The 54,921-nt window shown below is 60.1% G+C and carries 56 protein-coding genes, 6 pseudogenes and 1 other annotated feature (1 of these 63 only partly in view); of the genes and pseudogenes, 20 read left to right on the top strand and 42 right to left on the bottom strand.

The genetic code is table 11. The features are described 5' to 3' along the window. Window positions 1-916 (top strand): annotated as a pseudogene (gene traG, locus AC1Q6Z_RS32170) (Ti-type conjugative transfer system protein TraG) (it extends 1,007 nt beyond the left edge of the window). 15 nt (window positions 917-931) lie between these two features. Here traG and AC1Q6Z_RS32165 read toward each other — a convergent pair. Beyond that, a complete protein-coding gene (locus AC1Q6Z_RS32165) occupies window positions 932-1,330 on the bottom strand; it encodes a hypothetical protein (protein ID WP_492650340.1) in 399 nt (132 codons plus the stop codon). A gap of 824 nt (window positions 1,331-2,154) precedes the next feature. Here AC1Q6Z_RS32165 and AC1Q6Z_RS32160 point away from each other — a divergent pair. Then, window positions 2,155-2,421, top strand: coding sequence for a WGR domain-containing protein (locus AC1Q6Z_RS32160; RefSeq protein WP_439631816.1), 267 nt, complete (start codon window positions 2,155-2,157; stop codon window positions 2,419-2,421). 100 nt (window positions 2,422-2,521) lie between these two features. Here AC1Q6Z_RS32160 and AC1Q6Z_RS32155 read toward each other — a convergent pair whose 3' ends face one another. Continuing rightward, entirely contained in the window at window positions 2,522-2,677 is a 156-nt protein-coding gene (locus tag AC1Q6Z_RS32155; RefSeq protein ID WP_492650360.1) for a hypothetical protein, read from the bottom strand. 313 nt (window positions 2,678-2,990) lie between these two features. Further along, window positions 2,991-3,314: a DUF736 domain-containing protein gene (locus AC1Q6Z_RS32150; RefSeq protein ID WP_439631814.1), complete on the bottom strand. Its 324-nt coding sequence runs from the start codon at window positions 3,312-3,314 to the stop codon at window positions 2,991-2,993. 725 nt (window positions 3,315-4,039) lie between these two features. Between AC1Q6Z_RS32150 and AC1Q6Z_RS32145 the strand changes: the two genes are divergently transcribed. Both AC1Q6Z_RS32145 and AC1Q6Z_RS32140 read left to right on the top strand, forming a co-directional pair. After that, the gene (locus AC1Q6Z_RS32145; protein ID WP_492650339.1) at window positions 4,040-4,183 is read left to right on the top strand and encodes a hypothetical protein; all 144 of its coding nucleotides are present in this window, start codon (window positions 4,040-4,042) and stop codon (window positions 4,181-4,183) included. A 138-nt stretch (window positions 4,184-4,321) separates the two neighbouring features. After that, a complete protein-coding gene (locus AC1Q6Z_RS32140) occupies window positions 4,322-4,774 on the top strand; it encodes a hypothetical protein (protein ID WP_492650338.1) in 453 nt (150 codons plus the stop codon). A 51-nt stretch (window positions 4,775-4,825) separates the two neighbouring features. Here the strand turns inward: AC1Q6Z_RS32140 and AC1Q6Z_RS32135 are convergent, their stop codons facing one another. The 9 genes from AC1Q6Z_RS32135 to AC1Q6Z_RS32095 form a co-directional block, all read right to left on the bottom strand. Beyond that, entirely contained in the window at window positions 4,826-5,221 is a 396-nt protein-coding gene (locus tag AC1Q6Z_RS32135) for an HD domain-containing protein (RefSeq protein WP_439631806.1), read from the bottom strand. 82 nt (window positions 5,222-5,303) lie between these two features. Next, window positions 5,304-5,723, bottom strand: a complete 420-nt coding sequence (locus AC1Q6Z_RS32130; RefSeq protein WP_492650337.1) for a hypothetical protein — start codon at window positions 5,721-5,723, stop codon at window positions 5,304-5,306. Further along, entirely contained in the window at window positions 5,713-5,973 is a 261-nt protein-coding gene (locus AC1Q6Z_RS32125; RefSeq protein WP_439631802.1) for a type II toxin-antitoxin system prevent-host-death family antitoxin, read from the bottom strand. Before AC1Q6Z_RS32125 ends, AC1Q6Z_RS32130 begins: the two co-directional genes overlap by 11 nt. A gap of 63 nt (window positions 5,974-6,036) precedes the next feature. Next, window positions 6,037-6,978, bottom strand: coding sequence for a DUF2493 domain-containing protein (locus tag AC1Q6Z_RS32120; RefSeq protein ID WP_492650336.1), 942 nt, complete (start codon window positions 6,976-6,978; stop codon window positions 6,037-6,039). A 325-nt stretch (window positions 6,979-7,303) separates the two neighbouring features. After that, on the bottom strand, window positions 7,304-8,338 hold the full coding sequence (locus AC1Q6Z_RS32115) for a DUF7146 domain-containing protein (protein WP_492650335.1): 1,035 nt from the start codon (window positions 8,336-8,338) through the stop codon (window positions 7,304-7,306). Window positions 8,339-8,350: 12 nt separating this feature from the next. Beyond that, window positions 8,351-12,823: a strawberry notch-like NTP hydrolase domain-containing protein gene (locus tag AC1Q6Z_RS32110; RefSeq protein WP_492650334.1), complete on the bottom strand. Its 4,473-nt coding sequence runs from the start codon at window positions 12,821-12,823 to the stop codon at window positions 8,351-8,353. Between the two features lie 117 nt (window positions 12,824-12,940). Continuing rightward, a complete protein-coding gene (locus tag AC1Q6Z_RS32105) occupies window positions 12,941-13,252 on the bottom strand; it encodes a hypothetical protein (protein ID WP_492650333.1) in 312 nt (103 codons plus the stop codon). Between the two features lie 118 nt (window positions 13,253-13,370). Beyond that, a complete protein-coding gene (locus tag AC1Q6Z_RS32100; RefSeq protein ID WP_439631792.1) occupies window positions 13,371-13,556 on the bottom strand; it encodes a hypothetical protein in 186 nt (61 codons plus the stop codon). Window positions 13,557-13,872: 316 nt separating this feature from the next. Beyond that, the gene (locus AC1Q6Z_RS32095) at window positions 13,873-14,517 is read right to left on the bottom strand and encodes a DUF8835 domain-containing pootine (RefSeq protein WP_492650332.1); all 645 of its coding nucleotides are present in this window, start codon (window positions 14,515-14,517) and stop codon (window positions 13,873-13,875) included. A gap of 309 nt (window positions 14,518-14,826) precedes the next feature. Between AC1Q6Z_RS32095 and AC1Q6Z_RS32090 the strand changes: the two genes are divergently transcribed. Both AC1Q6Z_RS32090 and AC1Q6Z_RS32085 read left to right on the top strand, forming a co-directional pair. Further along, the gene (locus AC1Q6Z_RS32090) at window positions 14,827-16,017 is read left to right on the top strand and encodes a DUF1173 domain-containing protein (protein ID WP_492650331.1); all 1,191 of its coding nucleotides are present in this window, start codon (window positions 14,827-14,829) and stop codon (window positions 16,015-16,017) included. 92 nt (window positions 16,018-16,109) lie between these two features. After that, window positions 16,110-16,319, top strand: a complete 210-nt coding sequence (locus AC1Q6Z_RS32085; protein ID WP_492650330.1) for a hypothetical protein — start codon at window positions 16,110-16,112, stop codon at window positions 16,317-16,319. Between the two features lie 30 nt (window positions 16,320-16,349). Here the strand turns inward: AC1Q6Z_RS32085 and AC1Q6Z_RS32080 are convergent, their stop codons facing one another. The 10 genes from AC1Q6Z_RS32080 to AC1Q6Z_RS32035 form a co-directional block, all read right to left on the bottom strand. Next, the gene (locus AC1Q6Z_RS32080; protein WP_492650329.1) at window positions 16,350-16,742 is read right to left on the bottom strand and encodes a hypothetical protein; all 393 of its coding nucleotides are present in this window, start codon (window positions 16,740-16,742) and stop codon (window positions 16,350-16,352) included. A gap of 676 nt (window positions 16,743-17,418) precedes the next feature. Beyond that, window positions 17,419-18,609 carry a DUF932 domain-containing protein gene (locus AC1Q6Z_RS32075; protein WP_492650328.1) on the bottom strand — a complete coding sequence of 397 codons (1,191 nt, stop codon included), beginning with the start codon at window positions 18,607-18,609 and terminating at the stop codon, window positions 17,419-17,421. A 208-nt stretch (window positions 18,610-18,817) separates the two neighbouring features. After that, entirely contained in the window at window positions 18,818-18,949 is a 132-nt protein-coding gene (locus AC1Q6Z_RS32070) for a hypothetical protein (RefSeq protein ID WP_492650327.1), read from the bottom strand. Further along, a complete protein-coding gene (locus AC1Q6Z_RS32065) occupies window positions 18,946-19,368 on the bottom strand; it encodes a hypothetical protein (protein ID WP_492650326.1) in 423 nt (140 codons plus the stop codon). Before AC1Q6Z_RS32065 ends, AC1Q6Z_RS32070 begins: the two co-directional genes overlap by 4 nt. A 167-nt stretch (window positions 19,369-19,535) precedes the next feature. Next, window positions 19,536-19,949 (bottom strand): antirestriction protein, encoded by a 414-nt coding sequence (locus AC1Q6Z_RS32060; protein WP_492650359.1) that lies wholly within the window; start codon window positions 19,947-19,949, stop codon window positions 19,536-19,538. After that, the gene (locus tag AC1Q6Z_RS32055; protein WP_492650325.1) at window positions 19,949-20,428 is read right to left on the bottom strand and encodes a UCP036055 family protein; all 480 of its coding nucleotides are present in this window, start codon (window positions 20,426-20,428) and stop codon (window positions 19,949-19,951) included. Before AC1Q6Z_RS32055 ends, AC1Q6Z_RS32060 begins: the two co-directional genes overlap by 1 nt. Before the next feature lie 77 nt (window positions 20,429-20,505). Further along, window positions 20,506-22,650, bottom strand: a complete 2,145-nt coding sequence (locus tag AC1Q6Z_RS32050; RefSeq protein ID WP_492650324.1) for a ParB/RepB/Spo0J family partition protein — start codon at window positions 22,648-22,650, stop codon at window positions 20,506-20,508. Window positions 22,651-23,105: 455 nt separating this feature from the next. After that, a complete protein-coding gene (locus AC1Q6Z_RS32045) occupies window positions 23,106-26,366 on the bottom strand; it encodes an error-prone DNA polymerase (protein ID WP_492650358.1) in 3,261 nt (1,086 codons plus the stop codon). Further along, complete coding sequence (locus tag AC1Q6Z_RS32040) at window positions 26,363-27,877, bottom strand: Y-family DNA polymerase (RefSeq protein WP_492650323.1); 1,515 nt, start codon at window positions 27,875-27,877, stop codon at window positions 26,363-26,365. The genes AC1Q6Z_RS32045 and AC1Q6Z_RS32040 overlap by 4 nt, the downstream gene beginning before the upstream one ends. After that, window positions 27,795-28,553 (bottom strand): ImuA family protein, encoded by a 759-nt coding sequence (locus AC1Q6Z_RS32035; protein ID WP_256119103.1) that lies wholly within the window; start codon window positions 28,551-28,553, stop codon window positions 27,795-27,797. Before AC1Q6Z_RS32035 ends, AC1Q6Z_RS32040 begins: the two co-directional genes overlap by 83 nt. A 217-nt stretch (window positions 28,554-28,770) precedes the next feature. Here AC1Q6Z_RS32035 and AC1Q6Z_RS32030 point away from each other — a divergent pair, with 217 nt between their 5' ends. The 3 genes from AC1Q6Z_RS32030 (at window position 28,771) to AC1Q6Z_RS32020 (ending at window position 32,807) form a co-directional block, all read left to right on the top strand. Continuing rightward, window positions 28,771-30,840, top strand: a complete 2,070-nt coding sequence (locus AC1Q6Z_RS32030; RefSeq protein ID WP_492650322.1) for an ATP-dependent helicase — start codon at window positions 28,771-28,773, stop codon at window positions 30,838-30,840. Window positions 30,841-30,874: 34 nt separating this feature from the next. Continuing rightward, on the top strand, window positions 30,875-31,963 hold the full coding sequence (dinB, locus tag AC1Q6Z_RS32025; protein WP_492650321.1) for a DNA polymerase IV: 1,089 nt from the start codon (window positions 30,875-30,877) through the stop codon (window positions 31,961-31,963). A 76-nt stretch (window positions 31,964-32,039) separates the two neighbouring features. Continuing rightward, complete coding sequence (locus AC1Q6Z_RS32020) at window positions 32,040-32,807, top strand: SOS response-associated peptidase family protein (protein ID WP_492650320.1); 768 nt, start codon at window positions 32,040-32,042, stop codon at window positions 32,805-32,807. Between the two features lie 5 nt (window positions 32,808-32,812). On the opposite strand, the gene AC1Q6Z_RS32015 is transcribed toward AC1Q6Z_RS32020, so the two are convergent. Continuing rightward, window positions 32,813-33,076 carry a hypothetical protein gene (locus AC1Q6Z_RS32015; RefSeq protein WP_492650319.1) on the bottom strand — a complete coding sequence of 88 codons (264 nt, stop codon included), beginning with the start codon at window positions 33,074-33,076 and terminating at the stop codon, window positions 32,813-32,815. A 165-nt stretch (window positions 33,077-33,241) separates the two neighbouring features. Here AC1Q6Z_RS32015 and xth point away from each other — a divergent pair, with 165 nt between their 5' ends. Next, entirely contained in the window at window positions 33,242-34,030 is a 789-nt protein-coding gene (xth, locus tag AC1Q6Z_RS32010; protein WP_492650318.1) for an exodeoxyribonuclease III, read from the top strand. Between the two features lie 82 nt (window positions 34,031-34,112). Here the strand turns inward: xth and AC1Q6Z_RS32005 are convergent, their stop codons facing one another. Together AC1Q6Z_RS32005 and AC1Q6Z_RS32000 are read right to left on the bottom strand one after the other, a co-directional pair. Continuing rightward, a complete protein-coding gene (locus tag AC1Q6Z_RS32005) occupies window positions 34,113-34,676 on the bottom strand; it encodes a hypothetical protein (RefSeq protein WP_492650317.1) in 564 nt (187 codons plus the stop codon). A gap of 140 nt (window positions 34,677-34,816) precedes the next feature. Further along, complete coding sequence (locus AC1Q6Z_RS32000) at window positions 34,817-35,476, bottom strand: transcriptional regulator (protein ID WP_492650316.1); 660 nt, start codon at window positions 35,474-35,476, stop codon at window positions 34,817-34,819. A 239-nt stretch (window positions 35,477-35,715) separates the two neighbouring features. On the opposite strand from AC1Q6Z_RS32000, the gene AC1Q6Z_RS31995 reads away from it, so the two are divergent. Further along, entirely contained in the window at window positions 35,716-35,841 is a 126-nt protein-coding gene (locus AC1Q6Z_RS31995; protein ID WP_492650315.1) for a hypothetical protein, read from the top strand. Window positions 35,842-35,941: 100 nt separating this feature from the next. Then, window positions 35,942-36,436 (top strand): LysE family translocator, encoded by a 495-nt coding sequence (locus tag AC1Q6Z_RS31990; RefSeq protein WP_492650357.1) that lies wholly within the window; start codon window positions 35,942-35,944, stop codon window positions 36,434-36,436. On the opposite strand, the gene AC1Q6Z_RS31985 is transcribed toward AC1Q6Z_RS31990, so the two are convergent. Further along, complete coding sequence (locus tag AC1Q6Z_RS31985; protein ID WP_492650314.1) at window positions 36,386-36,772, bottom strand: DUF4112 domain-containing protein; 387 nt, start codon at window positions 36,770-36,772, stop codon at window positions 36,386-36,388. The genes AC1Q6Z_RS31990 and AC1Q6Z_RS31985 overlap by 51 nt on opposite strands. A 507-nt stretch (window positions 36,773-37,279) precedes the next feature. On the opposite strand from AC1Q6Z_RS31985, the gene AC1Q6Z_RS31980 reads away from it, so the two are divergent. Continuing rightward, entirely contained in the window at window positions 37,280-37,786 is a 507-nt protein-coding gene (locus tag AC1Q6Z_RS31980; protein ID WP_492650313.1) for a PAS domain-containing protein, read from the top strand. A 381-nt stretch (window positions 37,787-38,167) separates the two neighbouring features. Here the strand turns inward: AC1Q6Z_RS31980 and AC1Q6Z_RS31975 are convergent, their stop codons facing one another. From AC1Q6Z_RS31975 to AC1Q6Z_RS31960, 4 genes and pseudogenes are all read right to left on the bottom strand, one after another. Further along, entirely contained in the window at window positions 38,168-38,764 is a 597-nt protein-coding gene (locus AC1Q6Z_RS31975) for a transposase (protein WP_492650312.1), read from the bottom strand. Between the two features lie 44 nt (window positions 38,765-38,808). Then, a pseudogene (locus AC1Q6Z_RS31970) lies at window positions 38,809-39,111 on the bottom strand (integrase core domain-containing protein); the annotation flags it as partial. Between the two features lie 4 nt (window positions 39,112-39,115). Further along, window positions 39,116-40,534 (bottom strand): IS30 family transposase, encoded by a 1,419-nt coding sequence (locus AC1Q6Z_RS31965; protein ID WP_492650311.1) that lies wholly within the window; start codon window positions 40,532-40,534, stop codon window positions 39,116-39,118. Between the two features lie 34 nt (window positions 40,535-40,568). After that, window positions 40,569-41,500 (bottom strand): annotated as a pseudogene (locus AC1Q6Z_RS31960) (IS3 family transposase); the annotation flags it as partial. Continuing rightward, window positions 41,103-41,219: a sequence feature (AL1L pseudoknot), on the bottom strand. Its footprint overlaps the pseudogene before it by 117 nt. Window positions 41,501-42,296: 796 nt before the next feature. Between AC1Q6Z_RS31960 and AC1Q6Z_RS31955 the strand changes: the two are divergent. Continuing rightward, window positions 42,297-42,617 carry a winged helix-turn-helix domain-containing protein gene (locus AC1Q6Z_RS31955; RefSeq protein ID WP_492650310.1) on the top strand — a complete coding sequence of 107 codons (321 nt, stop codon included), beginning with the start codon at window positions 42,297-42,299 and terminating at the stop codon, window positions 42,615-42,617. A gap of 388 nt (window positions 42,618-43,005) precedes the next feature. Here AC1Q6Z_RS31955 and AC1Q6Z_RS31950 read toward each other — a convergent pair whose 3' ends face one another. From AC1Q6Z_RS31950 to AC1Q6Z_RS31925, 6 genes are all read right to left on the bottom strand, one after another. Further along, window positions 43,006-43,161 (bottom strand): hypothetical protein, encoded by a 156-nt coding sequence (locus AC1Q6Z_RS31950; RefSeq protein ID WP_492650309.1) that lies wholly within the window; start codon window positions 43,159-43,161, stop codon window positions 43,006-43,008. 192 nt (window positions 43,162-43,353) lie between these two features. Then, window positions 43,354-43,557, bottom strand: coding sequence for a hypothetical protein (locus AC1Q6Z_RS31945; protein WP_492650308.1), 204 nt, complete (start codon window positions 43,555-43,557; stop codon window positions 43,354-43,356). Between the two features lie 475 nt (window positions 43,558-44,032). After that, the gene (rpsU, locus tag AC1Q6Z_RS31940; RefSeq protein WP_492650307.1) at window positions 44,033-44,290 is read right to left on the bottom strand and encodes a 30S ribosomal protein S21; all 258 of its coding nucleotides are present in this window, start codon (window positions 44,288-44,290) and stop codon (window positions 44,033-44,035) included. Window positions 44,291-45,512: 1,222 nt separating this feature from the next. After that, entirely contained in the window at window positions 45,513-45,746 is a 234-nt protein-coding gene (locus AC1Q6Z_RS31935) for a hypothetical protein (RefSeq protein WP_492650306.1), read from the bottom strand. A gap of 581 nt (window positions 45,747-46,327) precedes the next feature. Continuing rightward, a complete protein-coding gene (locus AC1Q6Z_RS31930; RefSeq protein WP_492650305.1) occupies window positions 46,328-46,600 on the bottom strand; it encodes a hypothetical protein in 273 nt (90 codons plus the stop codon). Window positions 46,601-46,776: 176 nt separating this feature from the next. Further along, window positions 46,777-47,220 carry a Ros/MucR family transcriptional regulator gene (locus tag AC1Q6Z_RS31925; protein ID WP_492650356.1) on the bottom strand — a complete coding sequence of 148 codons (444 nt, stop codon included), beginning with the start codon at window positions 47,218-47,220 and terminating at the stop codon, window positions 46,777-46,779. A gap of 651 nt (window positions 47,221-47,871) precedes the next feature. Between AC1Q6Z_RS31925 and AC1Q6Z_RS31920 the strand changes: the two genes are divergently transcribed. Continuing rightward, entirely contained in the window at window positions 47,872-48,063 is a 192-nt protein-coding gene (locus AC1Q6Z_RS31920) for a DUF2934 domain-containing protein (protein WP_492650304.1), read from the top strand. 245 nt (window positions 48,064-48,308) lie between these two features. Beyond that, entirely contained in the window at window positions 48,309-48,464 is a 156-nt protein-coding gene (locus tag AC1Q6Z_RS31915; protein WP_492650303.1) for a hypothetical protein, read from the top strand. A 202-nt stretch (window positions 48,465-48,666) separates the two neighbouring features. Here the strand turns inward: AC1Q6Z_RS31915 and AC1Q6Z_RS31910 are convergent, their stop codons facing one another. Continuing rightward, the gene (locus tag AC1Q6Z_RS31910; protein WP_492650302.1) at window positions 48,667-48,927 is read right to left on the bottom strand and encodes a DUF6894 family protein; all 261 of its coding nucleotides are present in this window, start codon (window positions 48,925-48,927) and stop codon (window positions 48,667-48,669) included. 136 nt (window positions 48,928-49,063) lie between these two features. Here AC1Q6Z_RS31910 and AC1Q6Z_RS31905 point away from each other — a divergent pair, with 136 nt between their 5' ends. The 4 genes and pseudogenes from AC1Q6Z_RS31905 to AC1Q6Z_RS31890 all read left to right on the top strand — a co-directional run. Further along, window positions 49,064-49,516 carry a DUF2383 domain-containing protein gene (locus AC1Q6Z_RS31905; protein WP_492650301.1) on the top strand — a complete coding sequence of 151 codons (453 nt, stop codon included), beginning with the start codon at window positions 49,064-49,066 and terminating at the stop codon, window positions 49,514-49,516. A 1,297-nt stretch (window positions 49,517-50,813) separates the two neighbouring features. Then, window positions 50,814-50,954 (top strand): annotated as a pseudogene (locus tag AC1Q6Z_RS31900) (ATP dependent DNA ligase); the annotation flags it as partial. Window positions 50,955-51,655: 701 nt separating this feature from the next. Next, on the top strand, window positions 51,656-51,886 hold the full coding sequence (locus tag AC1Q6Z_RS31895) for a hypothetical protein (protein WP_492650300.1): 231 nt from the start codon (window positions 51,656-51,658) through the stop codon (window positions 51,884-51,886). Further along, window positions 51,867-52,034: pseudogene (locus AC1Q6Z_RS31890) on the top strand (DUF982 domain-containing protein); the annotation flags it as partial. The gene AC1Q6Z_RS31895 and the pseudogene AC1Q6Z_RS31890, both read left to right, overlap by 20 nt. Before the next feature lie 54 nt (window positions 52,035-52,088). On the opposite strand, the pseudogene AC1Q6Z_RS31885 reads toward AC1Q6Z_RS31890, so the two are convergent. The 5 genes and pseudogenes from AC1Q6Z_RS31885 to AC1Q6Z_RS31865 all read right to left on the bottom strand — a co-directional run. After that, window positions 52,089-52,197, bottom strand: a pseudogene (locus tag AC1Q6Z_RS31885) (non-homologous end-joining DNA ligase); the annotation flags it as partial. Window positions 52,198-52,424: 227 nt separating this feature from the next. Further along, on the bottom strand, window positions 52,425-52,619 hold the full coding sequence (locus AC1Q6Z_RS31880; protein ID WP_492650299.1) for a hypothetical protein: 195 nt from the start codon (window positions 52,617-52,619) through the stop codon (window positions 52,425-52,427). After that, window positions 52,609-52,821: a hypothetical protein gene (locus tag AC1Q6Z_RS31875; protein ID WP_492650298.1), complete on the bottom strand. Its 213-nt coding sequence runs from the start codon at window positions 52,819-52,821 to the stop codon at window positions 52,609-52,611. The genes AC1Q6Z_RS31880 and AC1Q6Z_RS31875 overlap by 11 nt, the downstream gene beginning before the upstream one ends. A 542-nt stretch (window positions 52,822-53,363) precedes the next feature. Then, the gene (locus tag AC1Q6Z_RS31870; RefSeq protein ID WP_492650297.1) at window positions 53,364-53,672 is read right to left on the bottom strand and encodes a hypothetical protein; all 309 of its coding nucleotides are present in this window, start codon (window positions 53,670-53,672) and stop codon (window positions 53,364-53,366) included. A 104-nt stretch (window positions 53,673-53,776) separates the two neighbouring features. After that, window positions 53,777-54,454 (bottom strand): SOS response-associated peptidase, encoded by a 678-nt coding sequence (locus tag AC1Q6Z_RS31865; protein WP_492650296.1) that lies wholly within the window; start codon window positions 54,452-54,454, stop codon window positions 53,777-53,779. Between the last annotated feature and the right edge of the window lie 467 nt (window positions 54,455-54,921).

Below are 54,921 nucleotides of genomic sequence, written 5' to 3'. Positions count from 1 at the left end.
GGCGCATGTGATGCTGTCGCCGGAATTTGCCGATCGGCGCAATCTGCGTAGCCTGCGCCAGATTGTCTCGGAGCCAGAGACCTCTGTGCTCGCCATGCTCCGTGACGTTCAGGAGCATTCGGCCTCTGCCTTCATCCGTGAAACCCTTGGCGTGTTCGTCAACATGACGGAGCAAACCTTCTCGGGCGTCTATTCGACGGCATCGAAGGATACGCAGTGGCTGTCCCTCGACAGTTACGCCGCCCTCGTCTGCGGCAATACGTTCAAATCGTCCGAGATCGCCAAAGGCAAGAAAGACGTGTTCCTCAACATCCCCGCTTCGATCCTGCGGTCCTATCCGGGCATCGGCCGGGTGATCATCGGCTCGCTGATCAATGCGATGATCGAGGCCGACGGCGCGTTTCAGCGCCGGGCGTTGTTCATGCTCGATGAGGTCGACTTGCTCGGCTATATGCGGGTGCTGGAGGAGGCGCGCGATCGCGGCCGCAAATACGGAATCAGCATGATGTTGATGTACCAGTCCGTCGGCCAGCTTGAGCGGCATTTCGGCAAGGACGGTGCGGTGTCATGGATCGACGGCTGCGCCTTTGCGAGCTACGCCGCGATCAAGGCCCTCGACACGGCGCGCAACGTCTCGGCGCAATGCGGGGAAATGACCGTCGAGGTGAAGGGCAGTTCGCGCAATATCGGCTGGGACACGAAAAACAGCACCTCGCGGAAATCCGAAAGCCTTAACTTCCAACGCCGGCCGCTGATCATGCCGCACGAGATCACCCAGTCGATGCGCAAGGACGAACAGATCATCATCGTGCAGGGGCACAGCCCGATCCGTTGCGGGCGCGCGATCTATTTCCGGCGCAAGGAGATGGACGCAGCGGCTGAGGCCAATCGGTTCGTCAATGCCGGCAGACCATGAATTCGAAAAAGCCGGTCAGCGCCAGTCGGGACGGCGGTATCGGACGGCGGGGTCTTCCGCACCGGGCGGCGCGATCCAGTCGACGAACTTCGAATAGCCTATGGAGACGCCGACGAAGCCAACGGCCATCAAGAGGAAAACCCAAAAGGGTATCCCGGTGGCCGCGTCCGGTTTCCCGAAGGCGACGAATGCGACCAGCGGCATGATGAGACCGCCGAGCATCATTACGTTGACGACCGGCCGAAGCAGGCAGAGGACGGAATAGGCGAGATGCCAGGCGCAGAAGACGATTTCGCGCGCGACCGCGATTGGCAGCGCAGCCGTCACCCGGACGACATACCGCAGCAGACGAAACAGCGGATTGCTTGTCGCAGCCTGTGCGTTCGCTTTGACTATAGATTGCTCTTCAATCATCGCGTCAACTCCTACCGCTGGAAGGTCACGCCATCGTTCGCCGGACGGAGCATACTCTCGGATTTCAGTGAGTCTAGCCGCGGCGGATGGGCGGGGCAAGCGAAGATCGACCGCGCGAGCGTTCCTCTGTTGGGCCAGTTCACCACGCTGCGAAACTGGTGATGCGTTGCTCGGTGCAAAAATGAAGGGAGGCGCGAACGCCTCTCTTTTTGTTGTTCACACGCGCGCCGCGATGAACTCGATGCCGGCTCGGCACTGTATATTATCGAAGATTTCTGCGAGGCCCTCCAGTTCCGTAGCCGGAACGAAGGTGTAGTTGAGGCAGACCCATCGGGTCTCACTTTCGCAGATGATGTCCTTGTGGATCGTCCAATACCGAAACTGGACCTTCCTTGATCCAGCGATCTTCGAATACCGTGTGGCGGTGATAGATCTCATATACGAAATCGCCAGTGGGTGTGCCTTCGCCGGCGGCGAACTGCTGCTCCCACTCGATCTCGTCGTGAAGGTCCGCAGTGATTTCGTCGAGCCACGAAACCAGCCCGTCGTGAGCACGTAGCGCAACATCGGTCTGGCACGCGGTGCGGTGGCCGGTCGATCCGGCCGTTTCGCCCCGCGAGAGTGAGCGTCACCGAAGGACGAGACGGCAACGCCGGCTCGGGGAGCGCCGGAACGGCGCGAGTAGGGAGCGGTCGGCCGCAGGCCGGCTCGCCCAATGCACCCGCTATCTCGACCCGCCAACCATCACGAAAATGAATCGGATCGTCGGATTCGATTCACAACTGTCGTTGGACGCCGGAAGCGGGACAGGCGATTCTCCGACAATGCTCATTCAGCCCTATCACCTCTATGTCGAGCGCGTGGATCCTGACAGGAACATGGCGCGCTTCTACACGCTTGCGATCGAGCCCACGCTGTTCGGCACGCCGCGTCTGCTGCGCCGCTGGGGAAGGATCGGCACGCATGGTCGGACGATGGTGCATGATTTCGAAAGGGAGGAGGAGGCTGTCGCGCTGTTTCTCGACTTGCTGCGAGAGAGGCGTGCCCATGGATACCGGGTGAAGCGCATCGAGGCACTGGCGCGCGGGTGACGTTCGACGAATATGGGGAGGCGGGCGGGAGGCGCAGCCTCGGGCCGGGGCGCCGGTCGATCCGGCGCATCGGCACCATCGTTCAAGGCAAAAGCCTCCCTCAGTGGGGAGGCTCGGCTTCTTCAGCGGCAATGAGCGCGGCCAGTTCGGCGCGGGCCTGTTCCAGCTCGGCCTCGATCTGGGCGCGCTCGGCCGGGTCGGCGTTGCGGAACTCGGCACGCAGTTCTTCGATGTGGTTTTCGAGGGTATTCGTCATCGTCGTCATCTCCTTGACATGTGAAAGATGACACCCGGGGTCGTGAGGGTCGGGCCGGGTCAAGGATCGCCGCAGGCGACCGGCGGAGCCGGCGAGCGGAGGAACCGATTTTCTGATGGCGCCCTTCAGGGCGGCGGCTGAAAATTGGAGGTGCCGCGATGTCCTTGAGGCGGCGCGGGCCTCGCGGCATGATCGGATATCTGAGCAGACAGACCTTCCTCTCGTGGGGCACCCGAACACGCGCGCCGTCCACGCGATGGTGGCTGGTAGCACGCGCGGAAGCCGGCCCCTTGCGGGGCCGGTACGGTTCGGGTCACTCCGGATTGTTCCAGAGGAGCACCTTCTTGTCGTCTTCGCCGCCGGGTGCGGGGGCCAGGTTCCCGAAGATGACGCCGATCTCGGGGGCCTCCATCCGGATCGAGACGTATTCTGCCCCGCTGCGCGGCGAGATCCGGTTCCAGCCCGCGCCGATCTCGAACCCGGTGCGCTTGTTGATGACGCGGTAGTCCGGGGCGTCTTCGCGGGACTTGTGGGCGTTGGGCAGGACGGCGATCGGGGCATTGACGCGGAGCGTTGCGAAGACGCCTTCCATCGAGCCGTCGGCCTTGGTGGTGAGGTTTGCGATCGTGGATGCCATGGTAGTTCTCCTTCGGTTCCATCGGGACCGTTCCCGATGTCGGCAAAGGAGAGGGCTGTCCTGCTGCGGTCAGCTCGGCGGAAAATTTTGAAAAATTCGATTTGCCGCCAAGGCGGACAAACCGAAATCAAATTTTGCAAAAATTTCTGTCGAGTCTTACCCCTTCAGGGGTTGGCCGCAAAAGCAGGCAGTCCTCTACAAAGTCGGCATCAATGGGAACGGGCCGGGTGGAACCAGAGGCGATGCGTGCTGTGGCGTCCCGACCTGCAGCCTCTCCGCCGGCGCTGCGACGGCTCGTGGATGCGCCTTTACCTGTCGGTCTGCCTGCCATTGCCATCGCTGCCCTTCCCGCACTATCACCCAGCGAGGGCGCTCCGGGGTGCCGACGCCATCGCAAGCGCCCGGTGTTCGACGGCGCGGGTTGGGACCGGGGTGAGACGTGCAGCGGGTCCGATATGCCGCGTCTCGATTTGGATGGAGGTCTTCGAGATTGGTGTCTCTTCCGCATCGGCGAGCCGGCTGCGGCAAGGCGCAGCATGTTGAGGCAGGCTCCCAGCGAAGCGCCATCCCAGACCATCAGGCCGTAATCCGCGCGCCGCGCCATCTCGCGGTCTTTTTCGGCATGAAAGGCGTAGCCGTGCGCGCCTCCCAGCGCGGGCCGATGATATGCCGCCCAGTCGCCCCAGATTGTTGCGCGGCTCGCTGCTGGCATGGAAGACGCCGACATGCTCATAGCCGTCGCCGGCGAGCAGGCTCTGCGCCTCCGCATCGGCTCCGGGCGCATCGCCGACCAGCACGCCATGCTCGGCGGCGATCATCGCGCCGATGCGCGCTATCACCGGTTCCGGCAGCTCGAATATGTCGCGTGATCCGCCTATGAATATCATCGCCATGGTCGCTCTCCTTTTTCCACCAACAGACCTGCCCCCTCCCGGCCCGCCTCTCCCTCTCAGCGACCGCGTCGTCTCGAAGGAGCGAAACGGCGAAGCCGTTCCGCGGGCCGGCAGATGGTGAAGCCGGCCTTCGGCCGGCGTTTGCTGCGCGGAGAGAAAGCGGGAACCAGCCGCGCCAGACGTTCGCTCGGGATCTACGGCGATGACCTTCACGCCAGCTTCGTAGCTGTCATACGGATGTCAAATATTGACATTGACCTCACGGGGGTGGAAATCTGGAACGACAAAGCCAGCCGGGAGGGCGCGGCCATGACCACCAACCTGCATGTAAGTTTTCCCGTTGAAATGCACGTCTTCGTCGACATGCGCGCAGACGGCGAGAACCAGGACGCGACGTCGAGCGAAAATATGCGTGAGCTGATCCGGGAGGACGTGGCGCGCGAGGAAGACCGTCGTTATGCGGTCCGCTCATTGTTGAAGGCGGAGGCAGAATTCCGGCGCGGTGAGATACTTCCCCTTTCCGCGCTGGATGCCGTTGACGCGGAACTGAACGAAGAGCGGGGATAGTACCCCCACGCCACCTTCTTCTGCCTGGCGATCCTATCCCTATATGTCGCTCTAATTCTGCTCCAGCACCTTCAATGCTGCCTCATACCGCGGACGAAGGTGTTCTGCGCCAGGGCGAAGGTTGTCGCGGATGTCGGCAATTTTCACCAATCGAGCGTTCGGGTTTCGCGCCACACGATCGATAAACTCCTTGTAGCTCTCCTCGCTGCGCCGGGTGAGCGCCTCGACCGCACTGACGACAGCCTGCGGGAACCGGGCATCGAGATCGGAAAGCGTTGTATCTGTGTCCTCGACAAGGTCGTGCAACACGGCGATCACCTGCAACATCTCGTCCGAAAATGTTGAGGCCACCCGCAATGGATGGAAGATATAGGGCGCGCCAGTCTTGTCGGTCTGTCCGTCGTGCGCGAGTGCAGCTATGGTTATGGCATCTCGGAGCATCGTCATGTTTGGTCTTTCGATGTGCTGGAGATGCGGTTACGAGAAGCGATCGCACGTGGAGACTAGACTCCAAGGCGTACGCATCGGGTCAGTCGAGACGGCTTACACGACGTCCGGAGTTGCGTGCGCTTCCGAAAGCGGTCGCGATCTTCATCATGAATGTCTTGCTGAACCGCCCAAGGGTTTTTTTGTCGGGCTCAATGTACCAAGAACGCTCGGCGATGTCGTAGTTATACTCATCGACGATCACCCAGCATTGCTTGAGATCGCCGAGACCGGCGCGCCGGCACTCAATTGCGGAAACCTCCAAGGCAATCCGATCGGCCTGCGGCGGTTGTGTCGTAATGGCGAGAAGCACCAAATGAGTCAGGCCATCATTGGCACCACGCACGGCAACGACGACACAGGTCGGACGGGCCTTTCGGCCTTCGGTTTCACCGCGCTCGTTCTGCCAAGCCCAGAGATATGGATATGTGATGACCTCACCGGGTAGATATTCACGACTCATTATCATAGCCCTCACCGCGCGCCAGCCGGTCGATTGCCAAACCGAACAATTCTTCGTGCTCGGCGGGCATCTGCGATGCACGATGTACCTGGCGCAGATCGCCGCCAGTGCGCATGCGCTCGTAGTGTTCATAGCTCATGAGTACGAATCGTGGTTTCCTGTGCTTCGTGAGCACCACCGGTTCGCGGGCGGCGGCGTCCGTGACGTCACCGACCTGCTTGTTGAGATCGCCTGTCGTAAAGTGCCGCATAATCTTGCTCCTTCATGGATCTCCATAATATCCATATTTCCCAGATTTGCAAGAAAACGGCGCTCACGCGCCGTCTCCTTTCAGTTCCCAGACGGTGATGCCGAAGCGGCGGGCCTTGTCGCGAAGGTTTTCGGTGATGCCGGAGCCAGGGAAGACGATGACGCCTGCCGGCATCACGGAGAGCATCTCGTCGTTGCGGCGGAACGGGGCCGCTTTCGCGTGCTTGCTCCAGTTCGGCTTGAAGGCGACCTGCGTCACGTCGCGGGATTCGGCCCAGCACGCAGCGATGCGTTCAGCGCCCTTCGGCGAGCCGCCGTGCAGCAGCACCATGTCGACGTGCTTGGCAAGCGCCTTGTCGAGTGCGGCCCAGATCCGCTCGTGATCGTTGTAGTCCAGGCCGCCTCCGAAGGCGATCTTGGTGCCGGCCGGCATCAGAACCTCGGTCTCGGCGCGCCGGCGGGCGGAAAGGAAGTCTCTGCTATCGATCATCGCCGCGGTCATGTTGGCGTGATTGACCTTGGAGCCGGTTCGCGGCCGCCATGTCGAGCCGGTCTGGGCCTCGAAGAGGTCGCCGGCGAAATCGCGCATGAACTCGAAGGCGTTGCGGCGCTCGAGGAGCGAGATGCCCTCCATGATGTGGCGTTCGAGCTCGACGCTCTTTACCTCCGAGCCGTCCTGCTCGCGCTGGCCGTTGCGCTGGGCGTCCTCGTTGCGCTGCAGCTCGCGCTGGATGCGCTCGCCGGCGCGGTGGAAGAGATTGACCGTCGACCAGAGCATGTCTTCGAGATCGGGTTCCAGGCGCGTGTCGCCGAGCATTTCGAACATGGCGTCGAACATCGCGGTCAGCGCGGACTGGACGACCGGCTCCTCGGGAAGCGGGCGCGGGTCCGGCTCGTCCTGGAACGGACGATAACCGTAGACCTGCATCTCGTAGATGATGCGGTCGGTCGGGGACGATGCGTGGTGGGGTTCGGTAGCGGCATCGATGGGAAGCAGGACGTTCATGCTGATCTCCGTCGGTTGGGGCCGCGCCTCTCGCGGCCTGACGGCGATCCCTTCCATCCGGCGAGCGGGCCGGAACCGCGGCGCTCGCGCCGCGGCCCAGCGCAGCGCCGGGCCGCCGGGATAGGTTTTTTGCTTCGCGAGGAGCGCCGGCTCCGCCGGCGCGGGGAAAAAACTTAGGCCCCCGGCGGTTGGAGGCCCGAACGCCTGATGGTAAGGGTCGCCTCTCGGCAGGCTCGCGGGCGCGCGCTCCTCCGCGCGGCGACCGGCATGCCCTGCCCTCCCCTCCGCCGCTCCCACCCCGCCGCATCTCCCCATCGCGGCCTCATCACGACGGCAGGAAGACGGTTGCGTCCTCCGGGGCAAGCTGTACCCGGAGACTGGCGATAAGCCGGTTCGGGTCCAGCCGCAGATCGTCGTTGAAGTCGCCGAGTTCCGGGGCGAGCACCAGCGGCAGGATTCCGCGGGCCTGCGCCCGACGGCTCAATCGCTCGATGCCGGTCCGGCCAGCGGCGTCGGCGTCCGCGGCGATGTAGAGGCGCACGCAACCGGGCGGCAGCTCGAAGGCAGCGAGGTGATTGGCCGTCAGCGCCGACACCATCGGCATGCCGGGCATGACATGCGACAGCGACAGAATGCTTTCGAGCCCTTCGCCGGCGGCCATGACCGATACGGGGCGGTGGACAGGAAAGGCGAAGCGGACCGCATTGCCGAGCAGACCGCCAAGAGCGCGGCGCGGATCCTCGACCTGTGCCTTGCCGCCACCGTCGGGGTCGAGCCAGGTGCGATGCACGCCGGTGATCGTGCCGCCGGGATCGGTCACGGCTGCAATCAGCGCGGGGAAGCTGTGCGTCTGGCCGGTCTGGAGATCGCGATAGTAGCAGGACGGGTGATAGCGAAGCGCCGGATGCATGGATGCGCGCAGGATCCCCCGCTGGCGCAGATAGCTGTCCGCCAAGGTCCCCGCCAACGGCTGCGTCATGCGGAAAAGGCGCTGCGCGCGCTCGTCTGCCGGTCTGTCGACCGGCGGATCGGTTCGGGCGTCGCCCCTGCGGGACGCCGCCGGGGCGGGTTGCGGAAGGCTGAGAAACCGTCGGGCTTCGTCGGCAACGTCGCGGAAATCGACCAGCCCGCAGGTCTCGCGCACGAGATCGAGCAGGTCGCCATACTCGGCCGTGGCTCCGTCGGCCCACCGGCCCGCGCGCGGGCCGGTCAGGTGGACATAGAGCGACTTGCCCTTGCTGTTGGCGGTATCGCCGACGATCCAATAATTGCCGGCCCTGTGGCCGGCGGAGAGGTAGTGCCGGCAGACCGCCTCGGCATCGCGCGCGAGACGGTTCGCCAGTTCGGAGGCCGAGAGCATAACGGGCCTCCCTCAGTGCCGGCTGACGACATCGAGCAAGCGATGGCGCTGCATCAGGCGTGAAAGGATCGTAGCGCCTTCATCGGTGACCGGAATGAAGAAGCGCAACTTCCATGCGATCATCTCCGAGAACAGCCCAATGGCGCGCAACCAGTCACGCATGCCGTCCGTAAAGCCGGTCAATTCGACGCGATTGTCGTTCATGACCCGGACGCGGCGCACCGTCATCTCACTGGCAAGGCTGATGATGGAGGAGCCATCGACCACCGATCTCCACGCCTGCTCCGGGTCGAGCACCTCGCTCCGGTCGATCCCGAAATTGTTGCACAGCCGGGAGAGGCCGGTCGGGGCGATCACGCGGCCGACGATGCGCTCGCCATCTTCGGTCTGCAGGCGATAGACCCGGCAATAATCCTGCGGTAGCAGTTTCCAGATCGGCAGCAGCAGGCCCGACACGACATGCAAGGTCGAGGTCGAAAACTCCGGCACATTGGCGACTTCGGCATTCCAGGCAGCGGCGAAGACCTGTTCGTCCGCCTCCTCCCAGTTCGTCTCTTCGAGATGGCGGATCTCGAAGCGCAGTTCGTCCATCGGACGGATCAGCGCGACGCGCGGCTGCAGCGAGCCATCTTCGAGCATGATGGAGCGCGTCGGGGCCATGACCGCGGCGCGTGCGGACTTTGCGTTGATCATCAGCTTCGCGCGCGGGTCCTGCGCCACTAGACGGAGGACATCCTCGATGGGCATCGGCCGGTTGCGGTCCATGCGCTCGATGGTCAGCAGGTGCGACTGCGCGCCGGTGACCGGATGGGTGTAGACCAGCTTGCGATCCCTGAGCGTCATGCGATCGGCGGTCAGCGTCTCCAGGCCCTTGTCATAAACGCCGGCGGCAATCGCGCCCTCGATGCGGGCCGCCAGCAGTTCCTCGAAAGACTCGAACAGGACGTTTTGCATGGCGATGGTCAGCGCCAGCATGCGATTGAGGAAGGTATGGATCGGCGGCAATTCATCCTTCAGTCCCCCTTCCTCGTCGCAGAGCGAGAGGCCCGTGATCTTCTCGAAGGTCTCCAGCGAGCATCCGGCGACCGCGCCGCCATGGACGCGCTTGTAAAATTGCCGCAGCGCATCGCGGGCGTATTGGGATTCGAGGTTATCCTCGCTCCGGAACATGCCCTGGCCGCCGGTCTGGCGCTGGCCCCGGGTAATCGCGCCGAGCGTGTCGAGCCGCCGGGCGATCGTCGACAGGAAGCGCCGCTCGGCCTTGACGTCGGTCGCGACCATGCGGAAACGCGGCGGCTGGGCCTGGTTCGTGCGATGGCTGCGGCCGAGACCCTGGATCGCGACATCGGCGCGCCAGCCGGCTTCGAGAAGATTGTGCAGGCGCTGGCGCTGGTTCTTCGCGCCGAGATCGGCATGGTAGGAGCGCCCGGTTCCACCGGCTTCCGAGAAGACCAGAATTGGCTTCTGGTCATCCATGAAGGCGCGCGTCTCGTCGAGATTGGCGCTGCCCGGTCGGCTCTCGACGGCGAAGCGGGCAAAAGCGCCGTCACCATCCCGGCGAACGATACGACGGGAGCGCCCGGTGATCTCGGCAACCTTGTCCGCCCCGAAATGCTGGACGATCTGGTCGAGCGCGGTCGGGATCGCCGGCAGACTGCCGAGCTTTTCGAGCAGATCGTCACGGCGGGCAGCGGCCTCACGGCAAAGGACCGGATTACCGTCGGCGTCATAGACCGGCCGGGAGAGGAGCGTGCCTTCGCTGTCCGTGTATTCCTCGAAAAGCTGGGTCGGGAAGGAGTTCATCAGGTACTCCGCGACGATCTCGCGCGGGGTGACGTCGACCTGAATGTCGTTCCATTCCGCCGTCGGGATTTCGGCAAGCCGCCGTTCAGTTATCGATTGTCCCGTCGAGATGAGCTGGACGATGGCGGCATGGCCGTCCGCCACATCCTGGTTGATCGTGCCGATGAGGGTCGGCGTCTTCATCGATGTCAGGAGGTGATTGAAGAAGCGTTGCTTCGTGCTCTCGAAGGCGGAGCGCGCCGCGGCTTTAGCATTCTTGTTGAGCGTTCCAGTCGCCGACGTGATGCTGCAAGCCTCCAAAGCCTGATCGAGGCGATTGTGGATCACCTGATAAGCCTCGGCATAGGAATCGTAGATGCGGACCTGCTCCTCGGTCAGCGCATGTTCGAGGATCTCGTATTCGACGCCCTCGAACGACAACGAGCGAGAGGCGTAAAGCCCCATCGCCTTGAGGTCGCGGGCGAGCACCTCCATGGTCGCGACGCCGCCATCCTCGACGGCGGCAATGAACTCGCTGCGCGTGGCGAAGGGGAAGTCGGCGCTGCCCCAAAGACCGAGCCGTTCCGCATAGGCGAGCGACTCGACCTTGGATGCACCGGTCGCCGAGACATAGACGACGCGTGCATCGGGCAAGGCGCGCTGAAGGCGAAGGCCGGCGCGGCCCTGCTGCGAGGCCGCCTTGTCGCCACGGTCGGATTTGCCACCCGCGGCATTGGCCATGGCATGGCCTTCGTCGAAGACGACGACGCCGTCGAAGATTCTGGCTTCATCGGCTGCGCCCTCTTTATCCTCACCCTCACAGAGCCAGTCGACGATCTGCTGGACGCGGGAGGACTTGCCCTCGCGTTCGTCCGTGCGAAGCGTCGCGAAGGTCACGAACAGGATGCCTTCGTCCAGCTTGATCGGCTTGCCCTGCCGGAAGCGCGAGAGAGGCGTGACTAGCAGCGTCTCCTGACCAAGCGCGCTCCAGTCGCGTTGGGCATCTTCAATCAAGGTCTCGGATTTCGAGATCCAGACGTGCCGTCGGCGGCCCTTCAGCCAATTGTCGAGAATAATGCCCGCGGCCTGGCGACCCTTCCCGGCTCCCGTGCCGTCGCCCAGAAACCATCCTCGACGATATCGCACCGCGCCTTCGGTTTCAGGGCTTACGGCTGTGAGATTGTCGAAGGAGGCATCGACTTTCCAAAAGCCGGCGAGATGGCCCGAATGGGCTTCGCCGGCATAGATCACACTTTCGAGCTGGGCGTCCGAAAGATCGCCGGTGATGATCACATTCTTGGGGAGGTGCGGCCGATAGCTGGGCTTGGGCGGGGCAACCGACGCCATGGCGACGGACTCGACCAGATTGTCAGGATGCGGCTTGGCGTCCGGAATGCGGATAGCCCGCAGCTCGTAGGGTTCGTAGATGCCATCGGCGACATCCAGCCGCGCCGACGCCGCCGCATCGCGCAGCTCGTAGCCGAGTTCGACGATCTCGTCATGGACAGGCGCGGGGGCCAAAGCCCCCCGGTTCGGTGCGCGGGGAGAGAGCGCGGGGCTCGACCGCAATACTGTGACAGCAGCAGGACGTAGCGTCTGGGCGACCTTGCGCGCAGCCATTTTCGCGGCGCAGGCGCGCAGAATGCCGTTGGACAGCGCGCTTATGGCGTTCGCTGCGGTCGACGGCGAGCGCGGCGGCAGGCCCGAGATCCAGGACAGCAATGTGGTGAGGTTGGGTGCGACACCGCGGCTTTCGACCAGCTTCCTCGGATCGGCCGCCGCAATCTTGTCGATGACCGTCAGCCGCGTTTCCATCGTCGTGCCATGACGGGCAAAGACGCTGCCGGCGATCGCGGCGCTGAACTCGACCGTTCCGCGCTCCTGCAAGCGAACGAAGGCGTCACGCCATTTCGGATTGTCGGGAGAAAGGCTGGAGCCGGTGATGGCAACCAGGCGGCCGCCTGGCACAAGACGGGCGAAAGCCGAGGTGAGATGCCGCCACGCTGCATCGGCCATGCGACCCTCGACATGCACACCCGCCGAAAACGGCGGGTTCATCAGAACGACGGTGGGACGGGCGACGCAATCGAGATAGTCGTCGAGATGGGCCGCGTCGTGGTGCGTGACCGATGTCTTGGGAAACAGATATTCGAGGAGGGAGTGTCGGACCGGCGCATATTCGTTGAGAACGATGCGCGCGTGGGCGAGTTCGCCGAAGATCGCCATGAGACCGGTCCCGGCGGACGGCTCGAGCAGGACGTCGTCCGCCATGATCGAAGCGGCCCGCGACGCGACATAGGCGAGTTCGACAGGCGTGGAAAACTGCTGGAGCCTCTGGGTTTCCTCGGATCGGCGCGTGTGCGTCGGGTTGAGTACCGCGAGCTTGGTTAGGATGGAAAGAGCCGCCTCCGGCGTATTCATCCGGGCCGAAATGGCCGAACCGAATTTGCGCAGGAAAAGCACCTGTGCGACTTCCGTCGCTTCGTAGGCGTCTTTCCACGACCAGTACCCTTCAGCGTCCGAGCCGCCGAATTCAGTGGTAAGGACGGCGCGCAGGTCCGCCGATGTGATGGAATGGCCGGCTTCGAGAAGCGGCAGGAGCACACCCCCGGCAGCAAAGATGTTGCCTGCGCGGCTGCGTTCTTCGAGTAAGTGGGGCTTGCTGGCAAACGGGTTCGCGGCGAAGGAGGAAGGAGCGTTCATGGGAAACCTCATCGAGAGCGGGAAAGAGCGAGCCGCCGGGCGCTCTCCAAGCCCGCCAGGCCACTCCTTTTCGGCCCATCTCTCCCTCTAAGCGGCGCAGGCGGCGGACCCCGGCCTTCAGCCGGGCGCGAGACGGAGATGTCCGAACGCCGCGACGCCGGCGACCGAGACTTCGTGCAAGACGGCCTTGCCGCCGGCGGCGATCCATGCCGCAGCTTCGCCGACGGACAGTTGTTGGACATGAAAGAAGTTGCGCTCGGCGCAGAGGCGCTGGCGGTCGAAGGCGTCAGGATCCGCGAAGGCGTAGAGTGTGTCGCCCGGACCGTCCCAATAGACGATGGCGAAACACACCGGCGCGACCACTTCGGACCGGAAGTTCAGGAAGACCGGCGTGGCGGTGGGTGGGCAGGCGAGGATAGACAGGCTCATGTTGCTCTCCTGAAATACAGAAAAGACCCGGCGCTCCCTTCGGAGTACCGGGCCAGGATTGAGGACACGAAGAGAAGTTCGAGGGCGAAGCGACGGCCGAAACGGACGGATCGGGCGTCTAGCTATGCGTGTAGCCGTCGGCCTCTATGCATAGCCACATCCCGCACCATGGCAGTGCGATGGCTCCGTCCGCAGCGGCGACGGGAATGGCCAGCGTCCGGAATGCGCGATAGGAGAGGCCCTGATCGGCCTGTTGCCATTTCAGGTGAATGGCGCGGCGTTGTGCTTTCGTGATCGGGATCATCTGATGCCCTCCTCTGTTGTTCGGGAACTCGCCTCAAGACTTCGTCGTCGTTGGCCTCGAGCAGCATAAGGATGCGGCCGCCGACGGCGACGCATTCATTGAGCCAGCAATGGTCAGCTGCGGAATGTCGACCGAACCGCTTCACCGGGACATAGACGATCGTGAAATGCGGATATCCGGTCGCCGGATGTGACGCAGGGTGCCAAATGCCACCGACTTCGTCGCGGGAAGGTGCGCTTTCACTACCCTCAGTCGCGCCGCCTGGCCCGCAGCCCCCTCTCCCTCGCCTCAGGGTCGGAAGGGACAACCTCTCGGGTCAGCCGAAACGAAGACCGGAGACGGTGAAGCTGTAAGCGTTGGCAACGATGGTTTCGTCGATCATTTCGTTGGAGTTCAGCGCATTGTATTCGCTCTCGAGTTGGCGATACAGCCATCGGGCAAGATCGCGCAAAGCCTCGATGACTGTATCCTCGGCATCATGGGTCATGTCCTGATAGGTCGGACTTTCCCTCTCGATGGAGATCGCCAGGCAATATTCGTGATAGTAATGCCTGCGATGGCTGGCTTCGGCTCGAAGCTGATAGAAGTTGCGGCGCTGGATCGCTTGCAGGTTATCGGCAATCGCATGTAGCGCGGTATCGTTCGGCGCATGGTCACGAATCGCGCGGGGCGCCCCCTTTCGATAGGAATAATAAGCCTGGAAGCACGCACCGTCTCCTTGCGACCAAAAGCCGGTGAAGTGGATTAGCGGCTCAACTCGTGTGCCGCCGCCAACGAGGCGGGCAGGTGACGTCTTGAGGCGAACGCCCAGGCACTCGCATATCCGGCCGAAATCCTCAAAGACAAACTCATACCAGTCGTAATCAAAGCCGCCCTCGCGATACCACGCACGAGCCTTCTCCTTCGCTTCTTCCGACAACTCGTCGAACTGGTAGACGGTGATTTCAATAACTGCGGGCATGCGAGCCTCCTGGAATGCGGAAGCCCGGCGCAGGGCCGGGCTTGATGGGGATAGACAATGCCGGCGATCGCCAGCGGCTGGAATGGATGGCGTCTCGTAAGGGGCGGCGGAGAAACCTGCTTCAGCCACGCGCTGCATGCCACATGGACAGCTTTCTTCTGTGGCCCGCTTCTGCTCGCGGGAGGGTCGCGCTGCGCCAATCGCTCGGCCGGTCAGATAAACCGTCGTCGCGGCATTTTACTATGCGTATTTTTAATAGTATAACGCCGCCGCGCCGTGTAGGATTTGGCCTGAGAAGGGGGAGCGACAGTGCGAACATTCACGATCGGCGACAAGGTGCTTTCGGAGAACTCTCTGGAATTCCGGGCACTTCTTCCTCACGCATATGAAGAGCGGCTTCGCCCGATGTGCATGTGCAGGCAGCCGGCGGTCGCGATGTACATCGCCCGACTGGATGATCAGTATGTTGTCAAACGCACGCCGCTATCGGGACGCGAGCACGACCCGGCCTGCCCTTCCTATGAACCGCCATACGAGCTTTCCGGGCTTGGGCCGCTCATCGGCAGCGCCATCCAGATCGACGCCAGCGGCAAAGCCGATCTGAAGCTCGATTTTTCCCTGACGAAGCGGGGTCCGCGCGCTGCGGCCAGCACACCGACGGAACAGTCGGAACCAGGTATTCGCAGCGAGCCGCGGAAACTGTCGCTCAAGGCTATGCTCCACTATCTCTGGGAGACCGGCGAACTGACGGTATGGCGTTCAGTCTGGGCCGGCCGGCGCGGCTGGGGACGCGTCCGCACCAGCCTGATCAACGCAGCGTCGCAGATGACGGCGAGAGGCGGACCGCTCAGTGACATGCTCTATGTGCCGGAGGTCTACCAGGCGGAGGACAAGGACGGCATTGCTGCACGGCGCGCGACCGCGCTGAAAAGCGTGCAGGCGACAGGTTCGGGACCGCGCAAGCTGATGATGATTGTCGCGGAGGTGAAAGAGTTCTCTCCGGCCCGCGAGGGACAGAGGATCGTCGTGCGGCATATGCCTTTCCACCTGATGATCGAGGATTGGGCATGGCGGCGGCTGGCAGCCCGCTACGAAACCGAACTCGAACTGTGGCGCTCCAGCGAGGCGTTCCATCTGATCGTCATCGCCACGTTCGGCATCTCGACCTCCGGCATCGCATCGATCGAAGAGGTCGCGCTGATGGTTGTGAACGAGCACTGGTTGCCCTTCGAGGACATCAACGAACTGCGACTGCTGGAGAAGCTTAGCCATCTGAAGCGGAAGAGCGTGAAGGGCCTGCGCTTCAACCTTCCGCGCGACGCGCCGATCGTGTCGGTGACCCTGCCCGAACAAAAACCCGCGCCGGTGGCAATGTTCATCGTGCCCGCGAGCGCCGGCGACGAATACGAGCGCACGCTTGCAGACATGATCGAGACGAGACCGGAGATCACACCTTGGGTCTGGCGTGTCGGCGATGGCGAGATCCCTCGACTTCCCTGATCATGGACTTCCCGGCGTGAACCGTTGACAGGCTCCCGCGAATAAGAACAGCTGCCGGAAGACAGTCATCTGCCACATTCAGCCGGAGCATCATGAAGCCTGAGAAAAAGCCGTTCATCGTCGAGTTCAAGAATAGGCGGCGCCTCCCCCGGAAAGAACCGTCGATCTGGGGGCGTATCGACCTCAAGGCCGCCAGCGACGTGGTTGAGATCGAGCAGATGAGCAACGAAGTTGCGCCGATGATCAACGGGCAGTCGCCGGAATCCGAGGCGACACCGACGCCGGTCGGGATCAGTGCCTGATCGCGTCGGGCACCAGCTTCGGAACCCCAATCAGGCTTTCGAGACAATGAGCTTGTCGCTGGCGAGTGCTTCGGCCGCAACGTCACGACGCCGGCCAGCGACCGCCGACATGACGGTTTCGAGGAATTCCTCGGGTTCGCCATCCCGATGTGGCCCGTATTCGGACCAGTCCAACGCACCGACGACAGCGGGAATGAAGTCGAAATCGAAGGTAAATCCGCCTTCATCCAAAGCATCCGAGAGAGCGGTGTAAGCTTGCTCTGCAAGAGGTATGATCGCCACGACATGAGTCCGCATCGCCTGCCAGCCGGTCGCATTCCACAATTCGGACATGCGGATAACGCCATCGGGGACCGAGCGGTGGTCCTCGTGAAGGCCGCGGAAACAAAGCATGGTTTCCCAGATGCGGAGCGCCGTCTCCATCTCGCCAACGGTGAAAGAACGAAATGCGGCGGTGACTGGAGCACCGCCATCAGGGCAGGCGGCGAGACCGGCGGAACGAGTGCGCGATCCTGCAAACGGAACCGATTCAGCAGATCCTCGCTGGTCGCGTGATGGATGCCCTTGCCGGTGATGAGGGACACGGTGGCGCCATAGGTCTCCAGCCGCTGTGTGGCATGATTCGTCCATTGGATCACCGTGACCTCTGGCAGGCTCGGTGACCGCGCGACAATATCATGTACTATGAACTGCCAAGGAAATTCGCTCAGATCGATATCGGCAGCGATATCATCGCCGTCCGGCGAGGTCGGCAATAGCGCGAGAATGCGGCTGCCGATGAAGGCATTGAGTGCGCTGTCTGCCTGTGACGCCGAGGTGCGAAAGGCGCACAGCAGCGCTTGCCGCTTCACACTGATCGGATTGATCGGGCCGACGTCGGTGAACAGGGCAAGCCCGGCTTCGGTCTCGCTGCATTCGAGAACGTGGGTCAGGATGAGCCGTTCGAGCGGCGTGACATCGGCAAGCGGGATTGGCGGATAGGTGTAAATCTGCGTTTCGAGAGTGGTCATGGGACTGCCTTTCAGTCGATACAAGAAACCCAGCAGATGGCCGGGCGCTGATAAGATTGAGGAGGAGGGTTTGCGGGAGCGGAAGCTCGTCAGGCCGCACTTTCGAGCAGCTTGCGAGCTTTGCCCTCCAGTTCCAGCCGGGTGTCCTGATGCGCTTTTCCACGCGCGAGCGCGGTGATGCCCTGAACAAAGTCATAGATGGATTCCGGCGGCCTGCCTTCTTCGGCAAGCACCGTGTCGATGATTTTGCCGGTTTCCGCCTTAGAGAAACCACGCTTGCGCAGGAAACTGAACCGATCCTCTTCATTGCGTGCGACGATCCTCTCGCGGGCAGCGCGGATGCCGGCGATGAAAGGCGCGGGCGAAGAATTGGCGAAGTTCGTCAGCGCCGGTGCGGCCTCATGCGCGAAGCGCTTCGCCGCGAATTTCGAGTGCCGGATGGTGATCTCCTCGAAATTTTCGCAGCCCCACAGGTTGCGATTCATGCACACGGCGCGCAGGTAGAAGCTGGCGATTCCAAGCGTTTTCGAGCCGACCTCCGAGTTCCAGGCATAGAACCCGCGGAAATAAAGGTCCGGCTCGCCGTTCGGCAGTCGTCCGGCCTCGATCGGATGCGTGTCGTCCACCAAAAACAGGAAGACATCCCTGTCGCTGGCATAGAGTGTCGTCGTATTTTTTGTGACGTCGACGAAAGGATTGTGGGTCATGGTCGACCAGTCGAGGACGCCAGGCACTTTCCAGATCGTGTCGCCGGTTCCATTCCCGGCAATGCTCATCACCGCCGAAACTAGTTCTTTATCCCAGATGCGCCCGTATTCAGGGCCGGTCACCGCGCGCAACTCAACGTGGCCGTCGTCCATTTCCAGGGTCTTGACCAGTTCGGCGCTGTGGTTGAGCAGCCCATGCTGCAGATTGATCGCCGCCAGCGGCGCGGGAAGCTGACGCATGTAACTCGCGGGCGCGCCGACAAGGCTGCACAATTGGCCGTAGCTCCAATGGGTCGGCGCCAACGGCACACGGCTGCCGGGAACGACAAGCGATAGGCGTTCGGCGTTGTCGCGTGTTGCCTCGACGCGGATGTCTGCGCTCTCGACAGTGCGAACCCGGGCGTGTTCCGTCCGCTCGCTGACCGCGCGATGGACGTCGGAGAGCGAGAGATAGCGCTCGTCATCCGGGCGAGAGAACCACTCGGACGATACACGGCCGATGCGCTCGCCGCGCGAGATGTCGACCTTAAAGCCTGACGATACGGCCGGCGAACTGGGAATCATCTTATTCATAAGTCGTCTCCTGAAACGTGAAAGCCCGGCGCGAGGGCCGGGTTGGTGGAAAGAAAAGGGGTGAAGCTCAGCGCTCTGGCGCTGGGTGGATGCGGTTGACATCAAACTCGACGTCTTCGATGACGGGTCGATGCCTTCTACTGTCACGCGATCGATGTAGATGATGGTGCGTTAACGCCGCTGATCGATCTCGATGTGTTCCGGTTGATCAGATGCCTCCATGGCGACCGTGGCGGCTGCCTTTGGCTTTCTCGATCGCTTCGACATCGCTATCGGCCTCGACGGTGAATCCGTCATAGGCGCTCAGCCAGAATCCGATTTTGACTTTGTACTTCGTCATAGCCGCTCACCCTCGGCGGGATCGTTAGGATCGCGAGCGTTTGCGAGGATCGCCTCGCCGCGCGCGACGGCGAAGACGGCACGCTCGATCCAGTCGTCCGACGCCGCCCGGCCGGCCTGGACGTCCGCGAGAAGCAGCTTCAGCAGGCCAAGCAGGATCTCGAAGTGCCGTACCTTCCGGTCGAGCGTTTCCGAAAAGTGCGAGGGAACAGGGACTGCCTGGCCGGAATAGGCGGCATCAACCCCGTTCCATACGCCGGAAACGTAAGTCTCGCCGGCGTCTTCGTAGCTCAGCTTCTCGCCGGACCAGTCATCGTCCTCGATGGCTTGCCGGCAGGCAAGCGCAACGGTCTTGGCGTGATAGGTGCGATGACGGTATGCTGGCACGCGGTAGCTTGTCTCAATGGTGTAGTCGGGCATCTCAAGCTCCTGGAATGAAAGAGCCCGGTCGCCGCCATCGCGCCGACCGGACTGGTGAAGGGGGAAACGGATCCGTGGGTCGCCAGCCAGCCGGCATGGCGGTTTGACGAAGGGCCGGTCACGCTGGCGCGGAACGCCCATGACCCGCAGTCTTGCGGAGAGCAGCTTCAGTCGATTGCCTGGAAGATCTCCGAGGCCTCGGGATGATCCGCCGAGTAGGCGTAGAGGCGCTCATATCCTTGGACGAGTGGTTCGGACTGAAACTGGAATGACAGGTGGGAGAAGGCGAACATCGTAGCGATTATGCCGGCTGCCTCGGCGGAGACCTCGCCCTGGAAGCACGTGACATCACCGGTAATTCGGAACCGTATCTTGGATCTGGGCGCGAGGAAAAGCGGCTTGCCCTGGTGCTCGTAGAAATCCCAGGAACCGCCACGATAATCGAGAGGACTGAGCCTTTCCATCAAGGCATAGACGGCATTCTCGGCGACGATCAGGTGTGAATGGCCGAAGAGGACGGGCAGGAAGTCCTGACGGGCGTTGGCAGGGACGATCACGGCGCCAGGGGTATCGTTCAATATCACGCCATCCTCCCTTCCACTACAGCGGCTGCGACCTCGTCTGCAGTCACTTCCTCAAATACGGGATCGGGATACCGATCTCCCTCCACCATGGCCCAATGCTCGGCCTCGCCGCGGCTGCGCGCGAGATAGACAAGCTCTGCTTCGAGACCCGGTCGGTCGAAGACCCGAACAGAGCCAATCGGCGGCCGTTCAACGATCGTGAACCGAAGCGGATAGTCGATATGGAAGGTGTAGAGAGAACTGTTGGCCACCACACCCGCTTCAGTGAAATCGCCTTTCAGGATGGTTATCGCCGGGAGCATTCCCGGATCTCCGCTACCACGCTTGCCCTCCTTGCCGACCAAACGGCCGCAGTTGTTGTGGAATAGCCATTCAGAGTGCAGGGGGGAGGTGCGTTTCGGCGGACGCCGCGTACCGTGGGTCCAGGCAACAAGTGCGCCGATTGGCGCGTGTTCGTAGATGGTCATGAAGGACATGTTCATCTCCATATCGAGAAACAGAGAAGCCCGGCGCGACGGCCGGGCCTCGGATTGATCGTTGTCGGTTTCGATATCTATTCGGCGGCTTCGAGATGCCCACTCTCGTCATCATCAGGATCGGAAGCCGTCTGCTCGCTATCCAACTCCTCGGTCAGGAAGGCAGGCAGCACGACATCGCCGGCTTCGACGCCCTCGTCGCCTGCGGTCACCACATCGTCCGTCTCAGAAATCCTGACCTCCTCGGAGATTTCATCGGCAGGATAGCGCAGGACTTCGGGGAGCCATCCGCTACCGTCGAGCAACCGGGCCGCTTCGCGCGCCATGTCCTGCTTCTTGAGGTGATCGATAAGTTGCGCCGACTGATCGCCCTTTGCTTCGCGAACGGCCTGCAGGATGTGCGCCTTGGTCACGCGACCCAGATAGTTGTCGACCATCGGCGTCCAGCCCGCTCCCACCATGCCGAACCCGATCGTCTGGGCCAGCTGCACAGCATGCTGGTTTTCCTTGGACCGGCGGTTCCACTGCTGGATCGTGGCGTTCAGCGACATCGACGCGCAATGCGCAAACAGCGCCATCCGGCTGTCCTGATCGAGCGCGATCAGGTAGGCCCAAACCGCATCGGCTTCACCGGGAAGATCGTGCCCCCAGTTCTCCTGGCGCTGTTCGATCTCCTTCGCCCAGACCGTGTCGGCGAGGCCCTGCGTCTTGGTCGACACCGTATGCTGCACTGTGATTTCCAAGCAAGATGCTGTGCCGAAGTGATAGAAAGTCTTCAGCACGAGAAGGTGCAGCACGGCGATGAAGGCCACCATCGGCTCGTTGGCGAGCGCATCCCTGAGCGCAAGCGTGCGGGCGGCGGTCAGGTCCTCGATGAGCCGTTCCGACAGCGGCCAGATCTTGCCGTCATCCTCGTCCGGTTCCTCGACGCCAACGCGCTTGCCGTTGATCGTCACATCACCACCTTCCGCAGCGGCGGTGTCGTCGCCATCCTCACCGCCCTGCTCGGCGCCATCGCCGGCCTCCGCATCGATCACAGGTTCATCTTCCGGCCGGACGAAGCCGCGCTCGATTCTGAGTTCACCGTTGCCGGCCAGCGAGATGAAGGCGCCGCCGCGGGCGACGTCCTCGGGATCGAGGACAAAGGGTCGCTCATTCAACGCCTTCAGCTGGGAGTCGAGATCATCGAGGTGCGCCTCCGTCTCCTCGGAATAGTCCTCGGCAGCTTCATATTCCGCGTTGAGCTTGTCGAATTCTGCCGTCAGGGCATCATGACGCGCCAGCTCCTCCTCGGTGAGTTCCGCCTGCTTGCCGTAAAAGCGGCGAAGGCCGGAAGCGTGGCCGAAGTGGAAGTCGATGGCGGAATCGACCCACTTCCAGCCCTCGTCGGTCTTCAGCGCTTCGGCATCAGCCGTCAGCTTTTCCAGCACGAGCTGTTCGAGCAGCGCCGGATCCTGAAGCCATCCGCCGTTGTCCTGCTCGAAGAGATCCCGCATGACAATGCCGCCGGCGGCCTCATAGGCTTCGATGCCGACATATACCGCACGGCGGTCGCTGGCCCGGATCGCCGTTTCGGTCAGCAGCCGGCGGATATAGTAGGGGTCGGTGCTTTGCGTGCGCGAAATCGTCTCCCAGACCTGCTCCTGCCGGGCATGATCCTTGGTGATCGAGAACGCCATGACCTGGCCGAGTTTCATCTGGTCATCTCCATAGAGTTCGAGCAGGCGGGGAGACACCGACGCCAGCCGGAGGCGCTGCTTCACCGTCGCGACCGAGATGTGGAAGCGGGCAGCAATTTCCTCCTCGTCGAGCCCCTGCTCGCGCAAGACCATCATCGCGCGAAATTCGTCCAGCGGATGAAGATCGGCACGCTTGACGTTTTCGGCGAGCGAGTCCTCGGCTTCGAGGGTCTCGCCTTCGCTGACGATGCAAGGGACGCCGGTCGTTTTGGTGAGCTGCTTCCTGTCGACCAGCAGCTTCAGGGCGCGATAGCGGCGGCCGCCAGCAGGGATGCGGTAGATGCCGGTTTCCTTACCCTCGGCGTCGAGTTCCGCGCGCACGTTGATGCTGGTCAGCAGCCCGCGGCGAGCGATGTCGTCGGCAAGTTCCTCGATAGAAACGCCGGCCTTGGTCTTGCGCACGTTCTGCTGGCTGAGAACGAGCTTGTTGAAGGGGATATCGCGTCCGACGTTGAGCGCAATTTTCTGAATGGCCTGTGCCATGTCAATTCTCCGCGGCGGACCGGCCGGAGCCTCTCTCCAGCCACCTCAATCCGCCACGAATGCCCCTTCCCCACTCTCCCTCTTCTGCCGGCCACCGCCTTCAACGCCAGCCGCTAGCGCCCGCGTCGCCGTCGCACGAGTAACTGTTCAGGCCGATCGCCATCTACTACCGCATGATGTCGATCGGCGCGCATATCTCCGTGACCGGCGTACTCCCCGTGACAAAGCCATCTTCCTGAAACAATCAGGTCGACGAAGTGCTGCATGACGTCCACATGATGGAGCGTCCGACTAGCCAGACCTCCCTGCCGCAGATGGACAACAACTATATGATACTTTGAGGCGATTGAGCCAAGAAGTCGATCATTAGGTTACAGGCACTGACAAAGCGCCAACAAGATGCCACGTACGACCGACAGATTTGCAGCCTATTGCCCGTGGGAGATACCTACGAGCTAGTGAAAATTCCGGCTCTTCACCTTGAGTCGGTCAATCAGTAGATCCGGGATGAAGATGTCGCGCGCCGGTGCGGCCGCCTTTGGTTTTTCCCTCGGATCCGGCGCGCCGTTCCCGCGAGCAAACTCATCGCCGCGCCCATGCGGCAGCGGAAACGCGTCGCCCAACTCGCCGAGCTTGCTCAAATCCTCCGAAAGGTCGAACAGCCTTTGCGCAACGAGGTGGACCACATCGCCTTCCCGCTGGATCTTTCCGTTGATCGCGATCATGGAGGCTGACAGTACGAGCCTCCGCTGCCGTTCGAACACCGTCGGCCAGACCACGGCGTTCACGATGCCCGTCTCGTCCTCAAGCGTCATGAACATCACGCCCTTCGCTGATCCGGGCCGTTGGCGAACGAGAACGAGGCCGCCTGTCATCAGCCATCGACCATCTTTTTCAGCCATGGCTTCGGCACAGGTGACCATGCGTTTGCGGCGCAGATCCTCCCGAAGGAACGAAATGGGGTGTTGCCGCAGTGTGAGGCCGACATGGGAATAATCCTCGACCACTTCGTGTCCCGCCCTCATCGGTGCCAGGCTGACGTCGGGCTCATCGATTTCGGCGACTTGCTTTGCCTCCCGCTCGGCAGCCGCCACCCAAAGCTCCAGGGGTTCGTCGCGTAGCGCCTTGATCGCCCAGAGGGCATCCCGGCGCTGAAGACTGAGGGCAGGCAGGAAAGCGTCGGCTTCCGCCAGTTTGACGAGGGAAGCCGTCGGCACCCCTGACCGACGCCAGACGTCATCGACCGACGAGAACCGATCATCCGCGCGCGCGGCAACAATCCTCGCCGCATCCGCCGTGGAGAGGCCTTTCACCATACGCATGCCGAGGCGGACCGCGTGGTATCGATGGCCATCCACCTCTTCCAAGGTGCAGTCCCAGCGAGAAGCATTGATGCAGACCGGCCGAACCTCGACGCCGTGCGCCCTGGCATCGGCCACGATTTGCGCTGGCGCATAAAACCCCATCGGCTGAGAGTTCAGGAGCGCCGCACAGAAGGCGTCTGGGTGGTGGCATTTCACCCAACTGGAGGCATAGGCGATCAGTGCGAAGCTCGCGGCATGGCTTTCGGGAAAACCGTAGGACCCAAAGCCCTCGAGCTGGCTGAACGTGCGCTCGGCAAACTCCGCGCTGTAGCCGTTCTTGACCATGCCGGTGACCAGCTTCTCCTTGAACTTCGACACACCGCCGGTGAACTTGAACGTCGCCATGGATTTGCGAAGCTGGTCCGCCTCGCCACCCGTAAAGCCCGCGCAGACCATGGCCACCTTCATCGCGCTTTCCTGGAACAGCGGCACACCGAGTGTCTTCGACAGAACAGCCTCCAGCTCCGGCGTCGGATAGTCGATCTTTTCCTTGCCCTCGCGCCGGCGCAGATAGGGGTGGACCATGTCGCCCTGGATCGGCCCGGGGCGGACAATGGCCACCTGGATTACCAGATCGTAGAAGGTGCGCGGTTTCAGCCGCGGCAGCATGGACATCTGCGCCCGGCTTTCGATCTGGAAGGTGCCGAGCGTGTCAGCTTTCCGAATCATGGCGTAGGTCGGCGGGTCCTCGGAAGGTATCGACGCAAGATCCCGGGGGTCGCCCTTGTGCTCCGCCATCAGGGCAAACGCTTTCGACATGCAGGTAAGCATTCCCAGCGCCAGCACATCGACCTTCATGAACTTCAGCGCTTCGATATCGTCCTTATCCCATTCGATCACCTGACGGTCGTCCATGCGAGCCGGTTCGATCGGCACGAGGTCATCAAGCCGATCCTGCGTCAGCACGAATCCACCCGGATGCTGGCCGAGATGCCGCGGCGCACCCATGAGCTGCTGGGCGAGTTCCAGCGTCAGTTTCAGGCGATAGTCGGCAGTGTTGAGGTTGTTTTCCTTGAGCTGACGTTCGGATACACCTTCCGACCAGCCCCATACACCCGACGACAGTTGCCCGATCATGTCCTCCGGCAAGCCGAGCGCCTTGCCGACATCACGCAGAGCGCCCTTGGCGCGATAGCGGGTGACCGTCGAGCACAGCGCGGCCTTGCTCCGGCCATAGGTGTCATAAATCCACTGGATGACCTCCTCACGCCGCTCGTGTTCGAAGTCCACGTCGATATCCGGCGGCTCGTCGCGCTCCTGGGAGATGAACCGCTCAAACAGCAGGTCGTTGGTCTCCGGGTCGATCGACGTCACCCCGAGGCAATAGCAGACGGCGGAGTTTGCCGCAGAACCCCTGCCCTGGCACAGGATGCCTTTCGACCGCGCGAAACGGACAATGGAATAGACGGTGAGAAAGTATGGCGCATAGTTCATCGTCCGGATCAATTCGAGTTCGTGCAGAACGGATTTGCGCACCTTGTCCGGCAGGCCCTCGGGATAACGCTCGGCCGCTCCCTCCCATGTGAACTTCGCAAGCGACTGCTGAGGATCGAGACCGGGGACGATTGCCTCTTCCGGATATTGGTATTGCAGTTCGGAGAGATCGAAGCGGCAGCGATCGACGATCTCGCGCGTGCGGGCGAGCGCCTCCGGATGTTTGGCAAAGAGCCGGTGCATCTCCTCCGGCACCTTCAGATAGCGGTCGGCGTGTCGTTCGCGCTCGAAGCCCACATCATCGATCGTCGTGCGGGTGCGGATGCAGGTCACGACATCCTGCAACTGCCGGCGGCCGGGCTCGTGGAAGAGCACGTCGTTCGTGACGACCGTCCTGACCTTGAAGCGCCTGGCCATGGCGGCAATGCCATGAAGCCGGACCGCGTCGTTCGGCCGGCGCCGAAGGCACAGGCTGACATAGGCGCGATCACCGAACAGCTCGGCCATCTTTCGGAGCTGCACGCCGCAGGTATCGTCGGCCTCGTCGGGCACTAGCACGCCGATCATGCCGGCCGCATATTCCGAGACATCCGCGAAATCGATCACGCAATTGCCCTTCCCGCCACGCGATTTGCCGAAGGACAGCAGCCGGCACAGACGCGAGTAGGCTTGTCGGTCCATGGGGTAGACGAGGATCGACATGCCGTCCGTCAGATCCAGGCGACAGCCGACGACAAGCCGCACACCGGTCGCCTTGGCCGCTTCCCAGGCGCGCACGATGCCGGCCAGGCTGTTGCGATCGACGATACCGAGCGCATCGATGCCCACGGCCGCAGCTGCTGCAAACAGCTCACCCGCGCTGGAAGCGCCGCGCAGGAACGAGAAATGGCTCGTGACCTGGAGCTCGGCATATCTCATCCGAACACCCCATGCAGGAACCAAAAGTGCGATCCGGTTTCGGGGTCGATGCCATCGCCGGCGCGAAAGACCCAGTAGCGCTCGCCCTGCTCGTCCTCGACGACGAAGTAATCGCGCACGGCATGGAACTCGCGCGGACGAAGCCACCATTCGCCGAAGATGCGCTCCGGTCCGTCGGCGCGAACGACCTTCCGACGCTTGCCGTGCCAAGTGAACACTGCTGGCGGCTGGTCCGGCAAAAGGGCGATGACCTCGATGCGTTCGGGGTTTGCAAACAACCGCGGCGGTCGCGGCCACTTGTTGGCCCAGGTCTGCCCGGTGGCAGGTGCCGTCGGCGAAATCTTCCTGACGGAACGCTCCGGCACGTCGGAAGCGACGGGCGCAACCCGGAAAAGCCGGTGGCCTCGGTTGCCGAGGATGTCGACGAGCGGCGTAATGTCCGCAACGTCTTCTTCGATGAGGGAAGACGCCACCTGCCGCTCCTCAAGTGGCTCGGCAAAGACAGCGACCAGAACCATCTTTTCGATACCAAAGCCCGGTTCGATAGTTTGGATACGGTCGCAGAGCAGCTTCGAAAGACGCGCCGGATCGCGGACCGGCTTCGCCAGGCCGGCGCGAAGATACTGACGGGTGTTGTCCACGCGATGGATGATGAGGTCGCAGCGTCGCGCGCCAAGGCCGTTTTCCGCGAGTCGTGTTGAGAGCTGCCCAACCAGTCGGCGGACATATCTCGCGATCGTGTCGGGTGCCCCGATGGGCTCGGCGAAACTTTTCGACGCCTCTACAAGCTCCGGGATGCGGATCGGCTCAATCGGCTCGGCGACCCTGCCAAACATCTGGTCGAGCCGACGAGCAGGTTCCGGCCCGAACCGCAACGTCAGGGGCGCGCGCGGCATGGCGGAGAGCTTGCCGATCGTATCGATCCCGAGGACCCGCAAGCCCTGGATAATCTCCGATGACAGCCGCAAGGCCACGAGCGGCAGATCGATCACCGTCTTCATGACGTGACCGACCGGAACAACCGTCGTCTGCGCGGCAAGCAGCCGGGCGAGCGCGTGCGCTGCACCCCAAGTCTCGGCAACGGCCGCCCGCGCCGTCAAGCCATGGGCGTGCAGCCTGTTGACGAGACCGGAAACGAGAAGCTCCTCACCGCCCTGGAGATGGTCGGCCCCTTCGGTATCCATTACCAGGCCATCGCTGCCATCGACGGCGACGACAGGGCTGTATTGTCGGAGCGCCCATAGAGCCAGCTTTTCGAGCACGGCTGCGTCCTCGGCCGGAGCCGCGTCGACCATCAGGAGATCGGCGACCATCGCCTGCGCCTTGCTGGCCGGCATGCCCACCCGCAAACCAAGTTTGAGAGCGATCGGATCTGCGGCGGATATCCAGCGCTTTGAGCCGCTGCGCGCTATCACGACGAGCGGCTTGTCAGCCGGCAAGGGCTCCGAAGCGTGCCGTCTGATCCGATCGATCGGCAGAAGTGGGAAGTAGACAGATACGACCCTTGGCATCGGGAGCTCCAATTTCAAACTCGGCGCACTCACCCGCCTTTACACGCATCAATTCCGCCAGCCACCGAGACCTCCCAACGCCCGCTGCTGGCAATCTTTCCGACGGCAGGGTGCTGATGCGCCACCGCGTCGTCGAAGCCGTCGGCTGCCCATAGTCCGAGGCCTCGTTCTGCCTTCGCCATCGTCTCAGCACGATGCCCATGCATCCGCTCTTCTCTGCCGCCAGTTGCAGCCGCCGCGAGGCATTCATCGGCAGGCGGACCAGTTCGGCGACCACCGCCGATAAACCGCCAAAGGACAGCCCCTCCTCGACCGCGGATAGGACGCCTTCATCCCGATCGCTTTCGCAGAACACCACGCGATCCGGATGCAGCCCAGCTTGCGAGACGGCGGGAAAAAACAAGTCGCGGCGCGTCATGCACCACAGCACCCTGCCCTTGGTTCGCGCAGCAATGCCCGCCACGAAGAGTGCAGCCGCAGCGCCATCGACCGTGCCGCCTCCGCCGCCGGCAATTTCATGAAGCGCCCCAAAGGCAAGCCCGCCACCAGGAAGGGCCTGGTCCATCTCTGGAACAGCGAATGGCAGGACGGATCTTGCACGCGCCTGCCCGCCTTCGAGCTGGCCGATACGCTCTCGAAGCTCGGCAAGCACTGGGTTGAGGGCACGGTTTGACACGACGGAATTGACGCTCCTTCAGGGGTTTCCAGCCGTTATTTAAGCTGATATGTTCCTTTTTTGTTCCTAATGCCGTTGCGAGTCAATCCACTCGAAACGGCGCTGTCAGTCATGAAGGCTGCCTTTGACAAGTCGATTTTGTGGATTCCACAAGGCCGATCAAAGGGATGGGGAAACGGAACGGGACAGGAATTTTTTCTTAGGAAAATTTGGGCAGATGACGGCAGCCTATCTCGAAAAACTGAACGACCGGCAGCGCGAGGCCGTCGAGCATGGCATTGGCCAGCCGGACGGCGCGATCGGCGGCCCGCTGCTCATCATCGCAGGTGCGGGCTCGGGCAAGACGAATACCCTTGCCCATCGCGTGGGCCATCTCATCGTCAATGGCGCCGATCCACGCCGCATCCTGCTGATGACCTTCTCGCGCCGGGCCGCTTCCGAGATGGGGCGCCGCGTCCAGCGCATCTGCCGGCAGGTGTTCGGGGACAATGCTGCGGTCATGACGGACGCCATGGCCTGGGCCGGCACCTTCCATGGCATCGGCGCACGGCTGCTGCGCATGTATGCCGAGCAGATCGGCCTCAACGTCGATTTCACGATCCATGATCGCGAGGACAGCGCCGATCTGATGAATCTCGTTCGCCATGAGCTTGGTTTCTCGAAGACGGAAAGCCGCTTTCCGACCAAGGGAACGTGCCTTGCGATCTACTCGCGCGTCGTCAACTCCGAGAGTTCGATCAACGAGGTCCTGAAGGCATCCTACACCTACGTGCTCGGCTGGGAGGAGCAGTTGAAACAGCTCTTCGCCGCGTATGTCGAGGCCAAGCAAGCGCAGAACGTGCTCGATTACGATGACCTGTTGCTTTACTGGGCGCAGGTCATGTCCGACCCGGACCTGGCCGACGATATCGGCAACCGTTTCGACCATGTTCTTGTCGACGAATATCAGGACACCAACCGCCTGCAGGCTTCCATTCTTCTGGGGCTGAAGCCCGGCGGGCGTGGTCTGACTGTGGTCGGCGACGACGCCCAGTCAATCTATTCCTTCCGCGCCGCGACCGTGCGCAACATCCTCGACTTTCCGAACCAGTTCTCGCCGAAGCCGGCCGATGTCATCACGCTCGATCGCAACTATCGCTCGACGCAGCCGATCCTGGCTGCTGCCAACGGCGTGATTGACCTTGCTCGCGATCGTTTCACCAAGAATCTCTGGACGGACCGAGAATCTGAGCAACGCCCTATGCTCGTGACCGTAAAAGACGAGACAGACCAGGCGAACTACATCGTTGAGCAGGTGCTGGCGAACCGCGAGGTCGGCATGACGCTGAAGCAGCAGGCGGTGCTCTTCCGGACGTCAAGCCACAGCGGTGCGCTGGAGGTCGAGCTGACCCGTCGCAACATCCCCTTTGTGAAGTTCGGCGGCCTCAAATTCCTCGACAGCGCCCATGTGAAAGACTTGCTCGCCACCCTGCGCTTCGCGCAGAACCCGCGCGACCGCGTCGCCGGCTTCCGCCTTCTCCAGATGCTGCCGGGCATCGGGCCACAGACGGCCGGCAAGATCCTCGACACGATCGCCGCCGATCCGGAGCCGCTTCAATCGCTCGCCGAAATCCCACCGCCGCCCAAAACAGGCTACGACTGGCCCGCCTTCGTTGAGCTGCTGTCGAGCCTTCGCAAGGCCGAGGGTGAATGGCCGGGAGAGATTGGCTTGGCGCGCACTTGGTATGAGCCGCATCTCGATCGCATTCACGAGGATGCCGATACCCGCAAAGCCGACCTCATCCAGCTTGAGCAGATCGCCGGCGGCTATCCGAGCCGCGAGCGGTTCCTGACCGAGCTGACGCTCGATCCGCCCGATGCGACCAGCGACCAAGCCGGCGTGCCGCTGCTCGACGAGGATTATCTGATCCTTTCGACGATCCACTCGGCCAAGGGGCAGGAATGGCGGGCCGTCTTCATGCTCAATGTCGTCGATGGCTGTATCCCATCGGACCTTGGCGCTGGAACGACGGCGGAACTCGAAGAGGAGCGGCGCCTGCTATACGTCGGCATGACACGGGCGCGCGACAACCTCTCGCTCATCACCCCGCAACGGTTCTTCACGCACGGGCAGAACACGCAGGGCGACCGGCATGTCTATGCGTCGCGAACCCGGTTCATTCCGGTGACGATGCTGCAGTTCTTCGAAACGACGAGCTGGCCGAAGGTGTCGGCCGCGGCCAGCGAGCGCAGCGCCCGCCAAATTAGGATCGACGTCGGTGCCCGCATGCGGTCGATGTGGACGTGAGGGAACGCGGTCTGAAGCTCATGTGGCCAGAAACATGATCGAGGACATTCAAACGGTGGTCAGGAAGATCATCCATGTCGACATGGATGCCTTCTATGCGTCCGTCGAACAGCGCGACAATCCGGACCTTCGAGGCAGGCCCGTTGCCGTCGGGAGCCCTGCTGCACGCGGCGTGGTGGCGGCCGCAAGCTATGAGGCCCGCGTCTTCGGCGTTCGCTCCGCGATGCCGTCCGTAACGGCCGCGCGCCAATGCCCGGGTCTTGTCTTCGTGAAGCCGCGCTTCCACGTCTATCGTTCCGTATCCGAGCAGATCCGTGAAATCTTCGCCGAATACACGCCCCTGATAGAACCGCTGTCACTCGACGAGGCTTATCTCGATGTCACCGAGAACCTGAAGGGCATGGCGATCGCCACCGAGATCGCGACGGAAATTCGCGCCAGGATCAGGCAGGCCACCGGTCTCAATGCTTCGGCAGGCATCTCGTACAACAAGTTCCTCGCCAAGATGGCGTCGGACCTCAACAAGCCGAATGGGCAAGCGGTCATCACCCCGAACAACGGTCCCGCCTTCGTCGAAAGCCTTCCGGTCAAGAAATTCCATGGTGTCGGTCCGGCGACAGCGAAAAAAATGGCTGCGCTGGGTATCGAAACGGGCGCTGACCTGCGGGACAAGTCGGTGGAGTTCCTGACCGATCACTTTGGCAAGTCGGGCCCCTATTTCCATGGCATCGCCCGCGGCATCGATAATCGGCAGGTCAGACCGGACCGTGAGCGAAAGTCTGTCGGAGCAGAAGACACCTTTGCCATCGACATTGCCGACCTCGACGAGGCAAAGCGTGAGCTCGACCCGTTGGTGGCGAAAGTCTGGCGCTACTGCGAAAGCAACGATGTTTCAGCCAAGACCGTGACGGTGAAGATCAGATTCGCCGACTTCCAGGTGATCACCCGCAGTCGAACCAATCCAAGCCCCTTTGCCGACGATGACGCGATCCTCGTTGCGGCCACCATGCTGCTCGAAGGCGCCCACCCTTTCCGTAAGCCGATCCGGCTGCTCGGCGTGACCCTTTCGGCACTCGGACAAAAGGATGAGTCGATGACGCGGCAAATGGAGTTTCGCTTGTAGCGCGCCGGCGGATGACGTTGCCGACCACGATCGACGCGCTATCTTGCTCGCGATAGGATGGAGAGGAAGACACCCTATGTGCAATCTTTACCGCCTCGACGACAAGGATTGGGCAACCAGATGGGCGCGCGACGCCGAAAGCCTAATCAATCCGAGGCCCGTCTACCAGATGAACCCCGACGAGCTCGGGCCAATTATCCGCAGTACCCCGGCGGGGAAAAAGCAGATTGCGCACGCCCGCTGGGGACTGCCCGCTCCCTTCTATGTGTTGAAGGGACTTGCTGAAGAGAGGGCGCAAAAGCTCCGAGCGAAGGGCAAGGAGGTCGATTTCGACGATCTCCTGCGCAACATGCGAGATCCCGGAACGACGAATCTCCGGAAACTTCAACATTGGAAGCAGTGGTTAGGCGTGGAACACCGCTGCCTCGTTCCCGTCACCAGCTTCGCCGAACCGGATCCAGCAAGCAAAACAGACGGCGGGTACACGCCGAACGCTTGGTTCGCTCGCGATCAGAGCAAGTCGCTCATGTTCTTTGCCGGTGTTCACGTTCCGCAGTGGACAAGTGTCCGTAAGGTGAAGGACGGTCCGACGACCGACGATCTCTATGCGTTCCTGACCACCGACCCGAACGAGCTCGTCAAACCGATTCACAAAAACGCCATGCCGGTTCTGCTTCTTACAAAAGAGGAAACCGAGATCTGGATGAACGCTCCCTGGGATGAAGCTAAAGCTTTGGTCCGGCCGTTGCCGGATGACGCCCTGATTGTGGCATCGCGCGAGCCATATGGCACGACCATCGTCGACAAGACGGGTGAACCCACGTCACAGCCGACCCTCTTCTGATGCAGTCAATGCACGGATGCGTCAGAACGCCTCTGCCGGAAATCCACCCTGACGACATTCTGGAAATCGTCCGTCAGGGCGTCCGACTTGTCGCTCTCACCGCTAAGCCCGGCGTCTTGCTCGTTTATGCTGACCGCAGGCTCTGGCTCGTTCGATGCGCGCATAGCCCGAATCTTCCGCGACATGTGCACCACTAGCTTCTGGTAGTACGCGACAATCTCCTTGTGCTCGCCGCGCGAAATGTAGAGTTCATCAAACCTCTGGGACATCGCAGTGGCCTCCTGTTGAGATGACAAGCCCGCGGCACGGCAAACGGTTCCTCATCCGCCTTTATCATGGCTAACAGTCTCTAACCGCGGCGCAGGAACCTTCGAGGGTGGGCGACATTCAGTTATCGCCTGCCGCCCTGCCCGCGTAGTCAACCTGGAGCTCAAGTGAAAATCGCCACATACAACATCAACGGCGTGAACGGACGCCTCCCGATCTTGCTTCGATGGCTTGAGGAAGACGAGCCGGACATCGTTTGTCTTCAGGAACTCAAGGCGCCGAACGACAAGTTTCCCAGACGGGAGCTGCAGCGCCTTGGCTATGAGGCGGTGTGGCATGGACAGAAGAGCTGGAACGGGGTGGCCATCCTCGCAAAAGAAACGATGCCAGTCCTGACACGCCGCGGCCTGCCGGGCGATCCGGACGATACGCACAGCCGATACATCGAAGCCGCCGTCGACGGCATTCTCGTCGGTTGCCTCTACCTCCCGAATGGGAACCCCGCCCCCGGGCCGAAATTCGACTACAAACTTCGCTGGTTTGCCCGGCTCTACGCATATGCGGCTGAGCTGATCGAACTCGGTGTTCCAGCTATCCTCGCCGGCGACTTCAACGTCATGCCGACCGACCTTGACGTCTATGCGCCGGAACGCTGGCGCGACGATGCACTGTTTCGCCCTGAGGTGAAGAAAGCGTATGCTGGCCTTCTCGCCCAAGGGTGGACGGATGCAATGCGGCACCTCCATCCCGATGAACGGATCTACACATTCTGGAAATACTGGCGAAACTCGTTCGAACGAGATGCGGGATTGCGGATAGACCACTTCCTGTTGAGCCCTACGGTTTTGCCATGGTTGCGCTCGGTAAGCGTGAGGCGCCGGCCGCGAAGTTGGCAGCACACGAGCGACCACGCACCGGTCATGATCAAGATCAACCCGACCGATGCTACCCTTTAGACTGGAATGTGCGCCTGGACCGTTTGCAGCGTTTGGCTCAACGCCAGGCTTAGTCTTGCAACAATCAGGACCAATAGACGGTTCACTTCGGCTCAAATCGCCTGAGCATTTGTCTCAGTTGATCGTTTTGAAGCCGCAGCTTCCCCGCCAGCAGGTATCGCAATTCACGAATCTCGCTGTCCAGCGCCCGAACGGGATCTGGTGTACTCGCGCGTTGCTCCGCCAAGTCCGCAGCCGGCACCACATCCCTGGTATACCCCGGCGCTTCCGCCTTGACCTTCCTTCGGGTGCTCGGCGGGGCCCTGCCTTTATGATTTCGCCGTTCGGCGACGATGGCAAGCACAGTGCGATCTCGGGCTAACGCGGGGGCTTCGTTGGGCGGCATAGAGCCAGTCACTTCCGTCGCCATTACCAGCGGCGGCTCATGACGATCTCTGGCTTCGGCCTTGGCAGCTTGCGATGCCGCCGATTGTGTGGACCCAGGCGCGGGCTCGCCCCCAAACGGTGATTCAGTAGCGGTGGAATTGGCTCCATGCCCCTCGGCCTCGTTGGGGATTCCGGCGACGCTGGCTTGGCCAGCGTGCTGATCCGCAGTCTTTTCCCGAGACAACAATCCGGTGAGAAGTTTCCAGGGCGATTTTACCATCGCTTTGCAACTCCCATCGTATCCTGCGCGCTGGTAACCCACTGGGCAGCAGAGACAAAGATACCCATTTTCAGCGCTCCAGCACCATAGCGCTGAAGAGGACGGTCGGCCTGGCAGCCGACCAATCCTCTGGCATCAGGTCAGGCAAGACCCAGTCGCTTGCGAAGATCCGCATTCTCCTCGCGGAGCTTTTCCGCAAGCAGTTTCCGAAGTCGCTGGTTTTCCTGCTCAAGTTGGAGCAGATCCTTTATCTCCTCACCGGCCGCTTTTACAGGCGAGACAGCCTGCGAGGCAGGTTCGACAATCGACCCGACCGCATCCTTGGCTTTGCGTCCGCCACGGCCGGAAGTTGGCTTCACCTCGGCTGTGGCATTCTTGCTACCTCTCTTCGCCCGTGTTTTCTTTACAACAGGCGTGTCGACCAAAGCATCAGAGGTTACAGTTTCCAGCGTCGCCTTCTTGGCTCGCGGGCCACGCTTTTTAGGCTCAGGTGCCTTTGGAAGCGCAGTTTCGGATTCCGTGGACGCCAGTTCGGTCATGCTCGTTTCGTCGGCCATCTGTTTCTCCAGTAGAAAATATGATGTTGTTTCTTGCAGTAGATTTTCTGTTGACGCCGGTACCTCGCGCATCGGCGCATCTGAATCAACACCTTGCTCATCAGCCGAAGCCGCTTGAACCTCGCCGTCGTGCTCGGAGAACCGGCGCAAATCGACGTTGCCCCATATTGAGTTGGATTGCGGTATGGGTTTCCGACGCGCACCCTTGTACTCAACAACAAAGTTCTTTTGTGGCTTTTTCAAATGTTCGAGGCTCCAGGTGCAGTCATTTGGTCATGCGTAAAGAGACATTTCTCGCACAGAATTGCAAACCCCGGCCCCGCAAAAGGCAGTGTTTCGCTACCAAAATATCAATCGACTGAGCCACCAGTACTCATCAATGGCGCTTGCCTTGATAGCCACACGCCGGCCGACATGCCGATAGCGGCACTCGAAGCGGGATGGTATGAGGCTGGTATCTGGTTCTCCCGATACTCGAGATCATGCCTGACGCTTCGACCTTCCTGACCCTTCTTCTGGCGCTCGTCGTCCTTGAGATCACACCCGGCCCGGACATGATGCTGATCATCGCCCGGGGCGTGGGACAGGGCGCAAGACAGCCCTGTTAACGGTCGTCGGCATGATCTTTGTCGCCGGTGCGGTTCAGGTCAGCCTGCTGGTTCTAGCGCTGGCGTCGCTCGTGCCGCCTACCCGTCGGCCCTTACCGTCCTGCAATGGGCGGGTGCTGCATGCCTGATCTACCTTGGAGGCAGGATGATCCGGGAGAGCTTTGGACAACAGTCGGCAGCAAGGCTGCAGGCCAGGCCGGTTTCAGCATGGAAGGCTGTTCGCGAAGGTACGTTTAACAGCCTAACCAACCCAAAATCCCTGCTGTTCATGTTCACTTTCCTGCCGTTGTTCGTCCCGGCCGCAGGTCCGATCTGGCAACAGCTTCTTGTCCTCGGATCAATCCAGAAACTGGTCGGCATCTTCTCGTTGGGTGGCGTCACCCTTTCGTCCGGGACGGTTGGCCACCTCCTTATCGCTGGCCGAAACTGCTGGCGTGGCAGGAGCGGTTTACAGGATTCGTGCTGCTTGGTCTCGGCATTCGCCTGTTTTTATCGGGAAGTCCATCGCCTGCGCCGGCGATCGCGAGGTAGTCGTCGAGGACGATTACCGGCGCCCGCGGTCGAGGTCAGCGTGGTCGAGATCGAAGTGATCTAACACCAGTTGAACATTCCGCCGGTTCGACTTGAAATAGGCGTCGAACACATCGCCAAGCACCGGCACGCTTCCCGCGACGGTGTCGAAGCCCACATTGACCAGCATCTTGATAAGTTTGTCGTTCGGCACGCCAAGACGGCGCGCCTCGTTGACGATGATGAGGCTCACCGCTGCTGCTGCAAAATCGCCGACGCCCGGGATGAGGCCAAGGATGGAATCGGCACCGAGCGACACGCCCGTGCCTGGAATGCGTAACGCCGTGTCCATCAGCCGCGCCAGTCCGCGTATCCGTCGAAGGCGTGCCAATTGTTCAAGGGGTAAGTGGTTCTTTTCCATATCCGTTATATGATCGACGCGGGCCGTTGTTCAAATGTTATGCCGCACCCTTGGTCCGACCACCACAACTCCGATAGCGAAGGGCTTTGGTTCCGATGTGATAGAACGGAGCCTCGGCGGCGGCGAAGCCAGCATGCACCACGCATCATCCGCAATCGTCGATGTCGGTCCTGCCGGCCGCATTCGAGGCTGACATCTGACAAATGTCAGATTTCGATGTCGCTCAACAGCTTTCGCGCGAAACACGCGTAGATTGAGCTGAAAACCAACAGCTTGTATTTCGACATAAAGTTAATCCCTAGTTTTGGCTATTACGCGAATCGCAAGCGTTAGCTTATTTAGCCTCAGTCGAAGCAGTGTGACTGGCCATATTTGGTGCTCCTCGACCTGCCCCCCGACCTGCGATCTCAGGTCTCAATCAATATCAGTGGCCACGAAACGTGGCGTTGTGTCGGACGGACCCTCTGAATGAATTGCACTCAACATCTCGCTGCGAATACCAATAGCATGCTTTCCCCAATCACGGGGGGCATCTATCGATGGATAGTCGCCGAGGACCTCGTCTATGCTGACACGAAAACAGAGGCATTATTTTGCATTCCTGATGAAGATGCCGGCCGTGGCCTGCCGATTGCACGCTACCTTCATTTGGTCCATCCTGAAGATGTTGAGCGTGTAACATCCGCGATTCTTAACGCGGTGGAAGCCGGTTCCTCCTATCGAGCCCAATACCGGCTGCTTTCCAACAGCGGAAAGGAGACGACGGTTCTCGCAATGGGCCAATGTTTTCACGATCAATACGGCGAACCCACAGAGTATACTGGGATGGTTTTCGTGTTGGATCAGAAATCATGGCTTGTGGATGAAGAGGATAAGCTCGTTAAAAGTTGCATTGGGGCGTTCCAAGAGGCAAAGCGGGCAGGTAACGAGATTGTATCTTATCTTCTTTCAATGGCCTTGATTGAACTTGGGCAAAAAGCCGCGTGCGAATTTATGCCGGTGCGGGTTGACTAGGGTCAGGACTTCGTTAGCGGGGCCGTTCCAGTCAAACAAAAAGTGACGGCCGCAGCAGCGCCGTCATGCTGCCAGTGCGGTAAATAATCCCGACAGATCCCCTTTCGCCGATGTCTGACTTGCTTTGCCCCTCGTTTGAGGTCGCCCCGGGTTCATGCTTCGGTCCGTGGTCAGCGCGATGGCTGCCACATGATGCTGGTCCAGTGCGGCACTTCCGATGTGCCCATCTCATTGGCGTGCTCGGCAGAGGCCGGCGACAGTCCTGACCACGGCATCCTCGGAACCGCGTCCCGGTAGGGACCTCGAAGGTCTGCGGTCGGGCAGACTTCAACGATATCGTTCTGATGTAAATGCTCAGGCCGACTTGGCGAGCAATGGGACTCAGGAGAATTCAGTACCATCCTTCCACATCCTGTGAAGGATGGTGCCGATGCGCCTTGCCAAAGCCACCATCGCACGCTTTGCGCCTCGGCGTTTGGCAACTTGCGCAGCCAAACTTCTCAGCCATGTCGAGCGCCCCCGATGGATCATGACGGTAGCCGCTTGGCATAAGGCTCTTCGTAGATTGGTGTCGCCAGCTCGCGTAATGCCGCCGTTCACGTCGCGTTCCCCGGACTGGTTACGTGACGGTGTAAGGCCAACCCAAGGATCAACCTTCTTCGATGACGAGAACCGCGCGGGATCATCGACAGCGGATCGAAAAGTCAAGGCAACGACCGCCCCAATCCCTGGCATCGTCGACAACAACCGGCACACCGCGTCGTCCTTCGCAATCAGACGGACTTGACGTTCGAGCCCTGCCAGTTCATGGCGCAGGCTGGTGCTTGCACGTAACATCGGACCGGACGCTGCTCGCAACATGGAATTGCCTTCTACCAATTCCCTGATCCGGGCGTCGAACTGGCCGCGCGAGATGGTGCCTACCTTCAGACCGAAGTTTCTCAGCAGCCCACGCAGCGATAGCTCCAGCGCAATCATGCCCTTGAACCGCACCGGGTTTGCCGGAGGCCATTTGGTTTGAGTTATGCGGCCATGGCTGGTTCGTCCAGCATGGCGTAGTAGCGTTCTTCAGGCTCGGCTGGCGGTATGTTTCCGATGCGCTCCAGAAGTCGTCGGTGGTTGAACCAGTCGACCCATTCCAGAGTGGCGAATTCCACCACTTCGAAGTTCCTCCATGGTCCGCGCCGATGAATGACCTCGGCCTTGTAGAGACCGTTGATCGTTTCGGCGAGGGCATTGTCATAACTGTCGCCGACACTTCCGACAGAAGGCTCTATGCCAGCTTCTGCCAGCCGCTCGGAGTAACGGATGGACACGTATTGGGCAGATTCAACCGGTCGCCGCAACACCTTCGATCATATCCGGTTTAAGCAGGCCGTCGAGCGCTTCTGCCGGCGTGCGATAACCCAGCGTCTTGCGAGGCCTGCTATTGAGGGCATGCGCCACAGCGCTGAGCTCATCGGCTCCGTGTTGGCTCAGATCTGTACCCTTCGGAAAGTACTGACGTAGCAAACCGTTGGTGTTTTCGTTGCTACCGCGCTGCCACGGGCTTTGAGGGTCACAGAAGTAGATATCCAGGCCAGTGTCGATCCTAAGCTGCGCGTGCTGAGACATTTCCGTACCCTGGTCCCAGGTCAGGGATCGGCGTAGATGCGCCGGAAGTTCCATGATCGTCTCAGCGATCGCGTCACGAACCGCTTCAGCGCCGTGTCCAGCGAGTGCAGGACCGTTCTTGACGGATTTTTCGATTCCGTGACCTTCCATGCGTGGCAGGTGCAGGAGCATTGTGAACCGTGTCGTGCGTTCGACCAGAGTGCCGATCGCGGAGCTGCCGAGACCGAGAATGAGATCACCTTCCCAATGACCAGGCACCGCTCTGTCGCCGATCTCCGCGGGACGGTCGCTGATCATCAGTGCATCACCAAGAAAGGACTTACCACGGCTGCGAGCCCGTTCGCGAGGCAACCTAAGCGCTCGCCCGGAGCGCAAGCAGGCCGATAGTTCACGCTTCAGAGCACCTCGACCTTGAATGTAAAGCGCCTGATAGATGGCTTCATGGCTGATCCGCATAGTCGCGTCCTCGGGAAAATCCAGTCTCAGACGCCGCGCAATCTGTTCCGGGCTCCAGGCTTTGGACCAGCGTCGGCTTTGCCGATGAACGGCCCGCCGTCCTTTCCATACCACGGCCGGGCCATCAAAGGCGATGCCGTCGGGGGTTGCAATGAGGCCAGCCAGTCGGTCCTGGACGTAGTCGCGAAGGACAACATTGGCTGCAAGTTTCGCCACCTTCGGTCGTGGAGCCGCTCGATCAGCATGCCACTGTGCAGTAATCGCACGATAGTCAAAGTCGCCGCCGCGTGTCGCTGAATTGCGCCTGATCTCGCGCGAGATTGTGCTCGGTGATCGTCCCAGTTTACGTGCGATAGCACGGATTCCAGTACCTCGGGCGCATTCCAAGGCAATTTCCTCTCGCTCTCGGAACGTTAGGCTGCGATTCCTGAGTGGTATTGCCGAGGGTGAAAGATGTGTGGGAGGCATACCGCCTGAACTCCGAAACCACCGGTTCCCAACGGGGGCAGAGACGCCGGCTTCCACTGCGGCATCCTCGCTGGACAAGCCTGCCGCTATTTCTCGCCAGAACCGGCACAGGTTCTCACGCTGCCATACAGGTGGTCGCCCTGGCGAGATTAATTTCTGCCGCGTTGACCGCTCCGATTTCCGTCTTCCCGTCACTATAAACACCTCCATGTTTGGGGTGTTGCGGCGACCGGTTGAATCTGCCTTGAACGCCCCTGTCCGAATGGTGCACGAGCCCGCCGCCATGAACGGGACGCCGACTCATGAATTGCCTGTTCAAGGGCATCGAGGACAAAGCTCGCATGTGCCGTCCGGCTCGCCCGCCAGCCAACGATGCGCCGGGCAAAGACGTCGATCACAAAAACCACATAGACGAAACCCTGCCAAGTCGCGACATAGGTGAAGTCCGAAACCCACAGCCTGTTTGGTGCTGGGGCTTTGAACTTGCGATTTACCCGGTCAAGCGGGCTCGGGGCTGCCCTGTCGAGAATGTCGTGCGGACCGGCTTTCCTCGAATAATCCCCTGCAGGCTCATCGACCTCATAAGCCGAGCGACCGTGCAGCGGGCGATGTCGTAGCCTTCTCGTTGCAACTGCCGCCAGGCTTTACGCACGCCGTAGACCTGGAAGTTCTCATTGAACACCCGGCGTATCTCGATCTTCAAGCCGATATCGCTGCGGGCGCGAACCGACAGGCGGTCTATATCCAAGCGCTTGGCGACGTTCTCGTAGTAGGTTGATGGGGCAATCGGCAAAAGCCTGCAGATCGGCTCGACCCCGAACACGCTACGGTGTTCGTCAATGAACGAGATCATCGCTTGAAGGGGCGGTCGAGCTCCGCCATCGCGAAATAAGCAGACGCCTTGCGCAAAATCTCGTTGGCCTGACGAAGCTCGCGGTTCTCCCGCTCAAGAGCCTTCATCTTCTCGGCTGCGTCGCTCGGCAAGCCTGCTCGTTTGCCGCTATCGACCTCGGTCTTCTTCACCCATTCATGCAGCGTGGCCGGCGAGCAGCCGATCTTGCCCGCAATAGATGAAACAGCGGCCCACCGCGACGGGTGTTCTGCCTCGTGATCCAGCACTATACGGATGGCGCGTTGGCGGACTTCAGGTGAAAACTTGTTCGTTGTCTTGCTCATATCGGCTCCACTCTCTCAGAAGTTCGAGCCTCCGGCAAACCCGGTGCGGTTCACGGTCCCTGTCCCTCCGCATGCCCGAGGCAAGCCATATACGGTCTAGAAGCTTTGAGGCGTCCTCCTCTGTACGAATGACATAGAATGCCGTGTTCTCGGACCAATAGTCCGCGGCGCCAATGTCTAGCTTAATTGCTGCCTCACAGGCTGAGAAGATACGATTATAGTCGGACTTCTCCTGAAACCAAGCTCCAAAGCCGATTTCAACTGAAACCAGAAAAACGTTGCTCATTGATGCGCGCCCATCATTTTTATCAGATACGCGCATGGTAGAAATCTGCGTTTCAATAGTCCCAAACCCCTCAGGGTAATATCGCAACTTGCGACGACGCACCATAGTATCGCGAGCCAACGACAAATTAAGATTAACGGCGGTTCCCTGCGAGCAGAAGGAGTCGAAATTGACTCGGAGTTACCAATATTTTCGAACGTGGTCACCGCCGTTCAAGAATACCCAGAGACCTTGTAAGCCCTGGTATAAACTATGCGAAGCCTTGTTAGCGATTTCGGCCTCTGTGCCGGACATAGGCCTTTTAAAGGGAACGAAACTGGGCGGACGCTCGTTCGAGTTCTAACGATCAATGAGAAAGGTAAGGCATTGCAGAAAGATCAACGTGTTTCGGCCGGCCGGCAGGTCTCAATTGCGCTCGCAGTTTCGATGATTGGCCTTCTGGTGCTGATGAACGCAGTCGTCATCGTAGCTGCACTACGAGATTTCGGCTGAGACGGGCTCAGTGCTCAAATGGCTGATTTGACTGATGAAAAATTTGAGAAAGTCGCAAAGCAGGCCTACCTCATGCAAGGCCTCGCCAGCAGATATCGAATAGAGATCCTGCTGTTGCTTGAGAACGGCGAGCGCTCGTTGTCGTGCATTTCTCGAGAACTCAAGCTTAGTCGTGCGGCGGCGGCCCATCATTTGGACGTTCTAACTGATCGTGGTATGGTAAGTGAGCGGCGCACGCCTGGTGGATTATTCTACACATCCCAATTTCATGAGCTGAATAGCATTCTGGCCGCTATCGCAGCTACTCCGCGAGACAATCGTCGCCGGCGACCTTCCTGAACGATGTATAGTCGAGCCGAAACGCAACAGCGCGCAACGCTTCAAGCGAAGGATTGCGCAACTGGATCGACGGCCATTCGCTGAGCCGCCATAGGCGCCTTTTAGCCTCAGCAAACGGGCCGCGCCTCATCGACACCACCCCTCAGACAGCCCGCTCGGGAATGACGGTGGGATCCTTTTCATTCAGCCGCATTGTTCCATCCACGCAACATAGGAATTGTTCAAGCCCCAACGTCAACAACCGCCGTTTTTGCCCCGTCGGCCCACAGCGATCGCGGCCGTAATATACAGCCGATGAATCGCTCTCGATATGCGCCGCAACGAAAATACCTCGACAATGCCCGCAGCAATCGGTACGGATGTTCATCGGACAATTTGAAAGCAACCCTCAAGCAGCTTGGTCAGCTTTGCTGACCTTTCTGGACGTCTGGCGATTTTGTTCAATCGCCATACTTATGAAATAGCTGAGCGTGCCATCATCTTGCTGAGACGCTAGTAGCTTGGCCATCAGCAGCAGATGATTGATTTCTTGCTTATTATTCACCGCTTGATCCTCCAGTCCAGAGTATTGCCTGGCGCCGCACCTGCGACACATGCAAGTCTGGGATCTGCGGGTAAACAGTGGGTTAACGAAAGCCACCTTCAAATTGTATTCGTACGCTAGCCTACAATCTACCCGCAACTGTCCAAGATTTGGCACTGGGGTTTTAACGCGTCGACGGCTGCGATGTATTGCCTAGTGCAACGTCACAGCGCGGCTGAAGGCATGGTCACCATTTAGAATGTCCACGACAACATCCGCTTCATCGAGCGTTAGAGCGGTCATAAGCCGGCCGTCGCATACAACCGCCGCGTTGGTCCTGCGGTCGTACACTTCCCAGCCGCTATCCTTACCTCTACGTAGACCGAAGGACTTTGCCGCATAGATGAGCGCGCGCATGACCTCTCTCCCAAGTTGCAACTGCGGTATCAAACGCTCCTGCTTTTCGGCTTCGATAGTTGCTCTTGACGAAGTGGTGCGAGCGAAGCGTATCCAGTACCTGCGAGGCTGCCGCGTTCGCCTGTTGAACCGCTGTCAGTAGGCTTGGTACGCCCAGGGCTGATGCAGGCCCGCAATATTATCCAGCAAGAAATATGACGTTCACGTCACGGTAGCAGGCTTCTCTAGGCTGCATCCTTTTCATTCCGATGTCGAACTTCACGTTACTGATGGTCTGATACTGTCTCACTCACCCGGATCAGCACCGTGACGGATCAGCCGTCGCGCTAGCTTCGGGCAAGTTGGTCGCGGTGAACTCACGACTGACTGTTGCAACATCCGAGGCGAGCTGACAAATACCAGCGGACAACGGCGACCGGAGCGACATTGCTCGCAAGAGCGGCCGCGTTGGTGCGTGGGATGTTGGCAACAATCGTTATTTGGTAGCCGATCGTTTCGTCGACGGTTTGCCTCTTACTTTGGTGTTGGCAATCCCGAGCTCGCGATTGCGCTTCTTCATCGCGAGCTTTCTGGCCCGGCGAATTCCCTCCGCCTTTTCGCGTGCGCGCTTTTCGGACGGTTTCTCATAGTGCTCGCGAAGACGCATTTCTCGGAAGACACCTTCCTGCTGCAGCTTCTTTTTCAGGAAACGTAACGCTTGATCGACATTGTTGTCACGCACTAGGATCTGCACTGTTCACTCCTTACTATAGCACGAGCGGCTTCATATCAGGATTGTCCGAATTGAGAATGCCAAAAAATGCATTATTGAACCGAACGAAACCAGGGAGGCCGTATGCAAGATGCAGTTATAAAGCGCGCCGTTCGAATTTCCGAGCTTAACCGAGAAATCTCGAAAATCATGCCAAAATTCTGGCAGACGAGCACGGAAAGCTATGGTGCGAAGGCCGATGGTAGAGTTTGGGCTGAACGGCTTGGCCCGCTTCTCGATGAGCATCGAAAACTAAAGCTGGAAATTAGTACTCTGCTAGCCAGAGGCCATTAAGCGGTAAGCATCTCGCATCTTGGGCGGTTAGAGCGATGAACGAAACTTGGCACGGGGCGCGCCTTCACGTCGGCAGAGGAAGAGGAACTCTTCGGAGTGTACTCTAGAACGGACGAATCAGGCCCAGCAACTTCGCCGTGTCCCGAACCCCTGCGCCATAAGCTAAGAGCACTTTCTTCGCTCGATCTTGCGCCAAAGCTCCCTTGGGATCGCACCCGTACTGAGCGCACCACGACTTGATAAGATCCCTTAGCTCTTGCACCTCCTTCGGCTGGAGGGGCGAAACCGTCACGCAACGTCCACTGAACATGGTTGGCTCCGATATGCGGCAATCATTGCCATACAAAATGGTAGTGCCTCACGTCGTTTTCGCAAGCAGAAATTGTGCTATGGCCTGCGGAATGCAGCGTTTAGTATACGATACGTTACGAAACTCCGATCCCGCCTGGGCACCCGCGTGCAACAAAACACGAGAATGAAGTGAGACAATGACACCACGAGCCAGCTGGCAGGACACCGCAGCACATCGCAGCTGGTGTGCGGCAAAACAAATATAGTTGCACTGGAATCGCGGCTCCTCCTTTCCCGGGATGTCGATGACGGGAATGGTCTAGCGCTGTGCCCAACGATTCAGAACATCGCGCCAGTCCGGGCCGAGTTCTGCCCAGGCCATCAGGGCCTGCAACCAGGTTATCGTGGGTCGCGCTCGGAGAGGGGGATCCCCTGCTTGAGAACGGCCATCTCTACCACGCGTGCCGCCGTCTCATGGATTTCCATAATATGCGGCGGGGAGAAGTCGTTGCTAGAGTGGATGCGTGACCAACCCGGATGTCGATAGCGGACGCTAGATTACGCGCCAACAGTCCGCAGATTGTCGACCCGGTAGGAGAAGGCCATGACGCGCGTTTGGTCATGCCACGATTTGCTCATCGCTGTAGAACATGCGGGCGGACGCTTCGATGAGCGCGCGATGTTTTTTTATGTCAAACGATGCCGGAAATGTCTCAATGAGATGTTTTGCAAATGCCTCCTTTGTAGCCGGATCCTGATCAAACCAAGATTGCGATGTGATCTCATCGAAAAGCGAACGAAGCACGTTGAGTTCTTCCGGCTGGTAGGCTTCCTTAACAAAAAGATGGTGCATTGTGTTCTCCCTAAACACGTTATCCGCTGAGATCCTCGTCTTCGTTGTCGAGACGTTGCCTGATCATTATGCCGGCACGAGCGACAAATATACGCCCCTATGCGACACGGCGTCTACCAACTATGACGCCCGCAGATGACGGCATATTGACATCGGGACGGCAGGAGAGAGTTTGCGACAAAAGCACCGCAACGTTCTCACCCAGACGACTGGTCTCGCAAGGTCCGGATTGCTAGTGGCGAAAAAAAAGCGGCCCCGCGATGGGACCGAGGGGCTGACAGTCGGAGCGGGTGCTGGCTTCGGATATTTTGCTTTCCCCCGACGGTAATGTCTATCCAGATCCAACCATTATTTGGTGGACCATTCGACTTCGACGCATTGCTAGCGTGATCAGGGCTTCGGGAACACGGAAAATGCCAGAACACGCGGAGAAAGCTTTCAGTCGCAAAGCCTGACGACACGCGCCCTTTGCTTGCTCGTCCCGAGCCGGCATCCCGCTTCTGACGTCCCAACCAAATGTCGGCTTCGCCAAATGTCCTCCGCTTAAGCAAATACGCAGCGCTACGGGTAGTCTCAGTCCCTCAAATCTTGTCCGACATGATCTGTACGAGCTCGCCAAGGCGCGTAAGGATACGGCTGTTACTTCCATCGTCGTTACGGGTCAGGATTTCTAGCAAGAACGAAGACACAGCGCTGAACTCCGATCTTGTCGCAGGCTGGAAGGCGAGAATATCGTTAAAGGCTCTTTCAACTTCACGATCGAGCGCTTTAAAACGGTCATCCTCCCAAAAGTCGGTCTCGTTGGCGAGCTTCAACTGAGCGTTGTGGAAGGCGTTTATGAAATCACCAATCATGGCCACTCCCCCTGACCTAGGAGAAGCGTACACGATTGCGCGATCACCGGGTATTCTCAAATCTAGCAAGACGCCGGCACCACACCTGCCGTGTACGGCAAGCCAACGTCTCCCGGGAGCGGGTGAACTTTATAAATCACGCCTCCGTTTTCACGCGCACCACCGCGAAATAGATCCTAACTTTCCTTTTTTGCAGATCGAGATTGGCCAAGGCCCATTTCCCGGGCCAGCCGCGATCGCGCCACCGCGTAATTGGGTGCGACCATGGGATAGTCGGGCGGAAGGTCCCACTTTTTACGGTATTCATTGGGGGTCATGTTATATTGAGCAGTAAGGTAGCGCTTTAGCGACTTGAACTTTTTCCCGTCCTCTAGGCAGACGATATAGTCGGGCTGAATAGACTTCTTTACCGGGACGGGTGGCTTTGGCACCTCGATAGCGAGACGCTCGTCATCAACTGAAACCGGATGCGTCGTCGATTGTAGCGCAGCGTGCACGTCGGCTATCAACCGAGGTAGCTCGGAAACGGGGACGACATGGTTGCCTACATACGCTGCAATAATGCCAGCGGTAAGTGCAGCCAATTGGTTGCCATAGGGGCCGCCGCCTTTTTGGATCAACAGAGAGTTGCCGCAAGCTAAAGGCAATGCCGTTAAGATCGCGGGCAAATGTGAGATTGGCCGATAGAGGTAGATGCGGAAAAAGGCACCCCTAGCCGTCATCTGATATTGCTCAGGTTAGCCGAACAGCGATCTAGCCTTATCGCCAATTTGGACGCACAGTCGGTTTTTCTCGAAGCTGGCAGCGGCGTTGGACGCATATCGACGGCCAGACGATGGGCCCATCGATCTCTTACACCTAAGCCCGCTCCTTATCGCTCGGGGATATACTCAGCATTATGTGAATGAGGCGCTCGACCTTTTGGTGCATGCGGGACGGATAGAGTACTTCAGAGGCTGCCGCGTTCGTCTTCTCGACTGTCTTTGACAAGGGGCTTTGTGAGCCTGGCCATCACGTGAAGCAGCTCCTTAGATCGCTGAGCGGGAACGTGCGATCCGCGGCAGCGAACGCCGACGTACGTGGAGCTTCCGAAATCGCGTCATAAGAAAGCCTGTCACGGAGCCTGCGCGGCGGACGGCGGGAACTTCCACCTAACAACCACGTTGGGACATTTGAAAAGGGAGCGAGTGAAATGAACCGAATAATTTATATTGTCGGGCTCGTCGTTATCGTCCTTGTCGTGCTGTCCTTCCTCGGTTTCCGGTGACACCATGAGCGATGAACGCGACTTGCGCATCAAGGCACGCGCCTTTGAACTCTGGCAAAAGGAGGGGTCTCGAGATGGGCGCTCTCTGGGCCATTGGCTCCAGGCCGAGAAAGACGTCGAGGAAGCGGAGCGTTCTTTCGACGAGAACAGCCCTTCGACGACGCGCACGCGTCGCGCTCGAAACGGCAAACCTTAGCTGCGACTGTAAGGGCACGACGCCTTGAGCGGGAATTGAAAACGTTCAATGGCTTACCTCTGGCGCAACTTGCAGCTCGACGTTTCGCCCACGATGAAGTCGTTTTGTTCTTCCTTGCCGGCGGAGCCGTAATAACTTTCCCAATTCTCTGGCTCGCAGTCGGACCCTAGCGCAGCGCTCAAGCGGACTGCCCTGGGCATAGAAGCCGTTTGGGAACCTTTAATCCGCTTCACGGTTGAAATGTCATGGAAACTGAGCAAAGAGCCAAAGCCGGCATGAAAGGGCTCGTCGTCACCATCTCAGCGATAGCTGTTCTGGTGGCTGGGATCTATATCGTGTTCTGGACGCCAGGTGAGCCGAACGTTGAGCCGACGCCGAACGCTATTAACCGATCGGAATGAGGTGTTGATATGGAAAGAGGATATCCGCCGTCAGATGTGTATAGCGTTGACGACCTCCCGCCTGATCGAGCGAATGAGGAGCGAGCAAGCAGGCACATCCTGTATGCAATGGTGGGAGCGACAAGCGCCATCGCCGGGCTGTACGCCTTTGGCGTCCTGTGCGGCCTTCTGGCAGGAGCCTCGTAGGTATTTCTATGTCGCTTCAGTCTGGGAAATATGCCCCGTGCGATCCGTGAGGAATGACCTCAAGGACGAGACGCACCGTAAGGAGGGGAACGCGGTGCTCGTCCTGTAGCTCGACCGACAGATTATCAATCGCGCCCTTCGGCAATCCGTCTACAGCCATCTCGGCCAAAAGGAACTTCGCTTCGGCTTGTGCTTCCTCGATGCCTGGGAATTCGAATGCACGATCAGGCTGGAGGACGTCTTCCTGATCTTGGATTTTAAAGAAGAATTTTGCCACCGCTCGCTCCATACGCCATTCGCGCACACCACAACGATGAAAGCGCCACGACGTTCCTCCTCGGCTCTGCATAAAACGCGTGCGGAACATTCCGGCGATAGGTCGGTTTCCGCCTCCCAACCATAAGGAGAACGTCATGGTTACGATGGTAGGCAGCGAGTCGGATTTCCGGTCGCTCATCAAAGACCTTATTCTCTTGGAGCACGATGCCATTGCGGCGTACGACTCCTGCATCGAGCGCCTGGATAATCAGCAGTCGCGCAGCCAGATCGCCGATTTCAAGAACGACCATTTGCAGCACCTTCAGGTCCTCAACCGCATCGCAACCGAGTTGGGAATGGACGCGCCGACAGAAGGCGACATGAAGCAGTATCTGACGACAGGAAAAATCGCGCTCGCCAACATCTTTGGCGACAAGGCAATTCTCCGGGCGATGAAGAGTAATGAGGACGATACAGTCACGGCTTACGACCGCGCTGCGCGTCACGAGTCCGCGCTTCCAGAGTCCAAAGCCTTCTTTTTGGCAGCGTGCGATGACGAGCGACGCCATAGGACGTGGATGGAGACGGCGATCGAGGCTGACAATTAAGCGCGTCGTGGGGCGCCATCATAGCACCACGGCTCTCCTCTTATCACATGTGGAGGATCAGGTGACTGACCTTGGACCCAAAATACCGCCGGAGCGCTCGCCCGATTTGCCGGAGGACACTCCACAGCGGCCACTCCATGAACCCCAACCTGATACCGTGCCAGAAGACATTCCGGAACCCGGGCCTGATATCCCCGACGGGCAGCCCATCCAAGAACCACCCGCGAGATAATCAATTGTGTTGGTGACCCGCCAGCAATAGCCGGCGGGCCGCTGCCTCAATACGCCTGCCTGATCCGGCCCTTACGACCCATAAGCCCCCTTGTTGGGGTGCCGCAGGGCTTCCTTGTGGACGTCGGTCTGACCTTCCCTGACGTCAGGTTTATGAGCGCCTCGGGAGCCCCGTTCACTCCCATCGTTCCGCTTATCTGACCGGGGAGGCTTGCGCTCCTTGGCCTCAGGATGCGTCCCGTCTGAGATGCTGCCAGGGTGCGGGTCTTCGACTACGGGCGTCGCCGTTACAGATTTGTCGTTTTCGGGCTTGGTCATCTTCGCTCTCCTCTTTTGCGGGGAATGCGACTGCATCCTCACCGGTTCCCTCACACCGTAAGGCCAACATGCGCGTGTTTTTCTCAGGGGTGTGCAACGGAGAGTGCTTGGCGGGTTTTTGATTTTTGGAAACCTTTGGTTATGATAAGCGCGCCAGTGGATCGGCATGGCCGATCAACAAGCTTCCACCAACCAACTCATGCCGTCGCGCCTACCGTCTAAATCCTCGCCGCCTCAACCTGCACTGCCACGCAGAACCCCCCCACGACACCTTGCAGAGCAGATGACCGTATCGAGTACGCCGGAGGAAACCGGGTGCGCGTGGATCGCTGAAGCGAAAAGGGGGTCGCGACGAGCGTTAAGCGACCCCGATACGGCCATGGCCGGAGTGCCAGCAAGGCCAATCGGCTGAGGAGCTAGCCTCGCCTGGCCGCATTGCCAAACCGGACTGAGCCTCGCTTGTTCCGCAAAGCCGAAAAAGAAAACCCCGCGGTAAGGCGGGGTTGAAGACAGTCTTGTCTCATATGCACACCGGCATTATGCGCCAAGCGCCGCAAAAGTCAATTCAATGGCTGGTGCCGGACCATGCGCTAGTCGGGTTCTTGGGGTCTATACGCCCGCCTCTTTTGCCGCCGCTGCGAACGCAGCGCGGGCCGCCTCGGGTTTGCTACCGCATCCACCACGGCGCTCCGTAAGCATATGGACAGCATGATCATTCCGAAGCCGTCTATCGTTACCAAAATCCAATAATGCGGTTTGGCTCGGGCCTGAGTTGGTCGCCGAGATTGAATTTAAAGCGTGGACGGCTGACGGGAAGCTCAGACACCCGTCCTGTAAGGGTCGGCCCAAGGCCGCGGACGCCGCCGACGTCTACGAAATCAACAATTAAGCCGATCGCGGAACATCTGTTCCAACTCACGGTTAGATGTTTGCGGCAATGCGTAACCTGCGACGCGCCGTGACGGGGGGCCGCTTTCGTCCATGGAGTGGCCTCTCGCCTACAAATAACTGCTATGATGAAGCTCCTCGAGTGACTGCTGACATCGAGTTCAGCTGGCCCTCGCGACGCTTACGTACAAAGTATCGGTGGGTTCGAACGCTACGAAGCGCATAATAACGTATCGACGGCTCATGTTTTGGGCGCCGTTGCCGCTAGCTAAGGAGCTCCCGCCCCAGACAAAAGGGGGCGGCAATGCAGCCATCCTCAGCAGAACTTCTCAAAGACGACGGCGAATAGGTCGTTATCCTCAACGACGATGGCGTCGAAACTCGCAGGTCGTTCTCCCTTAAAACTACGCGACGAATTGGCTTGACGGCCAGCGTATGCGTTTGGGCTTGTCTGAGCACGGTGTCGTATCACTCCCCTCCGGCCGCAGATTAGAGGGAGAGCAGCGATGCAAGACCGATTGAAGCGCGCTGCCAGCGGATCTTTATGGGGAGACCTCGACCAAAGTGCTCGCATCGCTCGCGATCAAGCTGAAAGCGAGCGGTCCGCGCGGGAAACGAAAAGCCGGAAGCTGAAGGAAAAGCGACTGGCGAGAGAAATGCACGATGCTGGTAAGTCTCCAGACGGCAACACTTGAGGGGAACATGCCAGAAACCTTCATCAACAACGCCTATAGTCCGGAGGAGTTAGACGCCCTGAGAGCGACCTATGATGAAATCACCGCGACCTCGTGGTTTCGTCCAACGCCAGAGGCGAAGAAGGGCTTTGCAAAGTACCTCTTTGCGACCTTCTCGGCGGGTGAGTTCAATCGCGAGAGCCACCAAGCCGCTCTCGAAAAGATGGCGAGGCAGCACTATGGACGTCAGTCACGATAATGAATTTTCGGGAACGCGGGTGACGCGCTCCGGGACCTGGGAATCCCCTATAACATTCGAAACACCCAAGCTCGGCGTCTATCTGACCATTTCCAGCACCGCGGAGGCAGCGCGCGTGCTTTTGGACCACTGGCCGGTTGCCAAGGGAAAAGCCCTGAGGAAGGCCAAGGCCGCCTGCGTTATGGTGCTTGAGGGAGACGGCGAAGCCCGTTCTTACTCCGCCGACAAAGACAAGCCCATCACCCTGTCGAGCTGCCAGCAGCAGCCGGCCGATGCCGTCGTCCATTCGCCGAGCACTCATAGCCGACCATGGCAAGCTCCTCCGAGTGCGACTCACTGGAGTTTCAGCCACTCGCGTTCCATCTTGCGATAGGGCAGCTCGGCCAGTTCACCAGGTCACCGAGACCGGCGCTCAGCCAGAAAGCTCTGCTTTATCCAAGCCCTTGTCCAGCTTCTAGCCGGGCTAGCGCCAAAGCCAAAACGGGGTCAAATCCTCCCGACATTCGGCAGCTAGACGCTCATATTGTAGGTCAGAAAACTATGAGCGGTCTGGTTGCTGATCATCAAATCCAACGTCCCAATCCTTTTGTTTTTTCTGGCCAGGAGGGGTCCGGTTCGCCGTAGCATCCTCCGAACCGGTAACCACAGTCGGCTTTGCACTTGCAACACCGCTGGCCTTGCGATCTCCCCGAGACGGTGCGAACGGACCGGTATCTTTGAGCTTATCGCTCATTCTTTTGCTCCTTTACTTTCAGAGCGTCCGACGGCCGTCTGCGCTCGGGATCCTTGTTCGTTTCACCGACGGCGTCAGGGACGTTGTCGGGATCGTCTTTCGCAGGAAGGTAACCACGGGGCCTGCTTTCCTGTGGACCCTCCCAACGCGGCGACTGATCGGTGGTGCCCGCGGCACCGTCTTTCGGTTTTGTGATACCCATGTTGCTCTCCTCTTGGTTTACCATCTAACCACGCTGTCACGGCAAAGTTCCCGAGGCTGTCTCGTGAGAACGATCGCCAGGCGCTTGCGAGCAAGCTTTCTGTTGAAACCGCCTAAAGCTATGGGAAAACGGCCCGCTAAGAATTTTGATTACCGCTTGCCCATCCAGGATTGTCACGCTGAGCTTCAGCGCAGCGGCGGCCTCTGCTATCGCCGGGGAACGCTCCGTCCAGTCCGTGACTTGCCGCGCTTCAGAAGCGTCACCTTGCCATATCGGAGGTAAACGGCAGGCGATAATTATCCCACTTGATTTCGAACAGCCAGTTCGGCGCCGATGGCGCCTTTGACACCAGCTTCGCCAAGCATGGCTCGATGCGGGCCGGCATCGGATCAAAAGAAAGCTGAGGCTGATCCGGATTGCGGGCCCGGCGCCGCTGACCGCGCAGTGTTGCGTCATCTTCCTAGAGGAACGGGGCGGGGCGCGCTGGTTTCGACGGGCATTTGACCATACGCCCAGTTCCGGAAGCAATTCTTTCGATCAGGTTACGGACCGGAAAGCCGGGCTCTCTTGCGATCAAGCGCAATCTTGATATCGCGGATTTGGTCGGCCGCCTCAAGCAGGAGAGTTTTGAACTCTTCGTTTGAGAGTTGTGAAACCATCGCGGTTGACGTGATAATGTCGATGGCGACATCCGAGTCCGCGGTCGTCTCAACATCGCCAAGTGCCTCACCACCTTCCTGTATCGTGACATACGCATGATTCAGCAGCATCAGCTTCTCGGAGTCGGACAGCCGACCGGCGATGTTCGCGGCATGGATCAATTCTGCGACGACGTCGGAGATTGCCTTCAAGGGGGTTGGCCTACGAGAGAAGAAAATGCCCCGCACAGGGCGGGGCAAGTGCTGAACAGAAAGTGGTTGGCGCGATTGGAACGCGTCACCGAGACAATAGTTCCCTAAAGCGAGTTGACAATCGGCTCTGGGCGTCCTTCGAAGGTCGACTTATTCACCGCGCGGCTTACGCGGTGAAACTGCATGCTGGCGTCCAGATTGCGTCCCAGCAGGAGGCCCTTGAGGTTTTCGACCGGCGTTGCGGGGTTGAGCCAAGCATCGAAGGCGGCCGGATCGAGGATAACCGGCATGCGGTCATGGATCTGGCTCATTGGCGAGACGGCCGGCGCGGTCACAATGGTGCAGCTCGTGACGGCTGGTTCAAGCCTTGTGTTATGCGCCCAAAGCCCGGCGAACGCGAAAGGGCGCTCTCCCGGCATCTGGATAAGCCACGGGTCCTTGCCCCCGTCGTCGGCCTTCGTCCATTCGTAGAAGCCATCCGCGGGAATAAGGCACCGCCGAGCCTTGAAGGCATCGCGAAATCCCGGCGCGGTATCGACGGTTTCGATTCGGGCGTTGAACATCGCCGCCTTCGGAAGTGCCTTCGCCCAGTGCGGCACAAGCCACCAACGACCGTTGTCGACCACCTGTTCACCATCGTCGTCAAGCCGGATAAAGGGAACGGTTTGCGTTGGCGCGATGTTGTACCGGGCCTCGGTGTTTCGGCTTTTGATTCTGTCGGTCAGCCGGTAGAGAGCCACCAGCTCCCGCGAGGACAACATTTGCGTGAAATGGCCGCACATGCTTGCTCACCCTGTCAGCTTTCGCATCATCGCGTCCGCCTTTTCATTGCACCCCAAGGACAGGATGTGATGGTCCGCCAAGGAAGCGATGGCCACGCAAGCCTCGCCCTCATCCCATCCTGCCCTCAACGCCTTCCAGACCAACGCCTGGAATTCGGCCTCTAATTCTTCTTCGCATTGGAGGAAGCGGTCCTCGGGCTGTTCCGTCGGTCGTGGTCCAAGAATTGGCATCCGCGAAGGATAGGGCGGTCGTGTCAGCTCGACAAGCAGACCCTCGTTTCTAGGCCGGCTTGCACCCGCTCGAAAATGATTGGGCGCATGAAAAAATGCATCTTGAACGCCCAAAATCTGAGAATTATTGTTGAAGCCGGAGGCAATTTGAGGAGGTTGAGATGGGCTCCAGCTTTTTCACCAAAGGCACATTCGAGCCTGAGGAACTGGGAGCGCTCAAGTCGCTATTCGACGAA

Source organism: Shinella sp. GW835-FHT14H05 (assembly GCF_058793575.1).
This window is presented reverse-complemented; position numbering and strand designations above follow the sequence as displayed.

Excerpts from the sequence above, each read along its gene's own strand:
- AC1Q6Z_RS32165 (WP_492650340.1), bottom strand. The coding sequence starts at position 1,330 with ATGATTGAAGAGCAATCTATAGTCAAAGCGAACGCACAGGCTGCGACA.
- AC1Q6Z_RS32160 (WP_439631816.1), top strand. The coding sequence starts at position 2,155 with ATGCTCATTCAGCCCTATCACCTCTATGTCGAGCGCGTGGATCCTGAC.
- AC1Q6Z_RS32155 (WP_492650360.1), bottom strand. The coding sequence starts at position 2,677 with ATGACGAATACCCTCGAAAACCACATCGAAGAACTGCGTGCCGAGTTC.
- AC1Q6Z_RS32150 (WP_439631814.1), bottom strand. The coding sequence starts at position 3,314 with ATGGCATCCACGATCGCAAACCTCACCACCAAGGCCGACGGCTCGATG.
- AC1Q6Z_RS32145 (WP_492650339.1), top strand. The coding sequence starts at position 4,040 with ATGCTCATAGCCGTCGCCGGCGAGCAGGCTCTGCGCCTCCGCATCGGC.
- AC1Q6Z_RS32140 (WP_492650338.1), top strand. The coding sequence starts at position 4,322 with ATGGTGAAGCCGGCCTTCGGCCGGCGTTTGCTGCGCGGAGAGAAAGCG.
- AC1Q6Z_RS32135 (WP_439631806.1), bottom strand. The coding sequence starts at position 5,221 with ATGACGATGCTCCGAGATGCCATAACCATAGCTGCACTCGCGCACGAC.
- AC1Q6Z_RS32130 (WP_492650337.1), bottom strand. The coding sequence starts at position 5,723 with ATGAGTCGTGAATATCTACCCGGTGAGGTCATCACATATCCATATCTC.
- AC1Q6Z_RS32125 (WP_439631802.1), bottom strand. The coding sequence starts at position 5,973 with ATGCGGCACTTTACGACAGGCGATCTCAACAAGCAGGTCGGTGACGTC.
- AC1Q6Z_RS32120 (WP_492650336.1), bottom strand. The coding sequence starts at position 6,978 with ATGAACGTCCTGCTTCCCATCGATGCCGCTACCGAACCCCACCACGCA.
- AC1Q6Z_RS32115 (WP_492650335.1), bottom strand. The coding sequence starts at position 8,338 with ATGCTCTCGGCCTCCGAACTGGCGAACCGTCTCGCGCGCGATGCCGAG.
- AC1Q6Z_RS32110 (WP_492650334.1), bottom strand. The coding sequence starts at position 12,823 with ATGAACGCTCCTTCCTCCTTCGCCGCGAACCCGTTTGCCAGCAAGCCC.
- AC1Q6Z_RS32105 (WP_492650333.1), bottom strand. The coding sequence starts at position 13,252 with ATGAGCCTGTCTATCCTCGCCTGCCCACCCACCGCCACGCCGGTCTTC.
- AC1Q6Z_RS32100 (WP_439631792.1), bottom strand. The coding sequence starts at position 13,556 with ATGATCCCGATCACGAAAGCACAACGCCGCGCCATTCACCTGAAATGG.
- AC1Q6Z_RS32095 (WP_492650332.1), bottom strand. The coding sequence starts at position 14,517 with ATGCCCGCAGTTATTGAAATCACCGTCTACCAGTTCGACGAGTTGTCG.
- AC1Q6Z_RS32085 (WP_492650330.1), top strand. The coding sequence starts at position 16,110 with ATGAAGCCTGAGAAAAAGCCGTTCATCGTCGAGTTCAAGAATAGGCGG.
- AC1Q6Z_RS32080 (WP_492650329.1), bottom strand. The coding sequence starts at position 16,742 with ATGGAGACGGCGCTCCGCATCTGGGAAACCATGCTTTGTTTCCGCGGC.
- AC1Q6Z_RS32075 (WP_492650328.1), bottom strand. The coding sequence starts at position 18,609 with ATGAATAAGATGATTCCCAGTTCGCCGGCCGTATCGTCAGGCTTTAAG.
- AC1Q6Z_RS32070 (WP_492650327.1), bottom strand. The coding sequence starts at position 18,949 with ATGACGAAGTACAAAGTCAAAATCGGATTCTGGCTGAGCGCCTATGAC.
- AC1Q6Z_RS32065 (WP_492650326.1), bottom strand. The coding sequence starts at position 19,368 with ATGCCCGACTACACCATTGAGACAAGCTACCGCGTGCCAGCATACCGT.
- AC1Q6Z_RS32055 (WP_492650325.1), bottom strand. The coding sequence starts at position 20,428 with ATGTCCTTCATGACCATCTACGAACACGCGCCAATCGGCGCACTTGTT.
- AC1Q6Z_RS32050 (WP_492650324.1), bottom strand. The coding sequence starts at position 22,650 with ATGGCACAGGCCATTCAGAAAATTGCGCTCAACGTCGGACGCGATATC.
- AC1Q6Z_RS32045 (WP_492650358.1), bottom strand. The coding sequence starts at position 26,366 with ATGAGATATGCCGAGCTCCAGGTCACGAGCCATTTCTCGTTCCTGCGC.
- AC1Q6Z_RS32040 (WP_492650323.1), bottom strand. The coding sequence starts at position 27,877 with ATGCCAAGGGTCGTATCTGTCTACTTCCCACTTCTGCCGATCGATCGG.
- AC1Q6Z_RS32030 (WP_492650322.1), top strand. The coding sequence starts at position 28,771 with ATGACGGCAGCCTATCTCGAAAAACTGAACGACCGGCAGCGCGAGGCC.
- dinB (WP_492650321.1), top strand. The coding sequence starts at position 30,875 with ATGATCGAGGACATTCAAACGGTGGTCAGGAAGATCATCCATGTCGAC.
- AC1Q6Z_RS32020 (WP_492650320.1), top strand. The coding sequence starts at position 32,040 with ATGTGCAATCTTTACCGCCTCGACGACAAGGATTGGGCAACCAGATGG.
- AC1Q6Z_RS32015 (WP_492650319.1), bottom strand. The coding sequence starts at position 33,076 with ATGTCCCAGAGGTTTGATGAACTCTACATTTCGCGCGGCGAGCACAAG.
- AC1Q6Z_RS32005 (WP_492650317.1), bottom strand. The coding sequence starts at position 34,676 with ATGGTAAAATCGCCCTGGAAACTTCTCACCGGATTGTTGTCTCGGGAA.
- AC1Q6Z_RS31995 (WP_492650315.1), top strand. The coding sequence starts at position 35,716 with ATGCCTGACGCTTCGACCTTCCTGACCCTTCTTCTGGCGCTCGTCGTC.
- AC1Q6Z_RS31985 (WP_492650314.1), bottom strand. The coding sequence starts at position 36,772 with ATGGAAAAGAACCACTTACCCCTTGAACAATTGGCACGCCTTCGACGG.
- AC1Q6Z_RS31980 (WP_492650313.1), top strand. The coding sequence starts at position 37,280 with ATGCTTTCCCCAATCACGGGGGGCATCTATCGATGGATAGTCGCCGAG.
- AC1Q6Z_RS31975 (WP_492650312.1), bottom strand. The coding sequence starts at position 38,764 with ATGATTGCGCTGGAGCTATCGCTGCGTGGGCTGCTGAGAAACTTCGGT.
- AC1Q6Z_RS31965 (WP_492650311.1), bottom strand. The coding sequence starts at position 40,534 with ATGGAGGTGTTTATAGTGACGGGAAGACGGAAATCGGAGCGGTCAACG.
- AC1Q6Z_RS31955 (WP_492650310.1), top strand. The coding sequence starts at position 42,297 with ATGGCTGATTTGACTGATGAAAAATTTGAGAAAGTCGCAAAGCAGGCC.
- AC1Q6Z_RS31945 (WP_492650308.1), bottom strand. The coding sequence starts at position 43,557 with ATGCGCGCGCTCATCTATGCGGCAAAGTCCTTCGGTCTACGTAGAGGT.
- AC1Q6Z_RS31935 (WP_492650306.1), bottom strand. The coding sequence starts at position 45,746 with ATGCACCATCTTTTTGTTAAGGAAGCCTACCAGCCGGAAGAACTCAAC.
- AC1Q6Z_RS31930 (WP_492650305.1), bottom strand. The coding sequence starts at position 46,600 with ATGATTGGTGATTTCATAAACGCCTTCCACAACGCTCAGTTGAAGCTC.
- AC1Q6Z_RS31920 (WP_492650304.1), top strand. The coding sequence starts at position 47,872 with ATGAGCGATGAACGCGACTTGCGCATCAAGGCACGCGCCTTTGAACTC.
- AC1Q6Z_RS31915 (WP_492650303.1), top strand. The coding sequence starts at position 48,309 with ATGGAAACTGAGCAAAGAGCCAAAGCCGGCATGAAAGGGCTCGTCGTC.
- AC1Q6Z_RS31905 (WP_492650301.1), top strand. The coding sequence starts at position 49,064 with ATGGTTACGATGGTAGGCAGCGAGTCGGATTTCCGGTCGCTCATCAAA.
- AC1Q6Z_RS31895 (WP_492650300.1), top strand. The coding sequence starts at position 51,656 with ATGCCAGAAACCTTCATCAACAACGCCTATAGTCCGGAGGAGTTAGAC.
- AC1Q6Z_RS31880 (WP_492650299.1), bottom strand. The coding sequence starts at position 52,619 with ATGAGCGATAAGCTCAAAGATACCGGTCCGTTCGCACCGTCTCGGGGA.
- AC1Q6Z_RS31875 (WP_492650298.1), bottom strand. The coding sequence starts at position 52,821 with ATGGGTATCACAAAACCGAAAGACGGTGCCGCGGGCACCACCGATCAG.
- AC1Q6Z_RS31865 (WP_492650296.1), bottom strand. The coding sequence starts at position 54,454 with ATGTGCGGCCATTTCACGCAAATGTTGTCCTCGCGGGAGCTGGTGGCT.